The sequence below is a fragment of the Nonomuraea sp. NPDC003727 genome (genome assembly GCF_053586935.1).
Window position 1 is genome coordinate 393,531 of record NZ_JBSFNE010000009.1, and the last position, 53,385, is coordinate 446,915.

Below are 53,385 nucleotides of genomic sequence, written 5' to 3' on the forward strand. Positions count from 1 at the left end.
GGCGCTCGGTCGCGGCCTGGACGTGCTGCTGTTCAGTGACAACATCTCCGTCGCCGACGAGATCGCGCTGAAGGACCACGCGGTACGGCGGGGCCGCCTGCTCATGGGCCCCGGCGCGGGCACGGCCGTGATCGACGGCGTGGGGCTGGGGTTCGCCAACGTGGTGCGGCCCGGGCCGGTGGGGATCGTCGCGGCGGCGGGCACCGGGGCGCAGGAGGTCATGTGCCTGCTCGACCGCGCCGGTGTCGGCGTGTCGCAGGTCGTCGGCCTGGGCGGGCGCGACCTGACCGCCGAGGTGGGCGGGCGCATGGCGGCGCAGGCCGTCAGGAGGCTCGACGAGGACCCTTCGACGGAGCTGATCCTCCTGGTGTCCAAGCCGCCCGACGAGCGGGTGATGCGGCGTGTGATGGCGGCCGCGCGCACGACGGCGATGGTCACGGCCCTGCTCGGGGTGGCGGGCGAGACGCTCGAAGGCGGCGTGGTCAGGGCGCTCGAGCTGCTGGGCAGGCCGGTGCCGTCCTTCGACCGGCGGCACGGCCCGAGCGTGGACGTGGCCGCCTCCCGGCGGGCACCGGGGCGCACCACGGTGCGCGGGCTGTTCTCCGGCGGATCGCTCTGCTACGAGACCATCGCGGTGCTGAGCGGCATCCTCGGCCCCATCTGGTCCAACACCCCGATCGACCCGGAATGCCGCCTGCCGGCGCCACCGGGTTCCCACGTCTGCCTGGACCTGGGCGAGGAGGAGTACACCAGGGGCCGGCCGCATCCGATGATCGACCCGGGGGCGCGCCTCGAACTGCTCCACGAGAGCGGGCCCGACGTCGCCGTGGTGCTGCTCGACGTGGTGCTCGGCCATGGCGCGCATCCCGACCCGGCGGGGATCCTGGCACCGGAGCTGGCCCGCCTGGACGGCCCGCAGGTCGTCGCCCACGTCCTGGGCACCGCGCGCGATCCGCAGGGATACGACGAGCAGGTACGCGCGCTCGCCGAAGCCGGATGCGTCGTCACCGAGACCGCCGCGGGCGCGGCCCGCGCCGCGGCGGCGATCGCCCGCGGCGGGAGCGCCTCATGAGGCGTGTCGCGCTCCTCACCTACTCCACCAAGCCCCGCGGTGGGGTCGTCCACACCCTCGCGCTGGCCGAGGCGCTGGCGGACCTGGGGGTCGACGTGCACGTCTTCGCCCTGGGCAGCGAGGGCTTCTTCCGCCCGCTGAGGGTGCCGTTCACGCTGTTCCCTGTCACGGTCGCCGGCGACTCCCTGGAGGAGAAGGTCTTCGCCTCGGTGCAGGCGATGGTCTCGGGGCTGGCGAAGGTGGCCGGCGACTTCGACGTCCTGCACGCCCAGGACTGCATCACCGGCCGGGCCGCGCCGCAGGTGCACCAGCGGGTGGTGCGCACCGTCCACCACGTCGACGACTTCACCACGCCGGCCCTCGTCGACTGCCAGCGCCGGGCGATCCTGGAGCCGGACCACGTTCTGGTCGTCAGCGAGCACTGGCGCCGCGTGCTGCTCCAGGAGTTCGGGGTCCGCGCCCAGGTCGTGCGCAACGGCGTCGACCCTGCCAGGTTCCCGCCGGTCAGCGCGCGGCGGCGGGCCGGCCTGCGCGCCTCCGTCGGCGCGGCGGACCGGTTCCTGCTGCTGGCCGTCGGCGGCATCGAGCCGCGCAAGGGCAGCACGACGCTGTTCCGCGCGCTGGCCCTGCTGCGGGAGAAGCGGCCGGTGCTGGCGATCCTGGGCGGCCAGTCCTTCCGCGACTACGAGACCTACCGCCGCGACGCGCTGGCGCTGCTGGACGGCCTCGGCCTGGACGTGGTCCAGGTGGGGACGGTCTCCGAGGAACTGCTGGCGGCGTGGTACGGCAGCGCCGACGCCCTGGTGTACCCCTCGATCGAGGAGGGGTTCGGCCTGGTCCCGCTGGAGGCGCAGGCCTGCGGCCTGCCGGTCGTGGCCAGCGACCTGCCGGTGTTCCGCGAGTTCCTCACCGACGGCGTGGACGCCCTGCTGCCCGCCGTGGGCGACCCCGAGGCCCTCGCGGCGGCGCTGGAGCGGATCATGGCCGACGAGGCGCTGCGCGCCGTGCTGGTCGCCGGTGGCCGCCGGGTCGTGCCGCGTTTCACCTGGGCGGCCACCGCCGCCCGGCACGCCGAGATCTATCGGTCCATCGCGTGATCGTGGCCGGCGGGGCGGGCGGCGAGGAGCGCCGCCCGCTCGCGGACCTGCCCCTCGACCGCGAGCACCCGTTCCAGCGCCTCGAACCAGCAGACGTAGTACGGGGCCTGCGGCCGGGCCGCGATCCGCGCGATCAGCGCCTGGCGGAAGTCCTCCCAGGTGAAGGCGCCCGCCTCGCAGGACGCCACGGCCAGGCCGAACGCCCGGCCCTCCCACGGCTCGGCGAACACCAGCTCGCCGTTCGAGCGCGGCGGCGCCGCCGGGCTGCCGACGTCCAGCTGAATGGGGAGCGTCATGGCGTCACCTGCGCCACGCCCACCATCGCGTCGCGCGTGACGAGCGGCACGAGCTGGTCCTCCGGGAGCCCTTCGGTCCCGGCCGGCCGGGCGGGGAGCACGAAGTAGCGCACCTCCGAGCTGCTGTCCCACACCCGGACCTCGACGTCCTCCGGCAGCCGCAGCCCCATCTCGGCCAGGACGGCGCGCGGCTCGCGGACCATCCTGGACCGGTAGGCGGGGTCCTTGTACCAGGAGGGCGGCAGCCCGAGCAGCGGCCAGGGATAGCAGGAGCACAGCGTGCAGACGACCACGTTGTGGACGGCGGGCGTGTTCTCCAGGACCACGATGTGCTCGCCCTGCGGCCCCTTGTAGCCGAGCTCGGCGACGGCGGCGGTGCCGTCGGCCAGCAGCCGCTCCTTGTATCCGGGATCCGTCCACGCCCTGGCCACCACGTGCGCGCCGTTCAGCGGCCCGACGTCCCTCTCGTACATCGCGATGTACTTGTCCATGACCGCGGAATCGACCAGGCCGCGCTCGACCAGCAGCTGTTCCAGCGCCTCGACGCGCAGCTCGATCGGCACCCGTTCGTCCGTCATGGCGCCTCCTCCAGGTAGTCCTCGTAGAGGTCGACGTTGAGCGCGGACGGCTCGGCGTCCGCGCCGAACAGCTCGGCCGAGGTGAAGCGCACCGTGTACACCCACTGCGGGTTCTCGCCCTGGAAGTGGGCGTTGGTGTCGGGCAGGACCTGCGCGGGCTGGACGATCACCACGGTGCCCGTGTGCCCCATCACGTACCGCGGCAGCCGCGTGTGCCCCGGCGGGTCGAAGGCCCTGGCCCGTACGGCGGCGCCCACCGCGAACCGGGGCGCCGACGACACCTCCCGCAGGGAGCCCGCGGCGGTCGGTGCGTAGTCCGGCCTGGTCGGCTCCGGCGGACCCGGCTCCTCGGCCGTGCCCCCCGACAGGTTGGCGGCCCGCGCCTCCACGGTCCCCGGCGCGATGATCGAACTGTCGAGGAGCAGGTTCTCCGCGCCGTGCAGCCACCGGCCGTAGTAGCCGTCGTCCAGGTAGTCCGGCCGGTCGAGCCGGTTCATCGCGTGCCGGAAGGCGTCGAGGTTCGTCCCCGACAGCCGCATCGACAGCAGGGCCAGCGCGAAGGCCCTGGCCTGCCAGGGCTCGGCGAAGACCGGCTCGTCCGGGGCGGGGACGGGCGCCCGTCCCCAGCCCTCGGTGCCCCCCATGTCGTGGATCCCGGTGGCCTTGCTGATGCCGGTGGCCTTGTTCATCGTCGCCTCCCAGCCGCCCCGCCGGGTGGGGCGCGCCCGCACCCCGGCAGCGGGCGGGTGCTAGACCGTCCAGGTGTTCAGCTGAAACGCGCCTTCCTTCCACGCGGTGAGCGCGGCGTCGAGCACGTCGAGCGGGTTGAACGGCGTCACGCCGGGGATCAGGTCGTCCTCGCGGAAGCCGTACAGGGCGCCCATCGCGAACCGGCAGGCGTAGATCGTGGCGCCTTCCTTGATGAGGGTCTTGATCTGGTTGTTGATCGCGAGGTGCCCGGGGAAGGCTTCCTGGCCGACGCCGGGGTAACCCCGCGTGCCCGACGCCAGCAGCACGCCCGGGCCGTACAGGATGATGCGCACGTCGAAGCCCTTGCGTACCAGGCGCGTCGAGGTGAGCAGGTTGACCAGGGCCACCGAACCCTCGTACGGGACGGTGTGGATGAAGACGTAGGCCTTCTGCCCCGCCTCGGCCCTGACGTCGGTGAACACCTTCTCTTCGGTGTCGTACAGGGTCTCGCCTTCGGCTGGCAGCTCGGTGGTGACGGTCTTCGGCATGGTGACCTCCTTGACTAGACGGCCTTGACTAGACGGCGGGGCCGGCCGGCGTCGTCGGCCCGGGCCAGTGGCGGCGGTGGCTGCCGGGCATGGCGGCCAGCACCCTGCGGCGGACCGGCCACGGCGTGAGCCGGTAGACCGGGACGAAGATCCTGCGCCAGAAGAAGGAGCCGCGGGCCGGCGGCGGGGCGGTGCCGTGGGCGCGCGCCACCCGTGCCTGCGCGTCCCTGAGGAGGCACTGCTGGGCGTTCTCGCGCAGCCATCGGCTGATCACGTCGCCACCCCGGCTTGCGCGGCCGTCACGATGGGCTCGTTGAGCGCGCCGATCGGCGGCGAGTAGACGTTCTCCATCGACGCCAGGTCGCGCAGGGTGATGCCCTTCCTGACGGCCAGCGCCAGGAAGTCGGCCCGCTCCTTGATCCCCTCGCCGCCGACCATCTGCGCGCCGATCAGGCGCAGCGTCCGCGGCTCGGCCAGGAGCTTGACCGTGACCGGCCGGACACCGGGGAAGTAGCGCGCCCGCGAGATGCCGGTCGCCTTGCCGACCACGTGCGGGACGCCCAGCGCGGTGGCCGTCACCTCGCCCAGCGCGGCCCCGCCGATCATCCACGTGCCCGCGACCATCCCCCACGGCACGTAGACCGGCTGGTAGGCGCGGTCCCCGCCCGCGGCGTTGGTGCCCGCCACCTTGCCCTGGGCGTAGGCGTGGCTGCCGGTCAGGCCCTGCAGGGGCAGCCCGCCCAGCCCGTGCGGGATCTCGCAGACGTCGCCCGCGGCCCAGACGTCCGGCGCCGACGTGCGCATGTGGTCGTCGACGACCAGCCCTCCCGTCATGCCCGTCCTGAGCCCTGCGGCCACGGCCAGCGCGGTGTTGGCCACCTTGTGCGTGGCCACCACGACCAGTTCGGCGGGCAGCTCGCCGTCGCTGGTCGCCACGGCTCTGACGTGCCCCTCGCGGTCGCCTGCGAAGCCGCGGAGCGTGGTGTTCCAGTGCATCGTCACGCCCATGTCGGCCCAGGACTCCTGCACGGGGGCGACGATGTCGGGATCGCACAGCTCGCCGAGCGCCCACGGATGCGGGTCGACGACGTGCGTGTCGATGCCGCGGTGGGCCAGGGCGGTCACCATCTCCAGGCCGAGCGGGGAGGCTTCGACGACGACCGCGTGCCGTACGCTGTCGAGGATCTTGTCCCACTCCATGGCCCTGCGGATGTTCTTGACGTAGTACAGGCCGCTGAGATCCTCGCCTGGCACGCCGGGGGGTTCGTAGTCGAAGCCGGTGGCGATGACCAGCGCGTCGTAGCCGACCTCGACCGGGCTCGCGTCCGGGCCCTCGACCTGGACGGTCCGGGCCGCCGGGTCGAAGCCCAGCACCGTCGTCTCGTACCTGACGTCGATGCCCGCGTCGACGTAGGCCTGCTTCTCGGCCAGGAACAGCGACGCGAAGTCGGGGATCTCCCTGCCGTGCACGTACGGGATGCCGCACGGGCTGTATCCCACGTCCTCGAACGCGGTGTAGACGATCACTTCCGCCGCCGGCGCAGCGGCCTTCGCCGCCCCCGCCGCACCGATGCCGGCGGCGCCCCCGCCTATGACAACCGTCCTCCGTGCCATGGACTCGACTCCCGCCCGTACGGCACAATATTCGTACATTATAGAGGACTTCACGTTGACTATCCTGCATGGCGCTTCGTGATGGCAATGACGAGGGGATTTCATGACCGAGGGTCACCAGGTCGACGAGATCGTCAGCCAGATCGGCCCCAAACTGCGCGCGCTCCGTACGGCGCAGCGCCAATCCCTGCAACAGCTGGCCGCCGTCAGCGACGTGTCCGCCGCCGCCATCCACAAGATCGAGCGCAACGGGATGGTTCCGACGATCACCACGCTGCTCAAGCTCGGAGCGGCGCTCGGCGTCCCCGTCCGGTACTTCGTGGAGGAGGACGAGCAGCCGTCGGAGCCGGTGCACTACACCCCGCGCGATCGGCGCCCCACCGTCTACACGCCGCACGAGGGCCTGGCGCTGGCCGGGATCACCGGCTCCTACCGGCAGTTCCAGACGGCGGCGGCCATGGCGACGGTCACGCCCGGCGCCTCCAGCGGCGCCAAGCTCATGCAGCATCCGGGCGAGGAGCTGGTCCACGTCACCGAGGGCACGCTGACCTTCCGCGTGGGCGATCACACCTTCCCGCTGTCCGAGGGTGACTCCCTGCACTTCTCCGGCGAGGTGCCGCACCGCTGGGCCAACGACGGCGACCAGCCGGCCAGGGCGATCTGGATCGCGCTGCGCAACGGCTAGCCGGCCGTGGTGTGGCGGACGGTGATCCGCGGCGGTACGCGCAGCGTGTTGGTGACGTAGCAGACCCGCTGCGCGGCCTCGACGAAGCGCTCGGCCTGCTCGTCGGTGAGAGAGGAGACGACGTCGATCGCGATGTCGCTGTAGCGGGTCCCCTCGTAGGTCCCGGTGACGCTGACGTCGAGCACGGCCGGCTCCTCGCCGACCTTCCTGGCGCTGTGCACCAGCGCCAGCGCGAAGCACGACGCGACGGCCGCCAGCAGGTAGTCGGTGGGCTGCGGGCCGGTGTCGGTGCCGCCCGCGCTCTCCGGCTCGTCGACCAGCAGCCGGAAGGAGCCGGCGGTGACGTCGACCCGGTAGCCGCCCCGCCACCGGGCCTCGACCGTGCGCGTGCTCATCGCGCCTCCGCCAGCGCCAGCAGCGCCGCCCGGAACGCCGCCGCGGGCGCCGTCGCCACGCCCGCGCCGATCTGGCCCGACCCGTCGCGGGCGTGCAGGATGCCGGTGTTGACGCGTGGCGTGATCCCGGTCTCGACCACCTCGCGAACGTCCACGCCCAGGGGCGTGCCGCGGAAGTCCGTCACGGGCAGCTTGAACCTGGTGCTCTCGGCCACGCAGATCCGGCGCATGTCGCCGGTGACGCGGGCGGCGTCGGCCATCGAGCCGCCGAGGAAGGCCGCCACCGCGGGCGCGCCCGCCGTCGCCGCGCCGCCGAGCCCCACCAGTTCGAGCACCGCGCTGTCGCCGATGTCGGGCGCGCCGTCCCGCGGCCCGTACCCGGCGTGGAACAGCGCGGCCTCGACCGGCGGGCTGCCGGCGACGAACCATCGCCGGTCCCCCGCCAGCTTCACGCCGTACGTCGTGCCGTTGCGCGCCATCGTCGTGACGACGCTGGATCCCTCGACGCGCTCGGCCGACAGCGTCAGCGCCTTCGCGCCGCCCATCGCCAGCGTGAGGAAGAACAGGTGGTTGGCCGACAGGTACGCGGCCAGCGGCACCGCGTCGTCGAGCGCGGCGATCTGCGGCAGCATCGAGCGCAGCAGCAGGTTGGTCGACGCCTGCACGCGCATGTGCACGTCGTCGCCCATCTGCACGCCCTGGGCGGCGATCGCGAACACGTCGATCGGCCCCATCCGCGCCACGATCTCCCTGAGCAGCGGACCGGCCACCGTACGGAGGAAGACGAGCCGCTCGACGGCCGCGGCCGACTCCCTGCCGAGCCAGGCCGTGTCGCCCGGCCCCTGACCCAGGGGGGCGAAGGCGCGCGTGCCGCCCGCGGGATCGTCCACCACCCAGACCGGCATGCTCGGCCCGAGCGCCGTCGCCAGCGGCACCACGGTGTCGTGCTCGTTGGCCGAGGCCGGCTCGACCTGCCCACCGGCCAGCAGCCGCTCGGCTCCGGCCAGGTCGGCGGCCCAGCCCTCCGCCACGACCGCGGCCCGCATCGACCGCCGCAGCGGATCGCACACCGCCTCCCAGGCGATCGGCGGCCCGGCGTGCAGGATCATGCGGTCGCCCATCCCGGGCACGACCTGCCCCGCCGGGCGGACGTCTACCGCGTAGGGAACCTCCCTGTCGAGCCTGCGCGCCACCTCGGCGTTCGCGCTGTCCAGATCGGCGGCGTACAGGCCGGTCAACGCCCGCACCAGCACCGGATCGCCGCCCGCCGGCGGCCCGGCGTCGACGTGGACCACCGTCGCGCCCTGCGCCGCCACCGCGTCGGCGAACACCCGCAGCCCCAGGTTGACGACCTCCATCGTGGCCACCTCCTCAGCGTCCGGCCAGGCGCGCGGCGCGGGCCAGGACCGCCTCCTCCGCCGCGCGGAGCGCCGCGCGGCGGGCCCCCGCCTCCTGGGACAGCTCGGCGGCCCGGTCGCGAACCCCTTCGATCATCGGCATCATGGCCGGCGGCGCGGCTCCGCCCAGAGCGGTGCGCGAGGCGACCAGCGCCTCGGGCGTGAGCCGCACCCGCAGCTCCGCGTCGTCGAGCGGCCAGGGACGACCCACGACCTCCCCGGCCGCACGCGCGATCGCCGCGGCGTCCAGCGCCCCGCTCTGCCGTACGGCGTGCCGGACGACCCGGTGGGCGGTGCGGTAGTCGGCGCCGAAGCACCGCATGAGCAGTTCCGCCAGGTCGGTGGCCTGGGTGAACCCGAGGTCCAAGGCCTCGCGCATGCGTGCGGCGTCGGCCTCGAGCGTGCGGATCACTCCCGTGGTGAGGCGGGTGGCCCGGTGGGCGACGTCGAGGGCGCGCGGCAGCTCGCCGTACAGGTAGATGAGGTTGTCGCTGCGGGCCGACGGCGTCTTGACGACGGCGGTCAGGCCGGTCAGGCGGCCGAGCATGACGCCCGCCGTGCCGCGGATGACCGTGAGGGCGTACGGGTTGCGCTTCTGCGGCATGACGACGCTCGGCCGGCCGTACTCCTCGGCGAGCTCGACGAAGCCGAACTCGGCGCTGGCGAAGATCTCCAGGTCTTCGGCCAGCTTGTCCTGGGTGAGGAGAAGGCTGGTGGCCGCGGCCATGACGTGCGTGAACGGGTCGGTCTGCCACATGGCGTCGCGGGTGTGCGTGATCGCGCGGTCGAAGCCGAGCGCCCGGGCGGTCGCGTCACGGTCGTCGAGGATGCTCGAGCCGTTGGCCGCCCCCGACCCGGCCGGGCCGGCGTTGACGTGGCCGAACTCGGCGAGCAGACGGGCGGCGTCGCGCAGCGCGGGGTCGGCGAAGGAGAGCAGGTAGTGCCCGAACGTGGTCGGCTGGGCCTGCTGGAGGTAGGTGTAGTCGGGCATCAGGGTGGACAGGTGCCGTTCCGCCTGGCCGGCGAGGGTGGCGGCCAGGTCGGCGGCGGCGGTGACCAGTTCGAGGACCTGCCCGCGCACCCGGATGCGGAAGGCGGTGCGCACGGCCTCGCGCCGGGTCCGCCCGGCCCGCAGCCACCCCGCGTCGTCGCCGATCCGCTCGGTGAGGTGCCGTTCGCGGGAGATGTACGGCTCGCCCCTGCGGGGGTCGTAGCCGACGGCCTCGGCGGGCATCGCGGCCAGGTCGAGGAGCGCGCCCAGCAGCGGGCCGCGGACCCGCTCCGGCAGGATGCCCCGGTCGGCGAGCTCGACGCCGTGAGCCAGGTCGGCGAGACCCAGCGCGGCGTGCAGCCAGGGGGCGTCGGCCGCCTCCCAGGCATGGCCCGCCGCCACCAGTTCCTCCGCGGGCCCGCCGGTCATGTCGCCGCCCTCCCCAGCAGGTCGAGCGCGGCGGGAAGGCCACCGGTGTGCCAGAGCACGACGGGGGCGTGCGTGTCGGGCCGCAGCCGCGCCACGGCGGCCAGCGCCTTCGTGCCGTACTTGGCGTCGAACAGCACGCCGTCGGCGCGCAGGGCGGCCAGCATGATGGGCCCGTCCCGATCGCCCGCCGCCCCGGTGGCGTCGATCAGCTTCCAGTTCGTGACCGCTTCGTGGCCCATGCGGGCGACCAGGCCGAGGATCTCGTCCCGGATCCGGGGCAGCGGCCGGCTGACCGACACGCCGTAGACACGCCATCCGGCGCCGATGGCGGCCCTTCCGGCCAGCAACCCGGCGATCGACGCCCCCGATCCCACCGGCAGCACGACGGCCGCCTCGTCGAAGGGCAGCTGCGCGGCCAGTTCCTCGGCGGCAGTGGCGAAGCCGAGCGCGCCGACCGGCGTGGCACCGCCGCGGGGGACGGCGTACGGGGCGCGCCCGTGCTCGCGCAGGTGCGCGGCGCGCTCCTCGATCAGCATGTCGAGCGCGTCCCGGTCGGCGCCGGTGTAGTGCACCGTCGCCCCGGCGCACCGTGCCATCCGCACGGTGGCGGTCGGCTGCTCCCCTGCCGTCCCGGCGACCAGCACCTCGCAGTCCAGGCCGCAGACCGACGCCGCCAGCGCCGCCCCCGCGACGAAGTTGGACGCCGGCGAACCGCCCGTGACCAGCACGTCCGCCCCGCGCGCCAGGGCGTCGCCGAGCAGATACTCCAGGGCGCGCGCCTTGGCGCCGGCCAGCCCGAACCCGCACAGGTCGTCCCGCTTGAGGTACATGCCGGGCAGCCGCTGGAGCGGCGTAGGCAGCAGGGCCAGGGGCCGGCGCGGAGGGCTCATCGCGTCGCCTCCGGCGTACCCCGGGCGACCACCGCGTCGACCATGGCCGCCGCGGTGGCGAGTTCCGGGTGCGCGGTCCAGCGAGCGAGGTCGGCCGGGTCGGCCACGCCGCGGGAGGCCAGCGCCGTCGCCAGGTCGGCGTCCGCGCGCAGCGCCTCGTGCAGCAGGTCCTGGGCCCGGTGCTTGCCCAGCCGCCGCGACAGCTCGGCCAGGACGCGTTCCGACGCCCAGCCCGTCCTTGCGAGGTTGTCCGCCATGCGCCCGGCGTCGACGACGAGACCGTCGACGAGGTCGGCGGCCAGGGCGGCGGCCGTGCCCGCCGCGAGCGCGACGTCGGGCAGCGCCGCCCATTCCGCCTTCCAGGCGCGCCCGTCCCGCTCGTGGCCGCCGGCCATCCCTTCGACCAGGACGCTCGCCGCCGCCCTGGCGAGCCTGGCCAGGGTGTCGAGATGCTCGCTGGTCTCGGGGTTGCGCTTGTGCGGCATGGTGATGCTGCCGACGGTGGCCTCCGCCGTACGCTCCGACAGCTCCGCGATCTCGGCTCGCTGCAGCTCGTAGACCTCGTTCCCGATGCGGGCGAGCGTGGCCGCGACCATGCTCAGCACCGTCCCGAACTCCGCGACGCGGTCGCGCGCCGAGGTCCACGAGACGAGCGGATCGCGCAGCCCGAGCCTGGCGCAGAACCGCTCGCGCAGCTCCTGGCCGTGCGGCTCGAAGAAGCCCAGCACGCCGACCGCCCCGGCCAGCTGGCCCACCGACCACCGCCCGGCGCCCTCGGAGAGCCGGACGATGTGGCGTGCCACCTCGTCCGCCCAGGTCGCCGCCTTGAACCCGAAGGTGATCGGGGCGCCGGGCTGGCCGTGCGTGCGTCCGCTCATGACGGTGTCGCGGTGCCGGGCCGCCAGCCGCAGCAGCGACCCGTGCGTCCTGACCAGGTCGTCCTGGACGAGCCTGCCGACATCCCGCATCACCAGCCCGAACCAGGTGTCGGTGAGGTCCTGGACGGTGGCTCCGTAGTAGACGTACTCCCGCGCGGGCTCGGGCAGCAGCCGTTGCAGGCCGCGGATGAGTCCCAGCGTGGAGTGCGAGGTCCGCCGGGTCTCGGCGGCGACGAACGCCAGGTCGAGGCGCTCCGCCCGGGCGTGTTCGGCGATCTGCCCGGCCGCCTGCGCCGGGATCAGGCCGAGCTCGGCCTGCGCGGCGGCCAGCGCCGCCAGGATGTCCAGCCAGGTCTGCAGCCGCTGGTCGAAGACGGCCCGGAGCCGCGGCGTGCTCCACAGGTGGGCGTACTCCGGCGATTCGGTCAGACGGGTTGCCATGACGGCTCCCACCCGCGCGCCACGTGCTCCAGCGCCGCGCGCACCTGACCGAGCGTGGCGCCCCATGGCACGACGGCCAGCCCGTCGGACCGCTCGATCCGGTCCTCGAGCAGGCAGCACTTGGCCAACGCCGGGACGCCGGGGTCGCCGGCGCGCGCCCTGGGACAGATGTCGACCGTGGCCGCCGCGGGCTCGCCGTAGAACCACTGGTGGATCTCGCGCGACCTGGCGCAGCCGAGCAGGGTCCATTTCGCGAGGTCGGGCCGCCGGTCCAGGTACGCGGTCGGCGTGCCGGCGACCGTCACGCCGGACCCGCCGCACGGCAGCAGGTAGCGTCCGGCCGGGGCCCGCGCCGCGAGCTCCTCGAAGGTGACCGTGTCGGCCACCGGCACGATCGGCGGCAGGTCCTCCGCCACCTCGAGCAGGCGCCGCACCTGGTCGAGCAGCTTGGGCGGCTCCGGCGGAACGATCTCCCGTACGGCCAGCCGCAACGGGACCGGGTTCACGATGAAGCTGACGTGCGCGTACCTGCCCTCGACCACCACGGCCCGCGCGCCCGGTGCCCGCGCCAGCGCGACCCGCGCCAGCGTGGACGGCACCGCCGTATCGGCCTCCGGAGCCACGACGTAGGCGCACTCCTCCGGCGCCGCGAGCACCTCGACCCTCGTGACGGGCGAGAAGAGGGGCTCGTCCGACTCCTTCTCGACCCGCAGCAGCGCCGTGCCGCCCCGGGCGTCGCGGACCACCAGGAAGCGCGTGCGCCGGTATGCCTCCCGGCCGAGGAAGAACCGCTCGTCCAGCCTGTCGACCTGGGCCACGGAGACGCCCCGGTAGGCGCTCGGGACCATGTTGGGGGTCCCGTCGGGCGTCACGTGGGGGCTCCCGTCGGGCGTCTCGTGGGGCGTCATGGCAGGCGTCACGGCGGGTGTCAGGTGACGGAGAGCGCGGCGGTGTCCGCCCGCAGCCCCCGCCGCAGGGTGGCCAGCGGGAGCACGTCGTCGGGCGCGATGTTGGCGAGGTTCACCCCGGGGCCGAACCGGTTGATCAGCCACGCCTGCTGCGCCATGCGGGGCGCCTCGAACATCACCCGCTCGACACCGGCGGCGCCGACGGCGGCCTCGACGATGTCCTGCCGGGGACGGCCCGAGCCGTCGTAGATGCCGACCGTGCCGCTCTCCCGGCCCTCGGTGATCACCCACGTGGCACCGGCGGCCAGGTCCTCGGCGATCTCCTCCTGCCATTCGGCGGCCGACGCGGCGGCCCCGGCGTCCTTGCGGCCCGTCTCGGCGAACACGGTGAAGGCCTGGCAGGCGGTCTTGATGAGCTCGCGCTTGTCGTCCAGGCTCATCTCGACGACCCCGCGGGAGACCTCCACGGCGTCGAGCCCGGCACGCTCGGCCCAGGCCAGGCACTCCTCCGCCCTGCCCTGAGCCCAGGCGATCTCGAGCAGGGTGCCGCCGAGGCAGCTGACGACCCGGTGCTCGCGCAGCAGCCGCAGCTTCCGGTCGAGGCCGCGATCGAGGTAGGCGATGCCCCAGCCGAACTTCCAGACGTCGACGTGCTCGCCGGTGAACTCCAGCAGACCGGCAACGGCATCGGGGGCCAGGCCCCTGTCCAGGACGTGGGTACGGCCCGCCACGGTGGGTAGCTCGAGAAAACCAGGTCCCACGTTGTCTATGTTACGATTTGCGTTTACTTTCCGACAAGAGGCGGCCCGTTCCGGCAAGAGGTGGCCCGTCATGGCCGAGCTCGACGACGTCATCGCGGCAGTGGCGACAAGCCCGGCCATCCACGCCAAACGTGCGATCGGGCTGGTGTCCGAGGTGCTGGGCGCCTCCGGCTGGGTGGACGGGCCCGGCGACGACGGCGCCGCCGTCGACGTGAACGGCCGCACGGTCATCGCCTGCGGCGAGGCGCTGTGGCCGCCGTTCGTCCGCGCCGACCCCCATGGCGCGGGTGTGGCGGCCGTGCTGACCAACGTCAACGACGTGGCCGCGATGGGCGGGCTGCCCCTGGGGATCGTGGACACGATCGTCGCGGACGAGACCACCGCGCGCACGGCCCTGGAGGGCATGCGCTACGCCGCGCGCCTGTACGACGTCCCGATCGTCGGCGGCCATCTCACGATCTCCGCCGAGGCCGCCCCGTCGATCTCCGCCTTCGCCGTCGGCTCCGCGGACGCCCTGCTCTCCGCCACGCGCGTCCGGGCCGGCCAGGACCTGGTCATGGCCGCCTGCACCGAGGGTGTCATGCGGGAGGACTTCCCGTTCTTCCCCTCCTTCGACGAGCGCGGACCGGAACTCGCCGGCGACGTCCGGCTCCTTGCCGGCATCGCGCGCGAGGGCCTGGCAGCGGCGGCCAAGGACATCAGCATGGCCGGGCTGGTCGGCTCCCTCGCGATGCTCCTCGAATGGGGCGGGTTCGGCGCGGACGTGAGCCTGGAGGCGCTCCCCGCGCCCCGCGGCGTGCCGCTGGCGTGGTGGTGCACGTGCTTTCCCTGCTACGGCTTCCTGCTGACCTGCGAGCCCGGCCGGACCGACGCCTGCGTGCGCGCCTTCACCTCCCGCGGCCTGTCCGCCGCCAGGGTCGGCGCCGTCGACGCGACGGGCGTGATCAGCCTCACGGCGGGCGGGCGCCGCCTCCCGGCCTTCGACCTGACCAAGGATCGCGTGACCGGCCTCCGGACGGCCTCCCCCGAACCGGGCCGGGACCTCGGACGAACTCCTCCGGGCCGGGGTCTCCGGGCGAGCCCGCCCGCGCCCGGAACAGCACGGTCCTAAACTGGGCCTCACCGGGCACGGGGCACCTGCGCGGTCTTCCTCGCCCGGCGGCTCTGGCGCCGTCCGACCCGGACGCGTGCGCGGGCGGGGGGTGCCTGGTGGACATGCCGGCGATCTTGATCGTCACCGTGGCGATCTTCCTGTGGGGCGTCGTGTCGGCCCGCCTCCAGCGCGCTGATCTCACCGCGCCGATCGTCTTCGTCGCGATCGGCTGGCTGTTCGCCGCCGTCGGCCTGGTCGCCCCGCCGATCGAGGCAGCGCGGATGTTCAAGCCCCTGGTCGAGTTCACCCTGGTGTGGGTGCTGTTCTCCGACGCGGCCGGCGTCCCCCTCGCGCAGGTGCGTCGCGACCTCGGCCGGTATCTGCGCCTCCTGGCGGTCGGGCTGCCGCTGTCCATCCTCGCCGGCTGGGCGCTGGCGAACTGGTTCTTCCCCGGCCTTGGCATCTGGCTCGCCCTCCTGGTGGGCGCCGCCCTGGCGCCGACCGACGCCGCCCTGGGGCTGCCGGTCGTCACCAACCCGGCCGTGCCGGTGGACGTCCGCCGGCTGATCACCGTCGAGAGCGGCCTCAACGACGGCATGGTCACGCCCGTGGTCATGTTCGCGATCGCCGGCGCGGCGTCGGCGGAGGGCGTCGAAGGCGCGCCCGGCCTGTGGGGGGCGCTCGCCGAGCTGGGCGTCGGACTGGCCGTGGGTGCCGGCGTGGGCCTGGCCGGCGGCTGGGCGCTGCGGTGGACGCGACGCCGGGGATGGGCCGCCGAGGACTTCGCCGGCATCGCCGTGCTCGCCCTGGCACTGGTCGCCTACGCCGCCTCCCTCGTGGTCCACGGCAACGGGTTCGTCGCGGCCTTCTGCGCGGGTCTCGCCTTCGGCGCGGTGGCGGGCCGGCGCGGCCCCGAGGAGCTGGTGTTCGTCGAGCAGACCAGCAGCCTGGTGTCCCTGCTGGTCTGGCTGGCGTTCGGCGCGTTCGCCGTGCCGACCATGATCGACCGTGCCGACCTCGTCCTCGTGGCGTACGCGATCGCGAGCCTCACGCTCGTGCGGATGGTGCCCGTCGCCCTGGCCTGCGCCGGCTCCGGCCTCGACCGCAACACCGTGCTGTTCGTCGGCTGGTTCGGCCCGCGGGGGCTCGCCTCGCTGGTCTTCGCGCTCCTCGCCGTCGAGGAGCTCGGGCCCGCCGCCGACCAGGCCGTCGCCATCATCGGAGGGACGGTGCTCATGAGCGTCCTGGTGCACGGCCTCAGCGCCGGACCGCTGGCGTCGCGGTACTCCAGAGCCCTCACACGCGGAGGCGACGGACCGGCGCCGGAGGAGAGGCAAGTCCTGGGCTGACCCGCGACCCCGACCGGCCGCCTCCTACCGCGTGCCCGGCACGACGCCGCACGCGCCCCTCTGCCCGCGCGCGCACGCCCGGCCGCCAGGGCTGGTCGGCACGACCGGACACCCGGCAGCCGGCCCTGGTCGGCACGACCGGACACCCGACCGCCGAGCCTGGTCGGCACGACCGGACGCCCGACCGCCGAGCCTGGTCGGCACGACCGGACACCCGACCGCCGGCCCTGGTCGGCACGGCTGGCGGGCGGCGCCCCGTCAGGCACGCGTAGGGATTCGCGGATCGTCCGTCAACATCCCGTAGCGGCGGCACCCGCCATCCGCGCCGCGCCGGATAGTGGGAGTGATCCCACACCAGGAGGAGACCGTGACGGTGCGGAACCCCGAGCGCAGCCGACCCCCGGATACGCGGGCATCGCTGGGACGCGGAATGGAGCAGTTCCACCACCCCCGGCCGGTCTGCACCGGCTACCACGACCAGCTCCGGCCGACGCCGGAACGGCAGTTCTTGATGACCGGGCTGAGCGGAACCGTGCTCGAGATCGGGGCGGGCGACGGGGTGAAGCTGGCCGGCTACCCGCCGAGCGTCGACGAGATCATCCTGGTGGAGCCGGACGCCTTCCTCCGCGCCGCGGCGGCCCGGACGGCGGCCCCCGTACCGGTGCTCATCCTGGACGGTGACCTGGACCGGCTGCCCGTCCCCGACGCCTCCTGCGACAGCGTCGTCTGCTCGCTGGTCCTGTGCTGCGCGTCCCGTCCGGAGCGAACCCTCGCGGAGATCAGGCGGGTGCTGCGCCCGGGCTGACAGCTGCGCTTCTACGAGCACCAGCGGTCGGCCAGCCCGATCCTGGCGTTCGCCGAGGGCCTGGCCACGCCCCTCTGGTCACGCGCGGCCGGTGGCTGCCATCCCGCCCGCGACACCGTGAGCACCGTCGACGGGGCAGGTTTCGTCATCGAGCGGCTGGACCGCTTCACCTTCCGCCGCGTCTGCCACGTGCTCGGAAGCACCCGCCCACGCCGGTGACGGGCTGGATGCCCGCGCAGTGACGAGCTGGACGCCCGCGCAGGTGACGGGCGCATTGCCCGCGCCGGTGACGAGCTGGACGCTCGCGCCGGTGACGGGCTCGATGCCCGCGGCGATGCGGCCCGTGGCCGAGCACGGCCGCCAAGCAGGCACTGTTAAGTTTCTTTGCAAAGATCTTGATTGCCTGCTTGACATGCCAGGCCCTCCCCACTGAAATATCACATATCCGTAACGCGTGCTATGCGCCTCGCCCATGCCTGGCGTATCCGCGCCGATGTCAGTGGTTCCGCTGAATCTACCGCTGCCCGGCGCCTGCACCGAACCGCAACCCAGGCGGCCACGGCCGCCCCCTTCGGCGCCTGCGAAGCACGACCGAAGACGAATGGAGGCTCACCCATGACAACGACGCCAGGAATGGATCGCATCAGCATCGCCGGTCGTCGCCGTACGGGTGATCCTCGTCCTGACCTCACGGGCCTGCGGGTCGTCTATCGCGCCATGCGCGAGGATCTGCACAGGCTCACCGATCTCGTCACGGAACTGAAGGACGGCAGAGCGGCGATCCCGGCGGAGCGGGCTGTCGCGATCCACGAGTACATCGCGATCCTCACCGAGGAGATCGCCCGGTTCCACGACTACGAGTCCGGCAGCCTGTGGCCGGTCGTCGCCACGTCCGCGGGCGGGGCCATCAGCCTGGAGCCGTACCTCGCCCACCAGGTGGCGCTGGCCCCGCTGCTGGAGGAGGCGCGGGCGGCCGCGGCGAGGTTCGCGCACTCCCCCGCCGCGGGTGTGGCGCCGCTCGCCTCGGTCCTCAGGGTGCTCGGCGACCGGATCGAGGAGCACACGCTGCACAAGGAGCAGGACATCCTGCCGGTCATCGCGACCTACGTCTCCGTGGCCGACTACCGGATCCCGGGCAATCGCTGGCGGGAGGGCATCAGCCGGCGCCGGCTCAACTGGATCTCCTCCTGGGCCGAACGCTTCGCGACGGCGCAGGAGCGACGCCACCTCCACCAGACGGCCGGCGCCGTGAGCACCCAGCTCATCCCGGCGGTGCTGCGCCGGCGCGCCTTCAACGCCCTCGAACGCCGCGTCTTCGGCACGCGGGCGGAGGGCCCGCCCCGGCCGTCGCGGATCTGACAGCTCACGACGGCCCGTTCGATCAGGACTGCCCCAGGACCGCCGCCGCCGACCGGATGACGCCGATCGGGTGTCTCCCCGCGGCCTGGTGGCCGGCCGGTGCCCGGAACGGATCCGTTGTCGGCGCGGCGGGGCGGAGGATGCCCGCCAGGTCGGCCACGCGCCCGTTCCGCCGGCGTGCCGGGTCCGCGCGCGCGTGCTAAGGTGTCGATCACTGATGTCAGGTACCGGATGAAGGGGAGGTGAGGTTTGATGACCGCGGTGAAGACCGCTGCGCTGCGCAGCGCCCGGACAATCCTCACGTCCCGGGCCCCGGTCTGACCCATTCCTGCCCTCCTGCCGTGAGCCGTCCGGCTCGTTCAGGCGGGTGACACCTGAGTCGCGCCGGGGTCCCTTCCCGCAAGGTGTCTCACGTTGACTTCTTCTTTCTCGAACTCATCCACCCTGTCCCGGTACGGCTGGACGCGAGCGCTCGACGATGCCTTCGCCGGCCACCGCGAGGCAGGCCTGGTTCCCGCGCGGATCCTGCGCGTGCATCGCGGCTCGTGCGACGCGATCGCCGAGCACGGCCTGGTCCGAGCCACGATCCCGGCGTCCAGGTCCGCAGATCCCGTGGACGCGCCGTGCACCGGCGACTGGGCCGCGCTGCGCCCCGACCGGGATCCCGAACTGGTGGCGCTGCTTGCGCGGCGCAGTTCGGTCGTGCGCGCGTCGGCGGCCCGTTCCTCCCACGGGCAGGTGCTGGCCGCCAACGTCGACACCGTCGTCGTCGCGGTCTCCCTGGCCGCCCCGTTGAACGCCGCCCGCCTGGAGCGGTTCCTCGCTCTGGGCTGGGCCGGCGGCGCCCGGCCGGTGATCGCCCTGACCAAGGCCGATCTCGCCGCGGACGCCGCCGCCGTGGAGAGCGAGGTCCGCTCGCTCGCGCCCGGCGTGGACATCGTGGTGACCAGCGTGGCCACCGGCCAGGGGATGGATGTCCTGGCCGCGCTGCTGGGCGAGGGCACCACGGTGCTGCTCGGGCCCTCCGGGGTCGGCAAGTCCAGCATCGGCAACGCCCTGCTGGGCGAGGAACTGCTGGCCACCGGCGCGGTGCGCGCGCAGGACGGCAAGGGCCGCCACACCACCGTCCGCCGCGAGCTGGTCCCCCTTCGGGCTGGCGGCGTGCTCATCGACACCCCGGGCCTGCGCGCGGTGAGCCTCCATGACGCGGCCGACGGCCTCGAGCAGGTCTTCGCCGAGATCGAACGGCTCGCCGAGTCCTGCCGCTTCGGCGACTGCGCCCACGACACCGAGCCAGGCTGCGCCGTACAGGCCGCCATCCGGGCGGGCGAGCTGGCCGAGCGCCGCCTGGACGGCTACCGCAAGCTGCAACGGGAGGCCGCCTGGGAGGCCGCGCGCACCGACGCGAGGCTCCGCGGCGACCGCGTCAACCGGCAGAAGGCCATCACCAGCCATCTGCGCGCGACCTACAAGTTCAGGGACCAGCAGCTGTGAACGGCGACGGCATCGTCCCGCCGCTTCCCCCGACTCACACCGAAACGGATACCACCGCCATGACCATCACCTGGTTCACCCGCTCCGAGACCGGCGCCGACCTCGGCCCGATCCGCGAGGTCAACCTCGCCGCCTTCCCCACCCCGCAGGAGGCCGACCTGGTCGAGGCGCTGCGCGCCGACCAGGGGGCCTGGATTCCCGGCCTGTCGTGGGTGGCGGAGGAGCCCGGCGGCGACGTCGCCGCGTTCGCGCTGCTCACCCGCTGCCACGTCGGCGACGCCCCCGCGCTCACCCTGGGCCCGTGCGCCGTACGGCCGGAACACCAGCGGCGGGGCGCCGGGTCCGCGGCCATCCGCGCGGCCCTGCAGGCCGCCCGCGAGCAGGGTGAGAGCCTCGTGCTCGTGCTCGGCCACGCCGAGTACTACCCGCGCTTCGGTTTCGTCCCGGCCTCCCGGTACGGCATCCGCCCGCCCTTCGACGTCGAGGACCGGTACATGATGGCGCTCGTCCTCGACGCCGCCCGGCCCGTGCCGGCCGGCACCATCAGGTATCCGGCCGCGTTCGGGGTCTGATCATGATCGCCCCGCGCACGTGCCCTGCCCTGGGCCCGTGCGCGGGGTGGCACCGTCTATATGCCTTGACGGGTGTCCGCGCTCGACGCGTGGCTCGAGCCGTACCGGAAGCTGTGGAACTCCGGCCTCGACGCCCTGGGCAGCCGCCTCGACGCGACGGCCGGCCCGCGGCACGCCGACCCCGCGAAGGACTGAGCCACCATGACCGAAGCCACCGGATGCTGGACGGCCGCGGCCCGGGGCGGGCGCCACGAGGGCGCGCACACGGGCATGACACCGCCCTGGAAGGTCTACTACGACGGATATGTCGCGGCCGGCGTCCCGTCAGGGGCGCCCGTCCCCAGCCTGGACGACGCCGGCTGATCTGGGCGCGCGGCGCGGCTCCCCACCGGTGCGGGCCGGTCGTAGGAGCGTGCTCCCAGCCGCTGATCGTGCGGGCGCAGGAGGTCGCCCGGCGTCCGCGGGCGCAGCCTGGAGGGGTGAGAATCCTTCTTGCCGCCGCGCTGCTGTGGCCCGCACCGCCCCCGGCCGCCCCACCCCCGGCCGCCCCGCCTGACCTGCATCCGTGCGCCGCCGCGAGCACCCGATGCGAGGGCGAGATCTCCGTCCCGCTGAACTGGAGCGACCCGGGAGGCGAGCGGATCCGGGTGGCGTTCGCCTGGCTTCCGGCCGCGCGGGCCAAGGGCACCGTCCTCGCCGACCCCGGCGGCCCGCTGCCCGCTCTGCCAGCGTTACCGATCATCGAGGAGACGCTCGGTCCGGTGCTGCGCGACCACAACCTCCTGGCGGTCGAGCCGCGCGGGCAGGGCAGATCCAGCCCGCTGCGGTGCCAGGGGCTCGACCTCGCCCGGCCGTCCACCGTCGCGTCGTGCGCGGCCCAGCTCGGCCCGCGCGCGCAGTACTTCGCCACCGACCAGGCCGTGTCGGACCTCGACGCCGTACGGCAGGCGCTCGGCGTGCCGAAGGTGAGCTTCTACGGAAACTCCTACGGCACGCTGTTCGCCCAGGCCTACGCCGCCCGCTTCCCCGACCGCACGGCCGCGGTGTTCCTCGACAGCGTCGTCACCCCGTCCCCGGCGGGCCGCGCGACCTGGCCGATCAGGTTCCGCCTGGACAACCTGGACCTGGTGTGCCGGTCGTCGTCCGCGTGCGCGCGGCTGCCCGGCGAGGCCGGCCGGACGTTCGCCCGCCTGGTGAAGCGGGTCCGCGCGCACCCCGACCCCGAGCTTCCCATGCGTGCCCTCGTCGCCTTGAGCCGGTCGCCGCAGGAGGCGACCGTCGGACGCGAGCTGGCCGCCGCGACCGTCTCCTACCTGCGCGGCGATCGGGCGCCCCTGCACCGGCTGGCCGAGGTCGTCAGGGCGATGCCCATGCCGCCGACCGCGGGAGCCGAGTGGGCCGGCTACGTCGCCTATCTCTGCAACGACGGCGCCTTCGCCTTCGACCGGACGGCCGGCGCGGCGCGGCGGGCCGCGCAGCTGGCCGCCTACCACGCCGGCGAGCGGCCGACCTACCCGTTCACGCTGGCCGAGCTCGGGGGCATGACGCCCGCCCACCTGTGCGTCGACTGGCCCACCCCGCGCGACGAGCCGCCCGTGCCACCGGCCGCCGCCTTCCCCGCCGTCCCCGCGCTGGCGGTCGCCGGCGACTTCGACACGCACGGTCCCGCCGAGGTCTCCCCGGTGATCAGGCGCTTCCCGCGCGGCACCCTGCTGCCCGTCCGCTACGGCGCGCACAGCATGGCCTGGAGCGAGGGCTGCGCCCGTACCGTCCTGCGCGCCTTCCTGTCCGACCCCGGCCGAGCGCCGGCCGTCACCGGGTGCGACCTGGCGAACTACACCGCGATCGGGTCCTTCCCGCTGTCCGGCGCGGACGTGAAGCCCATGCCCGCCCGCACCCTCCCGGCGCGGGACCGGCGGCCGGCCGCCGTCGGCTACGCCACCGCGGCCGACGTCCTGTCACGCCGCAACCCGCTGTCCTTCCTCCACGCCGGTCTCACCGAGCAGGCGGGGCTGCGCGGCGGCCGTGTCACGTTCGCCGGCGACGGCCGCGTCATCCGCCTCGACCAGGTGCGTTACACCGCCGACGTCGCCGTGAGCGGCACGCTGACGCTGGGCGAGACCGTGAGCGCCGACCTGACCGTGGACGGGCGGGCGGTGAAACTGTCGTGGAAGCCTTTCCAGGCCACCGAGCGGACGGCGATCAGCGGCTCCGTGGACGGTCGGCCGTTCACCTCCCTCTCCTGAGAAGCCGGGTCGGAGTGGCCTCACGCCTTGAAATTAGAGCATTTCTCCAGAAAAATGCTCTGGCATGACGTCCACAGTGGTGGTGACCGGCGGCAACCGGGGCATCGGGTACGCGGTGTGCGAGCGGCTGGCGGCCGACGGGTTCAAGGTGCTGCTGGTCGCCAGGGATCCGGAGCGCGGCGCGCAGGCCGCGGCGGGCATCAGGGGCGATGTGGAGTGCGTGTCCGGCGACCTCACGACGGTCGCGTCCGTGCGGTCGCTGGCCGAGGAACTGCGCGCCCGATGCCCGCGCGTCGACGTGCTCGTGCACAACGCCGGGCTGTGGCCCAGCCGTCGCACGCTGACCGGCGACGGCCTGGAGGAGTCGTTCGCGGTCAACCACCTGGCCCCGTTCCTGCTCAACCACCTGCTCGAGGACAGGCTCGGCCGCGTGGTCCAGGTCAGCGCGGGACTCTACGTCAAGGGCAAGGCCGAGGTTGGCCGCACCTCCGTGGGCGCCGGCTTCCACCCGATCCGCACCTACGCCGACACCAAGCTGTGCAACGTGCTGATGCTGCCGCTGTTCGCCGAGCGCTGGCGCGAGTCCGGCATCACGATCGACGCCGTGCATCCCGGCGTGATCCGTACCGGTCTCGGCGACCGGCACGGACCCCTCGGATGGCTGCTCAAGCTCGCCAAACGCCGGTGGGCCACGCCAGAGGAGGGCGCCGCCCCCGTCGTACGGCTGGCGCGCGAGAGCGGCACCGGCCGCTACTTCAACCTGACCGAGGAGATCCCGCTGCAGGGTCCGGCGCGGGACGGCGAGCTGGCCGAAGGTCTGTGGAAGGAGGCCGAGGCGCTAACGTCGGCGGGGTGACCAGGCACAGGCGCAGCGAGGAGACGGTCCGGCGGCTGCTCGACACGGCGCTCGAGGTCCACCCCGGCGACTTCACCCTGCGGGCCGTGACCACGCGCAGCGGCGTGAGCATGGGCAGCCTCTACCACCACTTCGGCAGCCTGGAGGGGCTGGCGGCGGCGCTGTACAGCCGGTGCATGGACGACCTCCTCGACACCCTGATCGCCGCCGTCGAGCAGTCCGCGAGCGCCCGCGACGGTGTACGGCAGGCGGTGCTGGCCTACCTGGGGTTCACCGCCGGCCACCCCGACAAGGCCCGCTTCATCCACGCCGCGCCGTACGCGATCGACCTCGGCCCGCACGCCGAGCGGATCGCGGCAGGCAAGGCGGCGCGCCTGAACAGGCTGGTCGCCTGGATACGCCCCCACATGGACGCGGGCACGGTCGCGAGCCTGCCGATGGCGCAGGTGGAGATGCTCCTGATCGGGCCGGTGGCCGAGGTGACCAGGCGGTGGCTGGCCGGCGCCCCGGAGATCGACCTGGCCGAGTCGGCCCGGCTGCTGCCCGACCGGATCTGGGCGTCGCTGTGCGCCGGGAGCGACACCAGTCGGCGCTGACGGCCGTCCAGATCGTCACCTCGGCCGGTGTCGTCGCGGGGTTCAGCGAGGCTCAGCGGGATTCAGCGGGATTCAGCGGGATTCAGCTGGGTTCAGCGGAGTTCCGCGGGGTTCGGCGGGGTTCAGCGGTGGAAGCGCCAACGGGTCGCGCCGTGAGGCTCGGCGGTGGCGACCCCGATGGCGGTCTCGACCGCGAAACGGTAGACGTACCAGGGCGGCGGCCCCGCGCTCGGCGCGCTGTAGGGAGCGGTCAACGCCTCGCCCTCCACTTCGGCGGGCCACCCGCCCGCGCGGTAGCCGCCGGCGACCTTTTCCAGCGTCGCGCTGTCGGTGACCCTGGCCGCCTCACCGTCGAGGACCAGGTCGAGCCCCTCGAGCCGGACGGAGATCGTGCAGGCCGGGTTGGCCGCCAGATTGCGCGACTTGCGGGTGCCGGGTCCGCTGGTGAAGTAGATGTCCTCGTCGAGCCACAGGGCGCCGATCCCGGCAGAGTGGGGGCGGCCTTCGGGCCTGGTCGTCGCGAGGAACGCCGGGGTACCCATCTTGGGCAGGTCGGCCTCGAGGCGCTCGCGGGCCCTGCTCCAGGGCAGCGGCTTGTCGCCGTAGCGGTCGAGGTTGGCGGTCTCGATGGGCTCGCGGTGGGTCATCTCGTCCCTCCAGGTTCATCGCGGCCTTCCTCTTGGACTACCGCGTTTCCTCTTGGACTACCGCGCGACCGGAACTCATCCGTCGCACTGGTCCCACCATGACATGCCCGCTCGTCCACCGTACGGCCGGCGCGAGTTCGTTCCCTCGCACCCGTTGAAACACCATGTTTGCCATGGTGAGAGGGGGTACTCCTCGCGGAAACGGGGTGAGGAGGCGACGGTGACGCAGAGCAGCGGATTGCCCGCCACGGAACACCGTTCCCAGGTGAGAAAGGCGGCCACGGCCAGCGTCGTGGGCACCGCCATCGAATGGTACGACTTCTTCCTGTACGGCACGGCCGCGGCGACGGTCTTCGCCGACGTCTTCTTCCCGAAGTCCACCCCCTACGCCGGTACCCTGTCCGCCTTCGCCACCTACGCGGTGGGTTTCGTCGCCAGGCCGGTCGGTGCCGCGATCTTCGGACACTGGGGTGACCGGATCGGCCGCAAGGCCACGCTGATCATCACCCTGGTCATGATGGGCGTGTCCAGCGCGCTGATCGGGGTGCTGCCCGGCACCAACAGCATCGGGGTGATCGCACCCATCCTGCTCGTCGTGCTCCGCATCCTGCAGGGTATCGCGGTCGGCGGCGAATGGAGCGGCTCGGTGCTGTTGTCGATGGAGTGGGGCAACCAGCGCAGGCGTGGCCTGATGGCCAGCTGGCCGCAGATCGGCGTGCCCATCGGCCTCATCCTCGGCACCGGGGCGATGTCGCTGTTCGCGGCCGCCGCGGGTCCCGCCTTCAAGGACTGGGGCTGGCGCGTGCCGTTCCTGCTCAGCCTGGTGCTGGTCGCCGTGGGCCTGTGGGTGCGGCTGCGGGTTCTGGAGACTCCGATCTTCGCCCAGCTGCTCGAGAAGCGGCAGGTCGCCAAGCTGCCCGTCGTCGAGGTGCTCAAGAGGCACCCGAAGGAGGTCATCCTGAGCGCGCTGCTGCGGGTTTCGGAGCAGATGCCGTTCTACCTCTACACGACGTTCGTCATCACCTACATCACCGCCGAGCAGATCGGGATGAGCAAGACGTTCGCGTTCGCCGCTGTCACCTGCGCGGCGGCCGTCGAGCTCGTCGCCATCCCGTACTTCGGGCATCTCAGCGACCGCGTCGGCCGCCGGCGCGTCTACGCGCTCGGCGCCATCCTGCTGGCGGTGATCGCCTTCCCCTACTACGCGCTGCTCAACACCGCCAACGCGACGGTGATCCTGCTGACGGTCATGATCGTGCAGCTCCAGCACTCCATGGAGTACGGCCCGCAGGCCTCCCTGATCGCCGAGAGCTTCCCCACCGGACTGCGCTACGGCGGAGCCGGGCTGGGCTACCAGCTCGCCTCGATCATCGCGGGCGGCCCGGCACCGCTGATCGCCACCTGGCTGCTGCATGACTACGGCTGGCAGGCGATCTCCATTTTCATGATCATCGGTGCGGTCATCGGCCTCGCCGCCACCCTGGCCCTGCCCGACCGCTCCAAGATCGACATCTCCGACGATCGCGCCTACGGCGTCAGCCATGCGTGATCCGAGGTCCGCCCGGTGCGGTCCGGGTGCCGCCGTGTCGCCGTGTCGCCGTGTCGCCGGCCGGCCCGGCGTGGTTCGGTTTCGGGTACCCAGCGGCCGGGCCGGCCGGTCCAGGCCGTCGCGGCACACCCGCCGAACCCTGGAGATCTCTTCTCTCGTCGCGCGGATGGACGACCTGAGCGTTGGCGCGGCTTTCGTCGCGGCGGCCGCCGGCGGGCGAAGGACCCGCCGGCGATGCGAGCGGTCGCCAGGCCGGACGCCCCGCGGGTCACGATCGCGGGGCTTTGCCCACGGCCTTGGTCCTGGTGATGCGAGCGGTCGTCAGGCCGGACGCCCCGCGGGTCACGATCGCGGGGCTTTGCCCGCGGCCTTGGTCCTGGTGACGATGGCGCCGAACAGGGCGAGGCCGCTGATCACGATGCGCGGCGCGCCCGGCTTGCCGCGCCGGGTACCGCGCTTGCCGAACAGGCCGAACAGGCCGAAACCCCTGACCCTGACCTCGATGTCGTCGGGGATGACGATCTCGGTGCCGCCCCACAGGGCCAGGGCGTTGATCCGGGTCTCGTGGGCGGTGAAGACGGCCTCGGTCAGGTCGATCACGCCGCCGCCGAACATCGACAACACGGAGAAGGTGCGCGGGACCACCCACTGCCCCTCGTGCTCGAACCCGCCGAACACGCCCAGCGCGACGCGGGAGGTGGGCTGCTGGTCCACCACGAGCAGGTCGGTGCGGCCGGGTTCGGGCAGATCGCGGCTCACGCGTTCGAGCTCGGCGTGGGTCTTGGCCGTGTAGACCTGGGTGAGCCGCTGGTCCAGCTCGGCCAGGTCGATCCGGCCCTCGGCGGCGGCCACCCGCACGCGGTCGGCGGCGCGGTCGCGCTCGTGGTCGGAGGCCCGCACCTGCTGGTCCTCCGTGCGCCCGGGATGCTCCGTCATCTTCAGTCCTGTCATGTCCGATCCGCACCTCGACCCACGCGAGGGCACTGCCCGGTTCGGGGCGGCTGAGGGCATCTTATTAGCCAACTGGAGAATAAGGCGGACCGGCCGGGTCAGCCGGCGGGCTCGAGCCCCGACTCCTCGACCATGTGCGCCGCCAGCATCGCGGTGAGCTGGGCCCGGAACTCACTCTCGTGCGCCGGGTCGTCCGGGTCGTGCCCCATGCCGGCCAGCCACGATCGCTTGCCGATCGCGAAGCCGTAGGCCGCGGACACGCCCATCAGCGCCACCGCCTCGACGCGCGCCCGGCTCGGCGCCGGCCGTCCGGCCAGCGCGGAGCGGATGCCCGCCTCGATCGCGTCGATGAGCTGTCGCAGGTCCGGCCGTACGGCCCCCTGGTAGTCGGCGTGCATCTCGGCCCAGACGAACAACCGCAGGTAACGCTCGTCCGCCAGGGTGTCGAAGAGCACGCCCATGATCCCCGCCGCGGTGGGCACTCCTTCTTCGGCTCGGATGCGCTCGTGTATCCGCTGCTGGATGCGCGCCTCCTCGGCCATCAGCACCTCGCGGACGAGCGCGGCGTAGGTGCCGAAGTAGTGGGTCACCAGCCCATGGGCCACCCCGGCGGCCTCGGCGACCTGTCTCAGCCTGACGTTGTCGGGGCCCCGCTCCTCGATCAGCCCGGCGGCCGCCGCCAGCAGTTCCGCACGCGCTTCCTCGGGGGCTCTCCTGCGCCGTCTGGGCTTCACACCCCCACCCTATTGGCCGGCGTCCGACAGCCCGACCGGCCGACGCACCCGGCTGCGCCTGCGGCGCGCGGGCACGAGGCGAGGACGGGCGCCCGAACCGGCCGGCGGCCCGGCTCAGCGGATCCTCCTCGAACAGCGGCCCACCCGGGCCCGGGCCGGCGTCGAGCCGGACACGCGTCTCGCGGCGGTCGCGGTCCCGCTCAGGAGGCCACCGGCAGCCCGGCGTTCCGCCATTCGGGCAGGCCGTCCTCGAGCGTCCTGGCGTCGTACCCGAACCCGCGAAGCCGGCGCACCGCGTCAGGGGCCATCACGCAGAAGCGTCCTCGGCAGTAGGCCACGATCGTCTTCTCCCGCGGCAGCTCGGACAGCCGGGTGGCGATCTGGTCGTGCGGGATCGACAGCGCGCCCGGGATGTGTCCCGCCGCGAACTCGGCCTCCGGGCGGACGTCGATGACGACGACCTCGCCCGTCTCCAGCATCTCGGCCAGCCGCGGACGGCTCACCGGCTCCAGGTCCCGATCATCTCCCAGGTACTCGCGCGCGGCGCGCTCGACGTCGGCCAGCGAGGAGGCCGCCAGGACCTTCATCGTCTCGACGAAGGCGTGGACCGAGTCGTCGGAGAGCCGGTAGAAGACGCGGGTGCCTGCCCGCCTGGTCTTCAGCAGGCCGGTCGAGTAGAGCACCTTGAGCTGCGCGGAGGTGTTGCTGAGCTTGAGGCCGCACGCCGTGGCCAGGTCCTCGACGCTTCGCTCCCCCTGCGCCAGCACGTCGATCAGCTCGAGACGCAGCGGGTTCGCCAAGGCTTTGCCCAGGCGGGCGAACTGCTCGTAGAGCTGGGACTTGCGTGCCCGGTCACCCATCCAAAGTCCTCCAAATAGTTTTGGAATATTGTAGCAGTGAGACCCAGGGAGGAAACATCATGGGCTTCTCACCATCGCAGGTGATCCCGCTCGTCGACGAAGGGCTCGGCAACACCGCGTACCTGGTGGACCTGGGCGACGGGCGCGCCCTGACCGTGGACGTACCCAGGGACCTGCGGGCCGTGCACCGTACCGCCGGCCGGCTCGGCCTGACCGTCGCGTTCGCGGCCGACACCCATCTGCACGCCGACTACCTGTCCGGCTCGCTCCAGCTGGCCCACGACGCCGGGGCGACGGTGCTCGCCTCCGCCGCCGGCCGGCGGGACTTCCCGCACAGGCCACTGCGCGACGGGGACGAGGTCGACCTGGGCGGCTTGACGCTGCGCACCCTGGCGACGCCGGGCCACACGGCGGAGCATCTGTCCTTCCTTCTCCTGGACGGCAACGCGCCGCTGGGCGTGTTCACCGGGGGGTCGCTGATCGTCGGCTCCGCCGCGCGGACGGACCTCGTCTCACCCGATCAGACCGAGGCGCTGACCCGGGCCCAGCACGCCTCCCTGCAACGGCTGAGCCGGCTGCCCGACGAGGCCGCCGTGTGGCCGACGCACGGCGCGGGCTCGTACTGCTCGGCGCCTCCCCGCGCCGAGCGCACCTCCACGATCGGCGACGAGAAGCGCGCCAACCCCTTGCTGCGGATCGCGGATCCGGAGGTCTTCGCGCGTCGGCTCGTCGAGGGGCTGGGCAGCTATCCGGCCTATTTCTCCCGGCTGCCGGAGATCAACCGGCGCGGCCCCGGCATCATCACCTCGCGCCCGTCGCTGCGCCCGATCGACCTCGGCACGGCGCTCGGCGCCAAGGCCATGGTCGTCGACGTGCGCCCCGTCCTGGACTTCGCCCGGGGCCACCTCGAGGGATCGGTCTCGATCCCGTTGCGCGCGCAGTTCGCCACCTGGCTCGGCTGGATCGTGCCCGCCGCCCAGCCGTTCGTCGTCGTGCGCGGTCCCGAACAGGACCCGGAGGAGATCGTCTGGCAGTCCTTGAAGATCGGCCACGAGAACCTGATGGGCGAGGTCGTCGACGCCCCGCGCGGCGCGGCCGACACGATCGACGTCGTCGGCGCCGACCAGGTCGGTGACAGCCAGGTCCTGGACGTGCGCCAGGCCGCCGAGTTCCGCGACGGGCACCTTCCCGGCGCCCGCCATGTGGAGCTCGGCGCGCTGTCCGGCGCCGACATCGGCGACGAGCCGCTGGTGGTCATGTGCGGCCACGGTGAGCGGGCGGCGACGGCGGCGAGCCTGCTGCGCCGTACCGGGCATCGGCACGTGGCGATCCTTTCGGGCGGAGCGGACGACTGGGCGCGGATCACCCGCCTGCCCCTGGAGCGCGATCGATGAGCGGGACGACCCGGCTCGGGCTGCGCGCCAACCTCGCCCAGTTCGTCCTGCTGGTGGCCGTGAACGCGCTGGTCGGCGGCATGCTCGGGCAGGAGCGGACGGTCCTGCCGTTGCTGGCCGAGCAGGCGTTCGCCGTCCAGGCGTACACCGCGATCCTCACCTACATCGTCGCCTTCGGCACCACGAAGGCGGCGAGCAACTTCTTCGCCGGCACGCTCTCTGATCGCTTCGGCAGGAAGCCCGTCCTGGTCGCGGGCTGGCTGATCGGGCTGCCCGTCCCGCTCCTGCTGATCTGGGCGCCCGCGTGGGAGTGGGTCGTCGCCGCCAACGTGCTGCTCGGCGTCAACCAGGGGCTGACCTGGTCGACGACAGTGATCATGAAGATCGATCTCGTCGGCCCGCGGCGTCGCGGCCTGGCCATGGGGCTGAACGAGGCGGCCGGCTATGTCGCGGTCGCCCTCACCGCGCTCGTCACCGGCTACCTCGCCGAGCGGTACGGCCTGCGCCCGGCGCCCTTCCTGCTCGGGCTCGCCTACGCGGCCCTCGGCCTCGGCCTGTCCGCCCTTCTGGTGAAGGAGACGCATGGGCACGCGCGTCTCGAGGCGAGCCACGCCCACGGCCATGAGATGCGAACGTGGCAGATCTTCCTCACGACGAGCTTCAAGGACCCGTCCCTGTCGGCCGCCAGCCAGGCAGGTCTGGTGAACAACCTCAACGACGGCCTGGCCTGGGGGCTGTTCCCCCTGCTGTTCGCCGCGGGCGGTCTCGGCCTGTCGCAGATCGGCGTGCTCACCGCCGTGCTGCCGGCCGTCTGGGGCGCCGGGCAGATGCTCACGGGCGCGCTGTCCGACCGCGTCGGCCGTAAGCACCTCATCACCGCCGGCATGCTCGTTCAGGCGCTGGCGCTGGGCATCGTCGCCTCGGTGAACGACTTCACCGGATGGCTGCTCGCCGTCGCGTTGATCGGCGCGGGCACCGCGATGGTGTACCCCACCCTGCTCGCCGCGGTGGGCGATGTCGCCCATCCCTCGTGGCGCGCCAGGTCCGTGGGCGTCTACCGGCTGTGGCGGGACGGGGGCTTCGCCGTGGGCGCCCTGCTCGCCGGGGTGCTCGCCGACCTGTACGGCGTCCGCGCGGCCGTCTGGGTGATCGCCGCCATCACGGCCGCCTCCGGCGTGGTGGTGGCGGTGCGCATGCGGGAGACCCTGCCACGGTGAGACGCCCAGAGTGAGGACCTTTGGCACTACCGCGTGACCGCCGCCGGGCCGTCTCATGGAGAAGGTCATCTTACGGACAGACGTGTCAGGGAGTCGTCATGATCGTGGTCGGTGTCGATGGTTCGCGCGCCGGTCTGGAGGCCGTGGCCTGGGCGGCGCGGGAGGCCGCGCTGCGCGGTGTGCCGCTGCGCGTGGCGCACGCCATCTACGCATGGGCGTGCGAGACCGACCATGGCCGCTACTCGGAGATCGCCCAGTGGATGCGCCAGGGCGCCGAGGCGGTGCTGGAGGCGGGTGCCGACCGGGCACGCCGGCTGGAGCCGACGCTGACGGTGGAGACGGCGATCCTGCCGGGCGACCCGCGGGAAGCGCTGATCCGTGAGGGCGCGCAGGCGGAGCTGCTCGTGGTGGGCAACCACGGGCTGAGCGCCGTGCGCGGGCTGCTGGTCGGCTCGGTCGCGTACGGCGTCGCGGGCCACGCCTCCTGCGATGTCGTGGTGGTGCGGGAGTCTCCCGCCGTGACCAACGGGGAGATCGTCGTCGGCATCGACGGCACCGCGCAGTCCGGACACGTGCTGGAGTTCGCCTTCGCGGAGGCGGCGCTGCGCCAGGCCGATCTGCGCGCCGTCCACGTCTGGAACCGGTACGAGACCGGCGGCGGCATCCAGCCCGTGCCGGGCGACTGGCGCGAGACCGAGCAGCACGAGTTCAGGCAGCTCAAGGAGGCGCTGGCGGGCTGGTGCGAGCGCTACCCGGACGTCAAGGTGATCGAGGAGATCGTGCAGGGCCACCCGGTGGACGCGCTGCGGGCGGCGGCGCGAGCCGCCGATCTGCTGGTGGTCGGATCGCGTGGACGTGGCGGGCTGGCGGGAATGGCGCTCGGCTCGGTCAGCCACGCCATGCTGCATCACGCCCCGGGGCCGCTGGCGGTCATCCGTCAAACGCGGTGACCGGGGCCGCTCGGGGCTTCCGGCCTCGGGCCGTGCGGACCTGTGGGCGATCGGGAACCGGTGCGCCGGGACGGGCCCGACGGGTCGCGCGGGCGGCGGGTCCGGCCGGGCCTGTCGGGGTTCGGTACTGAAGGAGAGGCGGACATGAAGGTCAGGACGATCCTGCTCGCCGCCGCGGCGGCCGCCGTGCTCGCGGCCCGTCCGTGGCTGCGGCGCTGGGGAGCCACCATCGTCGAGGAGTACGCGCCGATGCCCGGCGACGACCTGGGTACGGCCGCGCCGCGCGCCACCAGGGCCGTGACGCTGCAGGCGCCGCCGAAGGCGGTGTGGCCTGAGCTGCTGCGGGTGACCGGGTTCGCGGCGAGCGCCCGGCCCGAGCGGGAACCGGCGCGGGTGACCGGGTTCACGGCGGGCGCCCGGCCCGAGCCGGGGCTGATGCCGGTGACCGGGTTCGCGGCCGATTCCTTCCCCGAGCCGGAGGTCGGCGTGACGGTGCCCGGACGGCTGGCGCGGATCGGCTGCACCGTGGCCCGGGTCGAGCCGGGGCGGGCGCTGGTGCTCACCCGTGACACCGGCGGCACCACGGTCATCCGCTCGGCCGTGCTGCGCGACCTCGGCGACGGCCGTACCAGGCTGATCGCCCGCACGTCCCTGCGGACGGCGGCGGGCGCGACCGGGTGGCTGTCCGGCCTCCGGGCCAAGGCGGCGGACCTGGTGACGACGTCCGGGCAGCTCCTGCTGATCAGCAGGCGCGCGGGCCGATCGGAACACCGTGCCGCCGGCGGCGACAGGGCCGGAGGTTCCCTCGCGACGGGTCCAACGCCCGTGTGCGGACCGCCGGCGCGCACGTAGCGTCGTGCCATGGCCGTCATCGACCTCACCAGGATCCGCGCTGCCGTCTTCGACACCGACGGGGTCGTCACCGACACCGCGCGCCTGCACGCGGCGGCGTGGAAGCACGTCTTCGACGGCTTCCTGCGCGGACGTTCCGCGCCCTTCCGCCGTGCTTCTGCGGGAGCTGCGGCGGCGCGGCTGCCTCACCGCCGTCGTCTCCGCGAGCCGGCACGGCAGGGCCGTGGTCACGTCCGCGGGTCTGATGCACCTGTTCGACGTGGTGGTCGACGGCGAGGACCTCGCCAGGTTCGCGCTGCCCGGCAAGCCGGATCCCGCCATGTTCCTGCGGGCGGCGAAACTCCTCCACGTGCCCGCGGCGCAGGCCGCGGCACCGCGCGCGGCCGGGGCACGCCCTCGGCCACCGGTCCCGGCCGAGGAACCGCTGTTCAACCCCGCGGGTTAGGCTATGAGGCGAAGCCGGAGCTGATCCCGCGGACCAGCCACCACGACGTGGAGCGGACCGGCCACGGCTCGACTCGAGCGCCGTGGTGCCCGCCCGGGGTGCTCGCCTGATCGACCGGGCCGCCACGGGGAGCCGGGGCCGACGGCCACGTGCCTTCTTCGTGGCGCACGCCGTACCTTCACCTTCCGACAAGGAGTGGCCATGACCGCGGGAAGCGACCTCGGACGCCGCATCGCACACCACCGCGAACGCCTCGGGCTCAGCTACGAACAGCTCGCCGACCGGACGATGCTGACGGCCGGCTACCTCCGCTACCTGGAGGAGTCCGCAGGCACACCCACGAGGGAGACGCTCATCCGCCTGGCCGAAGCCCTCGGGACCAGCGTGGACGAGCTGCTCGGCGGCGGCACGGACCGCCCGCCGGGGAAGGGCCCGGCGACGGCCCGTCCGACGGTGGAGGTCCTGGACGAGGAGGAGTGCAAGCGGCTCATCGCGCCGGGCGGCATCGGCCGCGTCGCCTTCAGCGGGCTGCGCGGGCCCACCGTGCTGCCGGTGAACTACCAGTTCGTGGACGACTCGGTGATCTTCAGAACCCGGTACGGCGGGCCGATGGACGAGGACCTCCGCACCGGGCTCGAAGGGGTGGACATCAAGATCGGCTTCGAGGTGGACAGGATCGACGAGGCCAGGCGCGAGGGATGGAGCGTGCTCATCCAGGGAGCCGCCCACCACCTCAGCCCCGACCAGGTCCCGCAGGTCGACGTGACGCCGTGGGCCGGCGGCGAGCGGGAGCTCTACATCCGCGTCGTCCCGGCGCAGATCACCGGGCGGCGCATCCACGCGCTCTGAACGGCCTCGGCCCCACGGACGGCTGAATGCCCGTGACGCCCGGAAGGTCGGGACTTTCGCCTCTGCACCGGCCGGCGCCCCAGCGGCCAGGCTGGATGTCATGCAGACAGACGACTCCGGCCTTCAAGTCCTCTCCACGGAGGAGTGTCTCGAGCTGCTGGCGTCGGCCGACATCGGGCGCATCGTCTTCACCGACCACGCGCTGCCGGCGGTGCAGCCGGTCAACTTCTACCTCGACGACGCCTCCATCGTGATCAGGACCAACCTCGGGTCGAAGCTGGCGGCGGCCACCAGGCAGGCCGTGGTGGCATTCGAGGCCGACGAGTTCGACAGCGACACGCACACCGGCTGGTCGGTCACCGCGGTGGGGCGGGCGCGGGCCGTACAGGACGACGACGAGCGGGCTCGGCTTTCGCGGCTGCCGCTCCGCCCCTGGACGCCGGGCGACAGGAGCCACTTCATCGTGGTCCGCATCGAACAGGTGTCGGGGCGCAGGATCATCGCGGAGCCGGCGGGCGCGGCGAACGCCCACCCGTGACAGCCGGGGCTACGGGGCCATCGCGTTGCGCACCCTGGCGCCGAGCCACAGCGCCATGGTGGCGGCGAAGAGCGCCGCGAGGGCCAGCTCGCTGGCGGTGACCAGCACCATGGCGGTCGACACGAGCGCGACGACTCCCAGCACGCGGGCCAGGACCGTGTAGAACAGCGTGGCGGGCGAGCGGGGCCTGGCGTCGCGGTCGGCCCTGCCCAGCGCGCAACCCCCGACCAGGCCCACCAGCACGATCGTCGCGGCGGCCCCGCCCACGGTGCGGACCACGGGCACCTGCGCCCCGCAGAGAAAGGCGGCGTAGACGGCCACGTTCGCCCCGGCCAGCGCTGTGGCTCCGGCGTCTTTCCAGGTCAGCCCCATGCTCTTGCCCACCTCCCGCTCCGCAACGACATTCTCAGGGCGAGGCCGGAGGCGGTAGGGCCATAAGACCTCTTCCCTCCGAACCCGCACCACCGGCACCTGCGCGAACCCTCCCGACAGGTCGGCCGGCGGACGTCGAGGGACTTTCGGCCCTGCCGTTCATGTCACCGAGCCAGCACGCTTGAACGAGGGGGGCAGGAAAACCCTGTGACGCCCGACACGCACCCGAGAGGCCACCACGCCATGGCACGATCGATCGGCACCTACGCCGCCAGCCCGTTCGAAGCGGAGCTGGCCGCCCTGAGAAGACGCGTGAGAACGCTGGAGGAGCAGGTGGAGACGCTCAGACGTGAGCTGGAAACCGCCGCCCTCCAGCGGAACCTGACCGGTTCCTGATGTGGCCGGCGTCCCACGAGCGCACGCCGCCGAGGACTCAGATGAGGACCGACCCCGCCGGGCAGCACCGGCGGCACGCCCCGTTCGAGCTGTCGTACCGGCCTGACGGCGGGAGCACGACGGTCACCTGCCGTGGCGAGGTGGACATCGCCACGGCGGGCCGGCTGGAGGGCCTGCTGGCCGACGTGCTGAGCCGGTCACGTCCCGACGTCGTCCTCGATCTGCACGACGTCACCTTCCTGGACGCCAGCGGGCTGACCGCGCTGATCCGCGGCGATGACCGGGCGCGCGGCGTGGGTGGCCGCCTGCGACTGGCCAACGTTCCCGGCCACGTCGCGCGGATCATCCGGATCACCGGTCTCGACCGGCGCTTCGACACCGGGTGACCGGCCTGCGCTGTGGGCGTCGAGGTGGGCGTCGAGCGCTATCCCGGCGCGGGCACCATGACCACCGGGCACGGCGCCCATCGCAGGCAGTCGAGCGCCGTCGCGCCGATCCTGCCGCCGCCGCCCGCCGGCTGCGCCCTTCCCCCGCCCAGGACCAGCAGATCCGCGCCCGCGGCGTACTCCAGCAGGGCCTTCGCCGCAGGCAGCTCGACCAGGTACCGCTCTACCCGCAAGAACGGCAGATCCCTCCGCGCGTCGGTCGCCGCCCGGTCGAGCAGGGCGCCGCCCTCCTGCCGCGCCCACTCCCGGTCGACGCGCCCGGACGCGGGGGCATAGGGAGCCTGGTACGGCGGGACGCCTTCCAGGGCGTGCACGACGACCAGGGTGGCTCCTCGCCTGCCGGCCTCCGCCGCGGCCCAGATCAGCGCCTGCCCGGCCGCCGTCGAGCCGTCCACGCCCGCCACCACCCGTCGCGTGCCGACGCCGCCGGTCTGCACCGCTGCCGGCCGGCGGCCCGGCGTCGTCATCGACGCGCCGCTCACGACGTGGCCTCTCGCGTCACCGGGACGACGGCGACCGGGCAGCGGGCGTCGCGCAGCAGCGTGCCGGCGAGACGGCCGAGCTCTCCACGCCGGGGCCGGCCCACCACCAGCAGGCTGGCGTCCCGCGGCGTCTCGGTCCCGGTGTGCGCCGGGACCTCGGGGTATCGCTCCCGCCATGTCGCGGGAAGCGGTGCGAGGGCGAGCACGGACAGCCGCTGCAGCGACGCCTCCCTGAAGGCGAACTCCAGGACGGCCTCCTCGGCCTCGGTCGCCACGACGGGGCCGGGATGCGCGATCGACGGCAGCGGGCCCGGACCGCGGACCACGACGACGGGACAGCTCGCGTACGTCGCCACCTGGGTGGCCACCGAGCCCAGGACGGCGAGCGGGAGCCCGCCCAGGCCGCGCGAGCCGACGACGACCAGGTCGGCCTCGCCGGACAGCGTGACGAGCCGCTCAGCCGCCTTCCCCTCGTACAGGTCGGTCTCGACCTTGCCGACCGAGCTGACGTGCCTGGCGCAGTCGGCGCCGTGCCACAGCACGTGCTCGGCGGCCTTGCGCAGGTGGAGCTTGGCCTCCTCGTCGGCCTCGCCGTACGGCCACTGCCAGGCGTGGGCGACGGTGAGCGGCAGCCTGCGCAGCTCGGCCTCGTCCATGGCCCAGTCCAGGGCCTGCATGGAGTAGTCGGACCCGTCATAGCCCACGACGACGTTCATGGCCGTGCCCTCACTCTGTGCGTCATACCGCCAGCCTCGTCGGCGCCGGGCCCCGGCGACTAGGGACTTTCGCCCCCTGCGCGCAGGTACTCCGGCACTCCCGGCCGGCTCCGGCCTGCGGAAGTGTCGTCAGCGGGAGGTGCGCCACGCACCATGCCGAGCCCTGGGAGAGGTTCACGATGACTGACGGTTATGACGTGCTGCTGCGTGACGGCGACATCGCCCATGTGCGCCCGCTCGCGCCCTCCGACCGGCAGGCGTTGCACGAGCTGGTCGACCGGTCCTCCCCGCGCTCGGCCTACCTGCGATTCTTCTCCAGCGGCCGGACCACGGCCCACGCCTACATGGACACGGTCACCGACGACGGCTACGGCGGCCACGCTCTGGTGGCGACCCTGCGGGGGCGGCTGGTGGCGGTGGTCGAGTGCATTCCTCTCACCGACGGCCTCGCCGACCTGGCCATCCTGATCGACGACGCCGCCCAGGGCAACGGGCTGGGCACGCTGCTCCTGGAGCACGCCGCCCTCGACGCCGCCGACCACGGTGTCAAGGAGCTGAGCGCGGAGGTCCTGTCGGAGAACGTGCGGATGCTGCGGGTCCTGAACGACCTCGGGCTCGACGTCAGGCGGCACGTCGACGGCAACGTCACGCAGATCCGCATCTCCCTCGCGCCGACCGGCAGGCTGGCGGCCACCATCGAGGCGCGGGACCACGCCGCCGAGCGCGCCTCGATCACCCGGGTGCTCGAACCCCGTTCGGTGGCGGTGATCGGCGCCAGCCGTGATCCCCGCGCGATCGGGCGCCGCGTGCTGGACAACCTGGTCAAAGGCGGCTTCGAAGGACCGGTCTACCCGGTCAATCCGCGAGACCCCGGCTGCTACCCCAGCGTGCTGGCCATCCCGGGTGAGGTGGACGTGGCCGTCGTGGCCGTGCCCGCGGCGCGCGTGCCGGAGGTCGCCCGCGAGTGTGCGGAGGCCCAGGTCGCCGGGCTGGTGGTGCTGACCGCGGGCTTCGCAGAGAGCGGCGACCGCGAGGCCGAGCAGGACCTGCTGAAGGTCTGCCGTACGGCGGGCATGCGCCTGATCGGCCCCAACTGCCTGGGCATCGCGAACACCGCCATCGGCCTGCACGCCACCTTCATGGACCGCCGGCCAGAGAAGGGACCCGTGGGCCTGATGTCGCAGTCGGGCGCGATCGGCGCGGCCCTGCTGGACCAGCTCGGCGTCTCGACCTTCGTCTCGGTCGGCAACAAGGCGGACGTGAGCGGTAACGACCTGCTGGAGTACTGGGCCGACGACGCCGCCACCTCGGTGATCGCGCTGTACCTGGAGTCGTTCGGCAACCCGCGCAGGTTCACCCGCATCGCCCGCAGGGTGTCGGCCGCCAAGCCGATCCTGCTGGTCAAGAGCGGCCGGTCCGACTCGGGCGGCAGGGCGGTGCGCTCGCACACCGCGGCCGCCGCCACCCCGGACATCGCGGTCGACGCCCTGGTCCGCGCCTCCGGCGTCATCCGGCTCGACACGCTGCAGGACCTGGTCGACACCGCCAGGCTGCTGTCCCACCAGCCGCTGCCGCGGGGCAGGCGCGTGGCGATCGTCGGCAACAGCGGCGGCCCCGAGGCCATGGCGGCCGACGCCTGCGAGCGGTACGGGCTGGTCGTCCCCGAGCTGCCGGCCGGGCTGGTGGACGGACCGCCGGCCGCCGCGCTGGGCAATCCCGTGGATCTCACCGCCGAGGCGAGCGCGCGGCAGCTCGGCGCGGCCGTGGCGGCCCTGGCGACCAGCCCCGAGGTGGACACCGTTCTCGTCGTCTACACCCCTCCCTTCGGATCCGGCCTGGAGGCCACCCGCGAGGCCATCGCGGCCGCCACCCGATCGGCGACCAACACCGTCCTGGCCTGTGTCATGGGGCACGGCGGGCTGATCGACGGGCGCGTGCCCGCCTACGCCTTCCCCGAGCAGGCCCTGGCCGCGCTCACCCACGCCGTTCACTACGCCGAGTGGAAGCCCGAACCGGTCGGCGAGCTGCCGGCCGCCGACGTCGAGACCGCCCGGAAGATCGTGCGCGGCGAGCCCGAGGGGTGGCTCTCCCCCGCGGCCGCCGCCCGGCTGCTCGGCTGCTACGGCATCAGCGTGTGCGAGTCGCTGCCCGCCGACGGTCCGCAGGCCGCCGCCGATGCGGCCGGCCGAACCGGCCTGCCCGCCGTGCTCAAGGCCGTGGGGCCGGTGCACAAGAGCGACGCCGGCGGCGTCCGGCTGAACCTGCGGACCCGGCAGGAGGTACGGCAGGCCTACCTCGAGATGGCCGCCACCGTCGAGGGCATGACCGGCGCGATCGTCCAGCGCCAGCTGCCGGCCGGAGTGGAGATCATCGTCGGCGGCGTCAGCTATCCCGCGTTCGGGCCGCTGGTCATGGTCGGCATGGGCGGGATCGCCGCCGACCTGCTGGCCGACCGCGCCTTCAGGGTGCCGCCGCTGAGCGCGGCCGCGGCCGCGGAGCTGGTCGGCGAGCTGCGCTGCGCGCCCCTCCTGTACGGCTACCGCGGCGCCGCGCCGGTGGACGTCGCCGCCCTGACCGACCAGATCGCCCGCGTGAGCCGGCTGCTGGACGACCTGCCCGAGGTGGCCGAGCTCGACCTCAACCCGGTCATCGTGACCGAGCGGGGCGCGGCCACGGTCGACGCCCGGATCAGGCTGGCCCCGCCCGAGGACCGGCCCTCGCCGTTGCGCCGCCGCCTGCGCTGACCAACGGCGGACACGCAGGGACTTCGGACCCTACAGCACCCGCCCTTCCGGGCCTGGGATGGAGATGGGGAGGAGCCATCATGCGCACCAGAGTGAACGACATGGTCGACGCGGTCGACGACCTGGCCTCGGCCGAGGACGACAGCCCTGCCCGGGGTGGCCGGTAGCCATGTTCGTCCGCGAGGTCATGACCAGTCCCGTGGTCACCGTCCGCCGCACCGACCTGGTGCGGCGGGCCATCCGTCTCCTCCACGGGCACGACATCACCGCCGCTCCCGTCGTAGACGAGGCGGGCCGGGTGATCGGCATCGTCAGCGAGCTGGATCTGCTTCGCGGCGAGTTCGACCCCGACCCGCGAGCGCACGCCCTGCCCGTCCACGGGTCGGCCGAGCCCCCGCCGTCGACCGTCGGCGAGGTGATGACCGGCAAGGTGATCACCGTCACGGAGAACACGGACGTCACCACCGCCATCGAGCTCATGGTCGGCCAGCGGGTCAAGAGCCTGCCGGTGATCCGCGGCGACGCGCTGGTCGGCATCGTCAGCAGGCGCGACCTGATGGCGCTGCTCGCCCGCCCCGACTCGATGCTGCGCGACGACGTGCTCGCGGCGCTGCGGGAGCAGTACCCTCGGTACCCCGGCGACGGGGTGAACGTCCAGGACGGCATCGCCGAACTGGCCGGACCCGCCGACGACGTCGCCGACGTGATCGCCAGAACCGTCCCCGGCATCGTCCGGGTCACCCGCAGGAGCGCGCCATGAGGGCCACCGTCCAGGACGTGATGACCACCGGCGTCGCCGCCGTCGAAGCCGACGCCCCCTTCCATGTGATCGCCGAGCTGCTCATCGCGCGGGGCGTCAGCGGCGTCCCGGTCGTCGACGACAGCGGCCATGTGCTCGGCGTCGTGTCGGAGGCCGATCTGCTGTGCAAGCAGGAGTTCAAGGAGCGCTACTACGGCGACGTCTACCGGCCGCCGCTGCGCGCACGGCTGCGCCACCGCACGGGCACCCCGCGCAAGGCGACCGGCGAGACCGCCCGCGAGCTGATGACCTCTCCCGCGGTCGTCACGACACCCGGATCCTCCGTGGTGAGCGCCGCCCGGCTGATGGACGCCCGCGGGGTCAAGCGGCTGCCCGTCGTGGACGCCGGCGGCCGGCTCGTCGGCGTCGTCAGCCGGCGCGACCTGCTCAAGGTGTTCGTCCGCCGGGACGAGGACATCAGGGCCGAGGTCGTCAGGGCGCTGGGGGCGCGCACCGCGGCGCGGGTCGACGTCGTCGTCGAGCAGGGCGTGGTCACGATGACCGGCACGACCGGCACGCTCAGCGAGGCGCTCCTCGCGGTTCGCGACGCCGAGAACGTCGACGGCGTGGTCGCCGTCCACGACCAGGTGACGTGGGGGCGCGACGACGTCGGGGCGGCCGACCTGCCGACATGGGACGGCGCCTGACCAGCGGCGCCTGACCAGCGGCGCCTGACCAGCGGCGTCTGGCCGGCGGACCCCAGAGACAACGAACGCCTGCTGGGCGGCGTCAGTCAGGACCAGGACGCTGACCGGGCGGCGGCGATCGCGGCCTGGCCGAAGCTGATCCCGCCGTCGTTGACCGGGATCCGCTCGCCGAAGAACGGGTCGAAGCCCGCCGGCTCCAGGCGGGCCAGCAGGGTCCGCAGGGTCGCGACGCCGTCGTACACCCACAGCCCGGCCCTGCAGTCGAGCCGCCAGGCGAGCGGCTCGGCCGTACCGGTCGCGCACTGTTCGAGCCTGAGGGCGGCCTCGCCCTCGAAGGTGGTGATGTCGCAGAGGCCGAGCAGCGCCGCGGCGGCGGCGAAGAGGTGACCCGCGCTCGAGGAGACCGGGCATCTGGCGTTGCGCGCGATGAGGTTCCTGACGATCGCCGCGTCGGTGGCCAGGTCGCCCGGCACCGGCGCAGGGCTGGCGGTCTCTCCGCCGATGAGATAGCCGAGCGCCATGCGGGCGGGCCGGCGGACGGCCGCCACGCCGCCGGGCATCGGCGCGTGCGAGAAGCGGCCCAGCCGCCGGTATCCGGTGTAGTGGGCCAGCAGCAGCTCGCCGCCCCAGAACGTGCCGTCGTCGCCGAGCCCGACTCCGTCGTAGGCGAGGCCGAGGAAGGGTCCGGGCAGCCCGTGCTCGGCCGCGACCGCCACGACGTGCGCGTGGTGGTGCTGGACGGCGACGCGGCGCGGCCACCGCTGGGCCAGCCTGGTGGACACGTATCCGGGATGCAGATCGTGCGCGGCCAGTTCGGGTTCGATGCCGTGGACGTCGCGCAGCCATGTCAGCTTCCTGTCGAAGGCGTCCAGCGTCGCGTCGTCCTCCAGGTCGCCGAGATGCGGGCCGAGCACGGGACCGGCGCCTCCCACTCGGTGGTGTCCGCCGTGCCGACGGCGTTCCTGGTGCTCACCGGGGACCTCTCACATCAGGGGCGGGACGAGGTAGAGGTCGTCGCGCGGGAAGGTCAGCTCGGGGACCACGTCCACGACGCCTTCCAGCCGCCTGATCTGCTCGACGAGCGCGATGGCCTGCGAAGCGCGTTCGACGTGGCCGCCGACCGTGACGACCCCCTTGTGGACGGTGATCGTGAAGCCGGCGCCGATCAGCTGCCTGACCTCCGCCTCCAGCTCTTCGGCCGGGCGGATGAAGACGCGCAGCACGTCGGCCTCGTGGAGGGTGCCGACCATGCGCCCGGTGACCGCGTCGATCACGGGCAGCTGCCTGATGCGGCTGTCGTGCATCATCCTGGCGGCGTCCTTGACGAGGGTGCCGGGGGTGACGGTGATCGCGGGCGTGGTCATCAGCTCGGTGGCGGTCCTGCCCGCGGCCTTCTTGTGCTCGGCCCGGGTCGTGGCGCTCTCGAAGATGGAGGTGGGGTGCCGTACCGTGTCGATCTCCTTCAGGAGCAGGTCGTCCTGCGAGACGACGCCCACCGGGCGGCGGTCGGCGTCGATGACGGTGACCGCTCCCACGGCGTAACGCTTCATCGCCGCCACGATGTCGGCGAACGTCGCGCTCTCCAGCACGGCGATGGCGACACGGCCCATGACGTCCTGGACTTGAATGGCCATGGTTTCCTCCTAGGGTCGGCTACCAGCCTGCTCGTCCGCGGTCCGCGGCGGCAGCGGCGAACGTCCCGCCAGGCCAGGCCTTAGGTCCCGGATCTCGGGCGGGTCCTCGCCGTGCTCGCGGGTGTAGGCGCGGGCGCGCAGCCTCGCCTCGGCCATGTCCTGGCGCAGATGCGCCTGGGCGGTGCCGAGGCCCTCGACGCGGTCGATGACGTCCATGACCAGGTGGTAGCGGTCGATGTCGTTGAGCATGGCCATGTCGAACGGCGTGGTCGTGGTGCCTTCCTCCTTGTAGCCGCGCACGTGCATATGGGCGTGCCCGTGCCGCCGGTAGGTGAGCCGGTGGATCAGCCACGGGTAGCCGTGGAAGTTGAAGATCACCGGCCGGTCGGTGGTGAACAGCGCGTCGAACTCGGCGTCCGACATGCCGTGCGGATGCTCCGACGGCTGCTGCAGCCGCATCAGGTCGACGACGTTGACCACCCGCACCTTCAGCCGCGGCAGCCGCTCCCGGAGGATCGCCGCCGCGGCCAGCGTCTCCATCGTCGGCACGTCGCCGGCGCAGGCCAGCACCACGTCCGGTTCGGCCCCGGCGTCGGTGGAGGCCCACGGCAGGATGCCGAGACCGCGGGTGCAGTGGACGATCGCCTCCTCCATGGTGAACAGGTCCAGCACCGGCTGCTTGCCGGCGACGACCACGTTGACGTAGTCGCGCGAGCGCAGGCAGTGGTCGGCGACCGACAGCAGCGTGTTGGCGTCCGGCGGCAGATACACGCGCACCACGTCGGCCTTCTTGTTGACCACCACGTCCAGGAACCCCGGATCCTGGTGGGAGAAACCGTTGTGGTCCTGCCGCCACACGTGCGACGACAGCAGGTAGTTCAGCGACGCCACCGGCCGCCGCCACGGGATCCGCCTGGCCGTCTGCAGCCACTTGGCGTGCTGGTTGAACATCGCGTCCACGATGTGGATGAACGCCTCGTAGCAGGTGAACAGGCCATGCCTGCCGGTCAGCAGATAGCCCTCCAGCCAGCCCTGGCACAGGTGCTCGCTCAGCACCTCCATGACACGCCCGTCGGGGGCCAGATGGTCGTCGCCGGGCAGCAGGATGGCGTTCCATGCCCGGTTCGTGGTCTCGAAGACGGCCGACAGCCGGTTGGAGGCGGTCTCGTCCGGGCCCATCAGCCGGAAGGTGCGCGGGTTGCGGGCGATGACGTCGCGCAGGAAACCGCCGAGGACGCGGGTGGGCTCGCTGGTCCGCGTGGCGGGCTCGGCCACCTCCACCGCGTAGTCCCTGAAGTCGGGCAGGCGCAGCGGGGTGAGGAGCTCGCCGCCGTTGGCGTGCGGGCTGGCGCTCATCCTGCGCTCTCCGCGCGGGACGGTCGCCAGCACCTCCGGCATCGGCCGTCCCTCGGAGTCGAACAGCTCCTCGGGCCGGTAGGAGCGCATCCACTCCTCCAGCAGCGCCAGGTGCTCGGGGTTCTCGCGCACCTGGGCGAGCGGCACCTGGTGGGCGCGCCAGGTGCCTTCGACCTGGACGCCGTCCACGACGGCGGGTCCCGTCCAGCCCTTCGGCGTCCGCAGCACGATCATCGGTGGCCTGCCGGCCTGCCCGTCCCTGAAGTCGCGGATCTGGTCGAAGACCACGTCGAGCGTCGCGGCCATCTCCTCGTGGGACGGGCCGACGACGTGCGGGCGGTAGCCGTACCCCTCCATGAGCTTCAGCAGCTCAGCCTCGGGGATCCGGGACAGCACCGTCGGGTTGGCGATCTTGTAGCCGTTCAGGTGCAGGATCGGCAGCACCACACCGTCCCGCGCCGGGTCGAGGAACTTGCCCGAGTGCCAGCTGGCCGCCAGCGGGCCGGTCTCCGCCTCGCCGTCCCCCACCACGCAGGCGACGACGAGGTCCGGGTTGTCGAAGGCGGCGCCGTAGGCGTGCGCCAGGGAGTAACCGAGCTCGCCGCCCTCGTGAATCGAGCCGGGCGTCTCCGGCGCGACGTGGCTGGGGACGCCGCCGGGGAAGGAGAACTGGCGGAACAGCCTGCGCATCCCCGCCTCGTCCTGCGAGACGTCCGGATACCGCTCGCTGTAGGAGCCCTCCAGCCAGGCGTGCGCCACCGCCGCCGGCCCCCCGTGCCCCGGGCCCACGACATAGATCATCTCCTGGTCACGCTCGGCGATGATCCGGTTGAGATGGGCGAAACAGAAGTTCAGCCCCGGTGTGGTCCCCCAGTGACCCAGCAGCCGGGGCTTGACGTGCTCCGGCCTCAACGGCTCCCGCAGCAGCGGGTTGTCCAGCAGGTAGATCTGCCCGACGGAAAGGTAGTTCGCCGCACGCCAGTAGGCGTCGATGTCCTTCATACCCGCCACACTCGTCCGGCCGCCGCCGCGTGGATAGGGACCTTGGTCCTCAACCGCGACCCTCAACCGCGAGGCATCTACGTGAATGAGAGTTGAGTACATGTACGGCCCCGCGCCCCTGCCTCCGTCGTGGATGGTGACCGGCGTCGCGCTCAGCGCGGCCAGCGGGCTGCCGATGCTCTACGCCGCCTGGCGGCTGATGAGGACACGATGAGCACCCACCCACGGCAGGATCTCGACGAGATCATCCACGCCCCCGTCCGCCTGTCGATCATGGCGGCGCTCGCCGCCGCAGACCGGGCCGACTTCCGCTTTCTCAAGGAGACGATCGAGGTCAGCGACTCCCTGCTGTCCAAGCACGTGCTCGTCCTCGAGGAGGCGGGCTACGTGAAGGTGTCCAAGGGCTTCGTGGGAAAGCGGCCCCGCACCTCGCTGTCCCTCACCGACGAGGGCAGGGCCGCGTTCGCCACCTACACCGCCGTCCTACGGAGGATCACCGGTGCCTGAACCCACCGCCGGCCACGACGCCCACAACATCATGAAGCAAGCCGTCTGATCGACGCCGGCACCCCCGTGAAGCGCTGAGCTTCACGGAGGCCGCCCTGCCGGGGGCTCTCAGGCGGTGCGGACGACGGCGACCGGGCAGGTGGCGTGGTGCAGCACGCCCCTGCTGACCGAGCCGAGCAGCGCCCGCTCCACGGGGTTCCTGCCGTGGCTGCCGACGACCACCAGATCGGCCTGTGCCGACGCCTCGGTGAGCGCCTGCACCGGGTGCGCCTGCCTGACGTCCTCGACGACCTCGACCTCCGGGTGGTTCGCCCGGCAGGCGGCGATCGTCTCGGCGACGACCTTCAGCTGCCGCTCCCTGATCTCGTCCAGGTCGTAGACGAGCCCGGGAGAGTAGACGTGCACCGGCAGCTCCCACGCGTGCAGCGCGCGCAGCCTGCTGCCGCGCAGCTTCGCCTGCTCGAACGCGTAGGCGAGCGCCGGCTCGCCGCCCGGCGCGTCGTCCACGCCCACCACGATCTCGCCCCGCGCCGGCTCCGGAGCATCGCGTACCACGACCACGGGGCAGGGCGAGTGACCGGCCACGTGCATGCTGACCGAGCCGAGCAGCATGCCCGTGAAACCGCCCAGGCCCCTGCTGCCGACCACGACCTCGGCCGCCTCGCCCGCGGCCTCGACCAGGACGGCCGAGGGAGAGCCCTGGACCAGCCGCGTGTCCACCGTCACCTCGGGCCGGCGCGCCCGTACGACCGCCTCGGCCTCGGCCAGCAGCTTCTGCCCCGCCTGGATCAGGGTGTCCGGCCACTCCTGCGCCGGGAACGCCGCGATCTGGTACGGCCAGCGGTCCACCGCGTACACGATCCGCAGCGGTACGCCCAGGCGCAGCGCGTCGTCGGCGCCCCACTCCACGGCGGCCTTCGCCGCGGCCGAACCGTCGAACCCAGCAACGATCATGGCTCCTCCTTCGTCTTCCCCATCGCACCGCCGAAGCCCCCCGCAGCGACAGAGGCGAAGGTCCTCGAACACGGAGGACCGAAGTAGGGTGATCCAGTGATCAGCGTCCTGGTGCTCAACACCGGCTCCTCGTCCTTGAAGTACGAGGTCATCGATGTCGAGAAGGGGACCCGGCTGAGGCGCGGGCTGACCGAGAACGTCGACGACCACGGGGCGGCGGTCTCGGCCATGCTGGAGTCCCTGGAGGACGTCAGGCCCAGGGCCGTCGGTCACCGCGTGGTGCACGGCGGCACCAGGTTCCGCGAGCCCGTCCTGGTCGACGAGCGGGTGACGGCGGCGATCGAGGAGCTCACCCCCCTCGCGCCGCTGCACAATCCGGCCAACCTCACCGGCATCCGCCTCGTCGCCGCCGCCTATCCCGGGGTGCCGCAGGTGGCCGTCTTCGACACCGCCTTCCACCACACGCTGCCGGCCGAGGCGCACACCTACGCCGTCCCCCGCGACTGGGGCGTGCGGCGCTTCGGGTTCCACGGCACGTCCTGCGCCTACGTCTCGCGCGAGGCGGCCCGGCTGCTCGGCCGGCCGCTCGACGAGGTCAACCTGATCGTGCTGCACCTGGGCAACGGCGCCAGCGCCACGGCCGTCGCGGGCGGGCGCAGCGTCGACACCTCGATGGGGCTGACGCCGCTGGAAGGCCTGGTGATGGGCACCCGCTCGGGCGACGTCGACCCCGCGCTGCCCGGCTACCTGTCCCGGGTCGCGGGCATGGACGTGCGCGACGTCGAGGACGCCCTCAGCCGCGACAGCGGCCTGCTGGCGCTGGCCGGAGCCGGTGACATGCGCCGCGTACGGCAGGCGGCCGACGAGGGCGATCCGGCCGCCGTGCTGGCCCGCCGGGTGTACGCCTATCGCATCCGCAAGTACGTCGGCGCCTACTACGCCGTCCTCGGCCGGGTCGACGCGATCGTCTTCACCGGCGGGATCGGCGAGCACGACGACGGCACGCGCGCGGCCGCGCTGTCCGGCCTGGACCGCCTCGGGATCGCCGTCTCACCGGAGCGCAACCAGGCCGGCGAGACCTTCGTCTCCCCGCCGGAGGCCGACGTGGCGGTCATGGTCGTGCCCACCGACGAGGAGTGGGAGATCGCCCGCCAGGTGATCGACGTGGTGGGCCGGGCCTGAGCCGGCGCTCAGCGGAAGATCGCCTGGTCCACGACGAACCAGATGAAGTCCTCGTCCTCCCATGAGCATCGCAGCTCGCCCGGGATCGTGAAGCCGCCGGACGTCGTCTCGGCCGCGCACGTGGCGGTGAACCTCTCGTAGCGATCCTCGTGCCAGCGGGAGAGGTGGACCGACTCCAGACGGCCGTCGGGCGCGACGGTCAGGGTCACGTCGTGGTCGTGGACGCGTGCGACGACCCGCCGCTCGTCGACCGGCTTCCACAGCACCGCGGGGTCGAGCGCGACGGCGGGCACCATGACGAACTCGGCCGCCAGCCTGCCGAGCGCGCTGCGGGCCACGCCGGGGCCGTCGTCCGACATCACCGGGAAGAGGCCGAGCAGCCGCCACCGCATCTGCGCCGACCCGTCGAGGTAGCGGTCGAAGCCGGTCACCAGGTGGGTGCCGGCCGCCCAGACGTAGCCGGTCAGCGGGGCGAGCGCCTGCCGGGCGTGGAAGTCGCGCCAGGAGGTGCCGAGTTTGATCGCGCCGTGGCTGCCGAGCACGACGGAGGTCCGCAGGGGCGTGCCCGACCGTACGGCGCGGGTGAGCCAGCGCCTGGCGGGGTCGGGGAGCGCGTGCGCCTCGGCGGGGTCGAACGGGCGCGGCTCGGGCGTCGGGGTCTGCAGGACGGCCCAGTCGTGTCTGGCCCGGTCGGTCAGGCCCGGCGGGGCCACGACGACGCTCATGACGGGTCCGCCACGGGCGGCACGGCGCGGTCTTCGGTCATGGCTCCATGGCACCGCGCGGACGGTGGCGCGGCTGGGGGCGAAGGTCCCCGATGGGCAGGACTTTCGTCCCGCCCGCGGGGTGCCGGGGCCGGACGCGGGGCCGGTGCCGTTGGTCCGCGCGGGTAGGGCCCTTCGACCCTGCCCTTCTCTCCCGAACGGTCGCACCGTGGAGAAGGAAAGGAGGGCGTGACATGACCGAGCAGATCGTTGTCGGGACGGACGGCTCGCCGGACGCGGCCGTCGCGGTCGCATGGGCGGCCGAGGACGCCGAGCGCAAGGGGGCTCGGCTGCATGTCGTCCATGTCGTCGACTACGCCCGCTACAGCACGCCTCGTTTCTCGTCCATGAACCTGCAGGACGAACTGACGAAGGCCGGCCAGGCACTGCTGGAGCACACCGCCAGGGACGTGCGCGACAACCGGCCCGGCCTGGCGGTGACGACCCAGCTGGCCGTCGGGCATCCCGTGGCCGAGCTGAGCGTCCTGTCCAAGGACGCGGCCGAGCTGGTGGTGGGCACCCGCGGGCTGAACGCCCTCGCGGGCGCCGTCCTCGGTTCGGTGAGCCTGGGAGTCGTCAGCCATGCGCGGGGCGTGGTGGTCGTGGCGCGCGAGGCGTCGCCGGCCGGCGACGAGGTCGTGGTGGGGGTGGACGCCTCGGAGGCCAGCAGGCCCGCGCTGGCGCACGCCTTCACCGAGGCCGCGCGGCGCCGCGTGCCGCTGCGCGTCGTGCACGCGTGGCAGGTCCCCGTCCACTTCATCTCCTTCGACAGGGACGCGGCGCTGCAGGCCCAGACCCGCGCCCTGCGTGACCTGGTCGCCCCGTGGCGCGCGGAACGGCCCGACGTGAAGGTGATCGAGGACCTGGTGTGCGCTCCGCCGATCATCGCCCTGGTCACCGCCGCCAAACGGGCCGGCTTGCTCGTGGTGGGCAGCAGGGGCCGCGGTGGCGTGAAGTCCGCCGCGCTGCTCGGCTCAGTGAGCCACGGCGTCCTGCACCGCGCGCGCTGCCCGGTGGCCGTGGCCCGGTGATCTCGTGGCCCGGTGATCTCGCGGTCCGGCGATCTCCCTGGTGGGGTGGTCCGCGGGCGGCCGTCACCGCACGAGGACCGGGACCCGCTGCACCTGGTTGTTGGCCATGCCCTGGCGGTTCCACGGCTGCTCGACCGGCTGGACGTCGCCGGCGGCGTCGCGCGCCCTGACGCACAGCTCGTGGCGTCCCGGCTCCTGCGCGTGCCACGTCCACCGCCAGGCCCGCCAGGCGTACCGGCCGGGTTGCGGATCCAGCTCGGCCGCCGACCAGGTCGCCCCGCCGTCGGCGCTGACCTCGACCCGCGTCACCGCTCCCCGCCCCGACCAGGCCCGGCCGATCAGCTCGTGGACGCCGCGGTCGACGACGCGCTCGCGGGTCTGGAAGTCGGGAAAGCCGGGAGGCCGCATGAGCGCACGCGGCCTGATCCTGGTCACCGGCTCGCCCACGTCGTCCGGTCCCTGCTTGATCCGGTACGCCGTGGCGTTCTGGAAGCCCTGGAACGGCGTGTCGAGCACCGAGACGCGCACGAGCCATTTCACCTGGGCCATGCCGTACCAGCCGGGCACCAGCAGGCGGAGCGGAGCGCCGTGCTGCGGCGGCAGCGGCTGCCCGTTCATCGTGTGCACCAGCAGCACGTCCTCGCGCAGCGCCTCGGCCAGCGGCAGGCCGCGCGTGTAGTCCTGCTCGACGCCGCGTTCGACGCCGTGGTCGGCGCCGGTGAACGCCACGTCGGCGCCGCCGTCCCGGATGCCCGCCTCGCGCAGCAGCGACGCCAGCGGGGTGCCGGTCCACTCGGCCGTGCCGACCGCCTCGTCCAGCCAGGGCTGGCTGATCGGCCGGGGGTCGAGCCGGGCCCGGCCGTTGCCGGCGCACTCCATGGTGACGCGCTGGGTGACCTGCGGCCTGGCCTGGAGCGCGGCGAGGTCGAGGGTCAGCGGGTGCCGGACGTGGCCGTCGATCCGCAGCCGCCACTCACCGGGGTCGAGGTACGGGATGTCGTAGTGGATCAGCAGGTAGTGCAGGCCCACCGGGGTGACGTCGTAGCGCAGCGCCTCCAGCGGCATGCCGTGGTTGCGCGCCGCGAGCCGGAGTTCGTCCAGCGAGATGCCCTCGCCGGGATCCGCCACTCGCGCGGGCGGGCTCACCGATGTGTCGACAGTGGCCATGTCCACCACCCCTTGTCCCGTGCTACCCCCTCGGGCAAGCGGGTGTCCAGCTCCCGGACGGCAAATTCCCGGTCGACCGCGATCGGCCCGGGCGCCGTCAGCCGGTGGGCTCCTTGCGCGGGCGGACCACCGCGACGGGGCAGTGGGCGTGGTGGAGCAGGCCGTGGCTGACCGAGCCGAGCACGGCGGAGGCGAGCCCGCCCATTCCCCGGGACCCGACCACGACCAGGGCGGCCGTCCGGGAGGCGTCGACCAGCGCGGCGACCGGATGCTCGCACAGGAACGACTCCTTGACCTCGATGTGGCCGTGCTCGTCCCGCCACCGCGCCACCCGCTTGCGCACCAGGTCGGCGGTGTCCTCGGCCACCCGGTCCGCGATGTCGCCGTAGCCGGTCGCGTACGGCGCGGTGACCGGCATCTGCCAGGCGTGCACGGTGTGCAGCCGGACGCCCCGCGCGAGCGTCTGCTCGAGCGCGTAGTCCAGGGCCGCCTCGGAGTGCTCCGACCCGTCGATGCCCACCACGACCTCGCCGTGCTCCGGCCGTTCCGGCTCGCGCACGATGACGGCCGGCACGTCCGCGTGCCCGGCGACGGCGAGCCCGACCGAGCCCAGCAGCAGCGCGCCGAACCCGCCGAGCCCCCTGCTGCCCAGCACGATCGACTCGGCGGCGGCGGCCTCGCCCAGGAGCGTCTCGACGACGTGCCCGGGCAGCAGCTCCGTCGTCACCCGCACGCCGGGAGCGGCCAGGCGCGCCCGCTCGGCGTCGGCCGCCAGCGACTCCTGGCACGACACTGTCTGCTCCGGTACGCCCCAGCGTTCGCACACGTGGACGATCCTCAGTGCGCGCTTCCTGCGGCCCGCGTCGGCCGCGGCCCACTCGACCGCTCTCGACGCCGGCTGGGATCCGTCCGTCCCTGCGACGATCGTCTTCGCGTTCGTCATGGCAGCCTCCTTCTCCTCCCCTCAGCCTGGCAGCCGCGTGGCCAGGCGGGAGGAGGCGGAGGTCCCCGAAGCGGGTGACCTTCGGCCCCTGGGAGCGGGCGGCTACAGCGGCACGCTCCAGTGGATGCGGGTGCCGCCCGTGGCCGGCGAGCCGACCTCCATGACGCCACCGCACCGGGCGGCCCGCTCCTCGAGGTTGCGCAGCCCGCTACGCCTGCCCTCCTCCTGGATGCCGACCCCGTTGTCCTCGACGACGAGGGTCAGCGTGTCGTCGGCGACGATCACGCCGACGTCCGCCCTGGTGGCCTTGGCGTGCCGTACCACGTTGGACAGGGTCTCGCGCAGGACGGCGAGCAGGTGCTCGGCCACCTGCTCGGGAATCTGGTGATCCACCTGGCCTTCCATCCGCAAGCCCGGCATGAAGCCGAGGTGGCCGCGGGCGTCCTCGACCATCTCGACGATCTGGGCGCGGAGGCTGGGCGCCTCCGGCCCCCTGGAGACCTGGAGGGCGAAGATGGTCGAGCGGATCTGCCGGATCGTCTCGTCCAGGTCGTCGACCGCCTGCTGGACGCGCGCCGCCGCCTCCGGCCGCTCGACCATCCGCAACCCGCCCATCAGGGTCATGGCCGTGGCGAACAGCCGCTGGATGACCACGTCGTGCAGGTCCTTGGCGATGCGGTCGCGGTCCTCCAGCAGGCGCAGCCGTTCGGCGTCCCTGCGGGTCTCGGCCAGTTCGAGCGCGATGGCCGCCTGTCCGGAGAAGGCCATCATCATCGCCAGGTCACCGCGGGCGAACGGCAGCCGTCCTGGCCGTTTGACCATGGCGATGACGCCCCGCAAGGACTGCGGCGCGCCGAGCGGCACGACGAGCGCCGGGCCCGCGCCCAGCCGGCTGAGCGGCGACTCCGCCGGCAGGTGCCAGCTGATCTCGATCAACGGCTCGCCGGTGGTGAAGACATGGCCGGTGACGCTGCCGTCCACGGGAACCGAGGAGACGCGGAGATCTTCGGCCTGCCGGCCTTCGGCGACCTCGATCGTCAGGTTCTGCCCGGCGTCGTCGGGCAGCATGACCAGGACGTCGTCGGCGTCGGTCATCGCCTTGGCGCTCGACGCCAGCATGCTGAGCACGTCGTGCGAGGCGGCTCCCGACAGCAGGCTGGTGGTGATCTCCGAGGAGGCCTGCAACCACGTCTCCCTGCGCCGCGTCTCCTCGTACA

Annotated in this window: 60 protein-coding genes (1 of these 60 cut by a window edge); 31 read left to right on the plus strand and 29 right to left on the minus strand. The window is 73.2% G+C overall.

Features of this window, described 5'->3' with window-relative positions:
* Both ACWDLG_RS24750 and ACWDLG_RS24755 read left to right on the plus strand, forming a co-directional pair.
* Positions 1–1,072 carry the 3' portion of an FdrA family protein gene (locus ACWDLG_RS24750; protein WP_449923732.1) on the plus strand. 377 nt of this gene lie to the left of the window's left edge, so 1,072 of the gene's 1,449 nt are visible here — the last part of the coding sequence; the start codon falls outside the window, past its left edge; its stop codon occupies positions 1,070–1,072.
* The gene (locus ACWDLG_RS24755; RefSeq protein ID WP_449923735.1) at positions 1,069–2,169 is read left to right on the plus strand and encodes an MSMEG_0565 family glycosyltransferase; all 1,101 of its coding nucleotides are present in this window, start codon (positions 1,069–1,071) and stop codon (positions 2,167–2,169) included. Before ACWDLG_RS24750 ends, ACWDLG_RS24755 begins: the two co-directional genes overlap by 4 nt.
* On the opposite strand, the gene ACWDLG_RS24760 is transcribed toward ACWDLG_RS24755, so the two are convergent.
* The 6 genes from ACWDLG_RS24760 to ACWDLG_RS24785 are packed head-to-tail and all read right to left on the minus strand — an operon-like array spanning position 2,151 to position 5,895.
* On the minus strand, positions 2,151–2,465 hold the full coding sequence (locus ACWDLG_RS24760; protein ID WP_449923738.1) for a nitrile hydratase accessory protein: 315 nt from the start codon (positions 2,463–2,465) through the stop codon (positions 2,151–2,153). The genes ACWDLG_RS24755 and ACWDLG_RS24760 overlap by 19 nt on opposite strands.
* On the minus strand, positions 2,462–3,043 hold the full coding sequence (gene nthA, locus ACWDLG_RS24765; protein WP_449923741.1) for a nitrile hydratase subunit alpha: 582 nt from the start codon (positions 3,041–3,043) through the stop codon (positions 2,462–2,464). The genes ACWDLG_RS24760 and nthA overlap by 4 nt, the downstream gene beginning before the upstream one ends.
* Positions 3,040–3,732: a nitrile hydratase subunit beta gene (gene nthB, locus ACWDLG_RS24770; RefSeq protein WP_354917634.1), complete on the minus strand. Its 693-nt coding sequence runs from the start codon at positions 3,730–3,732 to the stop codon at positions 3,040–3,042. The genes nthA and nthB overlap by 4 nt, the downstream gene beginning before the upstream one ends.
* 60 nt (positions 3,733–3,792) lie before the next feature.
* The gene (locus ACWDLG_RS24775) at positions 3,793–4,281 is read right to left on the minus strand and encodes an MSMEG_0572/Sll0783 family nitrogen starvation response protein (protein ID WP_449923745.1); all 489 of its coding nucleotides are present in this window, start codon (positions 4,279–4,281) and stop codon (positions 3,793–3,795) included.
* Positions 4,282–4,309: 28 nt separating this feature from the next.
* On the minus strand, positions 4,310–4,555 hold the full coding sequence (locus ACWDLG_RS24780) for a hypothetical protein (protein ID WP_354917628.1): 246 nt from the start codon (positions 4,553–4,555) through the stop codon (positions 4,310–4,312).
* Positions 4,552–5,895 (minus strand): FAD-dependent oxidoreductase, encoded by a 1,344-nt coding sequence (locus tag ACWDLG_RS24785; protein ID WP_449923748.1) that lies wholly within the window; start codon positions 5,893–5,895, stop codon positions 4,552–4,554. Before ACWDLG_RS24785 ends, ACWDLG_RS24780 begins: the two co-directional genes overlap by 4 nt.
* Before the next feature lie 103 nt (positions 5,896–5,998).
* On the opposite strand from ACWDLG_RS24785, the gene ACWDLG_RS24790 reads away from it, so the two are divergent.
* Positions 5,999–6,580, plus strand: a complete 582-nt coding sequence (locus ACWDLG_RS24790) for a cupin domain-containing protein (protein WP_449923750.1) — start codon at positions 5,999–6,001, stop codon at positions 6,578–6,580.
* On the opposite strand, the gene ACWDLG_RS24795 is transcribed toward ACWDLG_RS24790, so the two are convergent.
* The 7 genes from ACWDLG_RS24795 to ACWDLG_RS24825 are packed head-to-tail and all read right to left on the minus strand — an operon-like array spanning position 6,577 to position 13,670.
* Positions 6,577–6,975: an OsmC family protein gene (locus ACWDLG_RS24795; protein ID WP_449923753.1), complete on the minus strand. Its 399-nt coding sequence runs from the start codon at positions 6,973–6,975 to the stop codon at positions 6,577–6,579. The genes ACWDLG_RS24790 and ACWDLG_RS24795 overlap by 4 nt on opposite strands.
* A complete protein-coding gene (locus ACWDLG_RS24800) occupies positions 6,972–8,333 on the minus strand; it encodes an oxamate carbamoyltransferase subunit AllG family protein (RefSeq protein ID WP_449923755.1) in 1,362 nt (453 codons plus the stop codon). The genes ACWDLG_RS24795 and ACWDLG_RS24800 overlap by 4 nt, the downstream gene beginning before the upstream one ends.
* A gap of 13 nt (positions 8,334–8,346) precedes the next feature.
* Complete coding sequence (locus ACWDLG_RS24805; protein WP_449923758.1) at positions 8,347–9,792, minus strand: argininosuccinate lyase; 1,446 nt, start codon at positions 9,790–9,792, stop codon at positions 8,347–8,349.
* Positions 9,789–10,682 (minus strand): 1-aminocyclopropane-1-carboxylate deaminase/D-cysteine desulfhydrase, encoded by an 894-nt coding sequence (locus ACWDLG_RS24810; RefSeq protein ID WP_449923761.1) that lies wholly within the window; start codon positions 10,680–10,682, stop codon positions 9,789–9,791. Before ACWDLG_RS24810 ends, ACWDLG_RS24805 begins: the two co-directional genes overlap by 4 nt.
* Positions 10,679–12,001, minus strand: a complete 1,323-nt coding sequence (locus ACWDLG_RS24815; RefSeq protein WP_449923763.1) for a lyase family protein — start codon at positions 11,999–12,001, stop codon at positions 10,679–10,681. The genes ACWDLG_RS24810 and ACWDLG_RS24815 overlap by 4 nt, the downstream gene beginning before the upstream one ends.
* The gene (locus ACWDLG_RS24820; protein ID WP_449923766.1) at positions 11,986–12,873 is read right to left on the minus strand and encodes a DUF7714 family protein; all 888 of its coding nucleotides are present in this window, start codon (positions 12,871–12,873) and stop codon (positions 11,986–11,988) included. Before ACWDLG_RS24820 ends, ACWDLG_RS24815 begins: the two co-directional genes overlap by 16 nt.
* Before the next feature lie 56 nt (positions 12,874–12,929).
* Positions 12,930–13,670 carry a phosphosulfolactate synthase gene (locus tag ACWDLG_RS24825; protein ID WP_449923769.1) on the minus strand — a complete coding sequence of 247 codons (741 nt, stop codon included), beginning with the start codon at positions 13,668–13,670 and terminating at the stop codon, positions 12,930–12,932.
* 70 nt (positions 13,671–13,740) lie between these two features.
* Here ACWDLG_RS24825 and ACWDLG_RS24830 point away from each other — a divergent pair, with 70 nt between their 5' ends.
* From ACWDLG_RS24830 to ACWDLG_RS24840, 3 genes are all read left to right on the plus strand, one after another.
* Positions 13,741–14,781: an AIR synthase related protein gene (locus tag ACWDLG_RS24830; protein ID WP_449923771.1), complete on the plus strand. Its 1,041-nt coding sequence runs from the start codon at positions 13,741–13,743 to the stop codon at positions 14,779–14,781.
* Between the two features lie 104 nt (positions 14,782–14,885).
* The gene (locus tag ACWDLG_RS24835; RefSeq protein ID WP_449923774.1) at positions 14,886–16,112 is read left to right on the plus strand and encodes a cation:proton antiporter domain-containing protein; all 1,227 of its coding nucleotides are present in this window, start codon (positions 14,886–14,888) and stop codon (positions 16,110–16,112) included.
* A 430-nt stretch (positions 16,113–16,542) separates the two neighbouring features.
* Complete coding sequence (locus ACWDLG_RS24840; RefSeq protein WP_449923777.1) at positions 16,543–16,917, plus strand: class I SAM-dependent methyltransferase; 375 nt, start codon at positions 16,543–16,545, stop codon at positions 16,915–16,917.
* A 78-nt stretch (positions 16,918–16,995) separates the two neighbouring features.
* Here the strand turns inward: ACWDLG_RS24840 and ACWDLG_RS24845 are convergent, their stop codons facing one another.
* Positions 16,996–17,331 carry a hypothetical protein gene (locus ACWDLG_RS24845; protein WP_449923780.1) on the minus strand — a complete coding sequence of 112 codons (336 nt, stop codon included), beginning with the start codon at positions 17,329–17,331 and terminating at the stop codon, positions 16,996–16,998.
* 201 nt (positions 17,332–17,532) lie between these two features.
* Between ACWDLG_RS24845 and ACWDLG_RS24850 the strand changes: the two genes are divergently transcribed.
* The 8 genes from ACWDLG_RS24850 (at position 17,533) to ACWDLG_RS24885 (ending at position 24,040) form a co-directional block, all read left to right on the plus strand.
* Positions 17,533–18,276, plus strand: coding sequence for a hemerythrin domain-containing protein (locus ACWDLG_RS24850; RefSeq protein WP_449923783.1), 744 nt, complete (start codon positions 17,533–17,535; stop codon positions 18,274–18,276).
* Between the two features lie 414 nt (positions 18,277–18,690).
* On the plus strand, positions 18,691–19,770 hold the full coding sequence (gene rsgA / locus ACWDLG_RS24855) for a ribosome small subunit-dependent GTPase A (RefSeq protein WP_449923786.1): 1,080 nt from the start codon (positions 18,691–18,693) through the stop codon (positions 19,768–19,770).
* Positions 19,771–19,829: 59 nt separating this feature from the next.
* Entirely contained in the window at positions 19,830–20,342 is a 513-nt protein-coding gene (locus ACWDLG_RS24860) for a GNAT family N-acetyltransferase (protein WP_449923789.1), read from the plus strand.
* Positions 20,343–20,414: 72 nt separating this feature from the next.
* Positions 20,415–20,537: a hypothetical protein gene (locus ACWDLG_RS24865; protein ID WP_449923792.1), complete on the plus strand. Its 123-nt coding sequence runs from the start codon at positions 20,415–20,417 to the stop codon at positions 20,535–20,537.
* Between the two features lie 6 nt (positions 20,538–20,543).
* Positions 20,544–20,705, plus strand: a complete 162-nt coding sequence (locus ACWDLG_RS24870) for a hypothetical protein (RefSeq protein ID WP_449923795.1) — start codon at positions 20,544–20,546, stop codon at positions 20,703–20,705.
* 116 nt (positions 20,706–20,821) lie between these two features.
* Positions 20,822–22,588: an alpha/beta fold hydrolase gene (locus tag ACWDLG_RS24875; protein ID WP_449923798.1), complete on the plus strand. Its 1,767-nt coding sequence runs from the start codon at positions 20,822–20,824 to the stop codon at positions 22,586–22,588.
* Between the two features lie 64 nt (positions 22,589–22,652).
* Positions 22,653–23,444, plus strand: a complete 792-nt coding sequence (locus tag ACWDLG_RS24880) for an SDR family NAD(P)-dependent oxidoreductase (protein ID WP_354917573.1) — start codon at positions 22,653–22,655, stop codon at positions 23,442–23,444.
* Entirely contained in the window at positions 23,441–24,040 is a 600-nt protein-coding gene (locus tag ACWDLG_RS24885; RefSeq protein ID WP_449923802.1) for a TetR/AcrR family transcriptional regulator, read from the plus strand. Before ACWDLG_RS24880 ends, ACWDLG_RS24885 begins: the two co-directional genes overlap by 4 nt.
* Positions 24,041–24,162: 122 nt before the next feature.
* Here the strand turns inward: ACWDLG_RS24885 and ACWDLG_RS24890 are convergent, their stop codons facing one another.
* Complete coding sequence (locus ACWDLG_RS24890) at positions 24,163–24,687, minus strand: pyridoxamine 5'-phosphate oxidase family protein (protein ID WP_449923805.1); 525 nt, start codon at positions 24,685–24,687, stop codon at positions 24,163–24,165.
* A gap of 265 nt (positions 24,688–24,952) precedes the next feature.
* On the opposite strand from ACWDLG_RS24890, the gene ACWDLG_RS24895 reads away from it, so the two are divergent.
* Entirely contained in the window at positions 24,953–26,236 is a 1,284-nt protein-coding gene (locus ACWDLG_RS24895) for an MFS transporter (protein ID WP_449923808.1), read from the plus strand.
* Positions 26,237–26,578: 342 nt separating this feature from the next.
* Here ACWDLG_RS24895 and ACWDLG_RS24900 read toward each other — a convergent pair whose 3' ends face one another.
* The 3 genes from ACWDLG_RS24900 to ACWDLG_RS24910 form a co-directional block, all read right to left on the minus strand.
* Positions 26,579–27,187 (minus strand): DUF1707 SHOCT-like domain-containing protein, encoded by a 609-nt coding sequence (locus tag ACWDLG_RS24900; protein ID WP_449923811.1) that lies wholly within the window; start codon positions 27,185–27,187, stop codon positions 26,579–26,581.
* Positions 27,188–27,285: 98 nt separating this feature from the next.
* Positions 27,286–27,921 carry a TetR/AcrR family transcriptional regulator gene (locus tag ACWDLG_RS24905; RefSeq protein ID WP_449923814.1) on the minus strand — a complete coding sequence of 212 codons (636 nt, stop codon included), beginning with the start codon at positions 27,919–27,921 and terminating at the stop codon, positions 27,286–27,288.
* Positions 27,922–28,121: 200 nt separating this feature from the next.
* On the minus strand, positions 28,122–28,781 hold the full coding sequence (locus tag ACWDLG_RS24910) for an ArsR/SmtB family transcription factor (protein WP_449923818.1): 660 nt from the start codon (positions 28,779–28,781) through the stop codon (positions 28,122–28,124).
* A 59-nt stretch (positions 28,782–28,840) separates the two neighbouring features.
* Here ACWDLG_RS24910 and ACWDLG_RS24915 point away from each other — a divergent pair, with 59 nt between their 5' ends.
* The 7 genes from ACWDLG_RS24915 to ACWDLG_RS24945 all read left to right on the plus strand — a co-directional run bounded on the left by ACWDLG_RS24915 (position 28,841) and on the right by ACWDLG_RS24945 (position 35,026).
* Positions 28,841–30,175, plus strand: coding sequence for a rhodanese-like domain-containing protein (locus tag ACWDLG_RS24915; RefSeq protein ID WP_449923821.1), 1,335 nt, complete (start codon positions 28,841–28,843; stop codon positions 30,173–30,175).
* The gene (locus tag ACWDLG_RS24920) at positions 30,172–31,392 is read left to right on the plus strand and encodes an MFS transporter (protein WP_354917549.1); all 1,221 of its coding nucleotides are present in this window, start codon (positions 30,172–30,174) and stop codon (positions 31,390–31,392) included. The genes ACWDLG_RS24915 and ACWDLG_RS24920 overlap by 4 nt, the downstream gene beginning before the upstream one ends.
* A gap of 98 nt (positions 31,393–31,490) precedes the next feature.
* Positions 31,491–32,342, plus strand: coding sequence for a universal stress protein (locus ACWDLG_RS24925; RefSeq protein WP_449923825.1), 852 nt, complete (start codon positions 31,491–31,493; stop codon positions 32,340–32,342).
* 144 nt (positions 32,343–32,486) lie between these two features.
* The gene (locus ACWDLG_RS24930; protein ID WP_449923828.1) at positions 32,487–33,194 is read left to right on the plus strand and encodes a hypothetical protein; all 708 of its coding nucleotides are present in this window, start codon (positions 32,487–32,489) and stop codon (positions 33,192–33,194) included.
* Between the two features lie 151 nt (positions 33,195–33,345).
* Entirely contained in the window at positions 33,346–33,639 is a 294-nt protein-coding gene (locus ACWDLG_RS24935; RefSeq protein WP_449923830.1) for an HAD family hydrolase, read from the plus strand.
* 201 nt (positions 33,640–33,840) lie between these two features.
* Positions 33,841–34,488 carry a helix-turn-helix domain-containing protein gene (locus tag ACWDLG_RS24940; RefSeq protein WP_449923833.1) on the plus strand — a complete coding sequence of 216 codons (648 nt, stop codon included), beginning with the start codon at positions 33,841–33,843 and terminating at the stop codon, positions 34,486–34,488.
* 100 nt (positions 34,489–34,588) lie between these two features.
* Positions 34,589–35,026 (plus strand): pyridoxamine 5'-phosphate oxidase family protein, encoded by a 438-nt coding sequence (locus tag ACWDLG_RS24945; protein ID WP_449923835.1) that lies wholly within the window; start codon positions 34,589–34,591, stop codon positions 35,024–35,026.
* 9 nt (positions 35,027–35,035) lie between these two features.
* Here ACWDLG_RS24945 and ACWDLG_RS24950 read toward each other — a convergent pair whose 3' ends face one another.
* The gene (locus ACWDLG_RS24950) at positions 35,036–35,410 is read right to left on the minus strand and encodes a hypothetical protein (protein WP_449923837.1); all 375 of its coding nucleotides are present in this window, start codon (positions 35,408–35,410) and stop codon (positions 35,036–35,038) included.
* A gap of 231 nt (positions 35,411–35,641) precedes the next feature.
* Here ACWDLG_RS24950 and ACWDLG_RS24955 point away from each other — a divergent pair, with 231 nt between their 5' ends.
* Together ACWDLG_RS24955 and ACWDLG_RS24960 are read left to right on the plus strand one after the other, a co-directional pair.
* Positions 35,642–35,794 carry a hypothetical protein gene (locus ACWDLG_RS24955; RefSeq protein ID WP_449923840.1) on the plus strand — a complete coding sequence of 51 codons (153 nt, stop codon included), beginning with the start codon at positions 35,642–35,644 and terminating at the stop codon, positions 35,792–35,794.
* Positions 35,795–35,835: 41 nt separating this feature from the next.
* Positions 35,836–36,180 carry an STAS domain-containing protein gene (locus tag ACWDLG_RS24960; protein WP_449923843.1) on the plus strand — a complete coding sequence of 115 codons (345 nt, stop codon included), beginning with the start codon at positions 35,836–35,838 and terminating at the stop codon, positions 36,178–36,180.
* Positions 36,181–36,218: 38 nt separating this feature from the next.
* Here ACWDLG_RS24960 and ACWDLG_RS24965 read toward each other — a convergent pair whose 3' ends face one another.
* Entirely contained in the window at positions 36,219–36,722 is a 504-nt protein-coding gene (locus ACWDLG_RS24965) for a universal stress protein (protein WP_449923846.1), read from the minus strand.
* Positions 36,719–37,438 (minus strand): universal stress protein, encoded by a 720-nt coding sequence (locus ACWDLG_RS24970; RefSeq protein WP_449923849.1) that lies wholly within the window; start codon positions 37,436–37,438, stop codon positions 36,719–36,721. Before ACWDLG_RS24970 ends, ACWDLG_RS24965 begins: the two co-directional genes overlap by 4 nt.
* Before the next feature lie 179 nt (positions 37,439–37,617).
* Here ACWDLG_RS24970 and ACWDLG_RS24975 point away from each other — a divergent pair, with 179 nt between their 5' ends.
* From ACWDLG_RS24975 to ACWDLG_RS24985, 3 genes are all read left to right on the plus strand, one after another.
* The gene (locus tag ACWDLG_RS24975; RefSeq protein ID WP_449923852.1) at positions 37,618–40,182 is read left to right on the plus strand and encodes a bifunctional acetate--CoA ligase family protein/GNAT family N-acetyltransferase; all 2,565 of its coding nucleotides are present in this window, start codon (positions 37,618–37,620) and stop codon (positions 40,180–40,182) included.
* A 169-nt stretch (positions 40,183–40,351) separates the two neighbouring features.
* A complete protein-coding gene (locus ACWDLG_RS24980; protein ID WP_449923854.1) occupies positions 40,352–40,942 on the plus strand; it encodes a CBS domain-containing protein in 591 nt (196 codons plus the stop codon).
* Complete coding sequence (locus tag ACWDLG_RS24985; protein ID WP_449923856.1) at positions 40,939–41,628, plus strand: CBS domain-containing protein; 690 nt, start codon at positions 40,939–40,941, stop codon at positions 41,626–41,628. The genes ACWDLG_RS24980 and ACWDLG_RS24985 overlap by 4 nt, the downstream gene beginning before the upstream one ends.
* An 86-nt stretch (positions 41,629–41,714) precedes the next feature.
* Here ACWDLG_RS24985 and ACWDLG_RS24990 read toward each other — a convergent pair whose 3' ends face one another.
* From ACWDLG_RS24990 to ACWDLG_RS25000, 3 genes are all read right to left on the minus strand, one after another.
* Positions 41,715–42,542, minus strand: a complete 828-nt coding sequence (locus ACWDLG_RS24990) for a Kae1-like domain-containing protein (protein ID WP_449923859.1) — start codon at positions 42,540–42,542, stop codon at positions 41,715–41,717.
* Positions 42,543–42,611: 69 nt separating this feature from the next.
* Positions 42,612–43,262, minus strand: a complete 651-nt coding sequence (locus ACWDLG_RS24995; RefSeq protein ID WP_449923862.1) for a CBS domain-containing protein — start codon at positions 43,260–43,262, stop codon at positions 42,612–42,614.
* Positions 43,263–43,271: 9 nt separating this feature from the next.
* A complete protein-coding gene (locus ACWDLG_RS25000) occupies positions 43,272–45,620 on the minus strand; it encodes a phosphoketolase family protein (protein WP_449923865.1) in 2,349 nt (782 codons plus the stop codon).
* An 85-nt stretch (positions 45,621–45,705) separates the two neighbouring features.
* On the opposite strand from ACWDLG_RS25000, the gene ACWDLG_RS25005 reads away from it, so the two are divergent.
* Both ACWDLG_RS25005 and ACWDLG_RS25010 read left to right on the plus strand, forming a co-directional pair.
* Positions 45,706–45,834 (plus strand): hypothetical protein, encoded by a 129-nt coding sequence (locus tag ACWDLG_RS25005; RefSeq protein ID WP_449923867.1) that lies wholly within the window; start codon positions 45,706–45,708, stop codon positions 45,832–45,834.
* Complete coding sequence (locus ACWDLG_RS25010) at positions 45,831–46,127, plus strand: winged helix-turn-helix domain-containing protein (RefSeq protein ID WP_449923869.1); 297 nt, start codon at positions 45,831–45,833, stop codon at positions 46,125–46,127. Before ACWDLG_RS25005 ends, ACWDLG_RS25010 begins: the two co-directional genes overlap by 4 nt.
* Positions 46,128–46,235: 108 nt before the next feature.
* On the opposite strand, the gene ACWDLG_RS25015 is transcribed toward ACWDLG_RS25010, so the two are convergent.
* Entirely contained in the window at positions 46,236–47,081 is an 846-nt protein-coding gene (locus ACWDLG_RS25015; RefSeq protein WP_449923872.1) for a universal stress protein, read from the minus strand.
* A gap of 96 nt (positions 47,082–47,177) precedes the next feature.
* On the opposite strand from ACWDLG_RS25015, the gene ACWDLG_RS25020 reads away from it, so the two are divergent.
* Positions 47,178–48,263 (plus strand): acetate/propionate family kinase, encoded by a 1,086-nt coding sequence (locus ACWDLG_RS25020; RefSeq protein WP_449923874.1) that lies wholly within the window; start codon positions 47,178–47,180, stop codon positions 48,261–48,263.
* Positions 48,264–48,271: 8 nt separating this feature from the next.
* Here the strand turns inward: ACWDLG_RS25020 and ACWDLG_RS25025 are convergent, their stop codons facing one another.
* Positions 48,272–48,988 (minus strand): DUF6544 family protein, encoded by a 717-nt coding sequence (locus tag ACWDLG_RS25025; protein WP_449923877.1) that lies wholly within the window; start codon positions 48,986–48,988, stop codon positions 48,272–48,274.
* Between the two features lie 233 nt (positions 48,989–49,221).
* On the opposite strand from ACWDLG_RS25025, the gene ACWDLG_RS25030 reads away from it, so the two are divergent.
* Positions 49,222–50,058 (plus strand): universal stress protein, encoded by an 837-nt coding sequence (locus ACWDLG_RS25030; RefSeq protein ID WP_449923880.1) that lies wholly within the window; start codon positions 49,222–49,224, stop codon positions 50,056–50,058.
* Between the two features lie 63 nt (positions 50,059–50,121).
* Here ACWDLG_RS25030 and ACWDLG_RS25035 read toward each other — a convergent pair whose 3' ends face one another.
* The 3 genes from ACWDLG_RS25035 to ACWDLG_RS25045 form a co-directional block, all read right to left on the minus strand.
* Positions 50,122–51,225, minus strand: coding sequence for a sulfite oxidase (locus ACWDLG_RS25035; RefSeq protein ID WP_449923883.1), 1,104 nt, complete (start codon positions 51,223–51,225; stop codon positions 50,122–50,124).
* Positions 51,226–51,322: 97 nt separating this feature from the next.
* Complete coding sequence (locus ACWDLG_RS25040) at positions 51,323–52,168, minus strand: universal stress protein (RefSeq protein WP_449923886.1); 846 nt, start codon at positions 52,166–52,168, stop codon at positions 51,323–51,325.
* A gap of 102 nt (positions 52,169–52,270) precedes the next feature.
* A partial coding sequence (locus ACWDLG_RS25045; RefSeq protein ID WP_449923889.1) for a sensor histidine kinase occupies positions 52,271–53,385 on the minus strand: 1,115 nt, incomplete at its 5' end.

Coding starts and splice junctions, on each gene's coding strand:
- ACWDLG_RS24755 (WP_449923735.1), top strand. CDS start 1,069: ATGAGGCGTGTCGCGCTCCTCACCTACTCCACCAAGCCCCGCGGTGGG.
- ACWDLG_RS24760 (WP_449923738.1), bottom strand. CDS start 2,465: ATGACGCTCCCCATTCAGCTGGACGTCGGCAGCCCGGCGGCGCCGCCG.
- nthA (WP_449923741.1), bottom strand. CDS start 3,043: ATGACGGACGAACGGGTGCCGATCGAGCTGCGCGTCGAGGCGCTGGAA.
- nthB (WP_354917634.1), bottom strand. CDS start 3,732: ATGAACAAGGCCACCGGCATCAGCAAGGCCACCGGGATCCACGACATG.
- ACWDLG_RS24775 (WP_449923745.1), bottom strand. CDS start 4,281: ATGCCGAAGACCGTCACCACCGAGCTGCCAGCCGAAGGCGAGACCCTG.
- ACWDLG_RS24785 (WP_449923748.1), bottom strand. CDS start 5,895: ATGGCACGGAGGACGGTTGTCATAGGCGGGGGCGCCGCCGGCATCGGT.
- ACWDLG_RS24790 (WP_449923750.1), top strand. CDS start 5,999: ATGACCGAGGGTCACCAGGTCGACGAGATCGTCAGCCAGATCGGCCCC.
- ACWDLG_RS24795 (WP_449923753.1), bottom strand. CDS start 6,975: ATGAGCACGCGCACGGTCGAGGCCCGGTGGCGGGGCGGCTACCGGGTC.
- ACWDLG_RS24800 (WP_449923755.1), bottom strand. CDS start 8,333: ATGGAGGTCGTCAACCTGGGGCTGCGGGTGTTCGCCGACGCGGTGGCG.
- ACWDLG_RS24805 (WP_449923758.1), bottom strand. CDS start 9,792: ATGACCGGCGGGCCCGCGGAGGAACTGGTGGCGGCGGGCCATGCCTGG.
- ACWDLG_RS24810 (WP_449923761.1), bottom strand. CDS start 10,682: ATGAGCCCTCCGCGCCGGCCCCTGGCCCTGCTGCCTACGCCGCTCCAG.
- ACWDLG_RS24815 (WP_449923763.1), bottom strand. CDS start 12,001: ATGGCAACCCGTCTGACCGAATCGCCGGAGTACGCCCACCTGTGGAGC.
- ACWDLG_RS24830 (WP_449923771.1), top strand. CDS start 13,741: ATGGCCGAGCTCGACGACGTCATCGCGGCAGTGGCGACAAGCCCGGCC.
- ACWDLG_RS24835 (WP_449923774.1), top strand. CDS start 14,886: ATGCCGGCGATCTTGATCGTCACCGTGGCGATCTTCCTGTGGGGCGTC.
- ACWDLG_RS24840 (WP_449923777.1), top strand. CDS start 16,543: ATGGAGCAGTTCCACCACCCCCGGCCGGTCTGCACCGGCTACCACGAC.
- ACWDLG_RS24845 (WP_449923780.1), bottom strand. CDS start 17,331: ATGTCAAGCAGGCAATCAAGATCTTTGCAAAGAAACTTAACAGTGCCT.
- ACWDLG_RS24850 (WP_449923783.1), top strand. CDS start 17,533: ATGACAACGACGCCAGGAATGGATCGCATCAGCATCGCCGGTCGTCGC.
- ACWDLG_RS24860 (WP_449923789.1), top strand. CDS start 19,830: ATGACCATCACCTGGTTCACCCGCTCCGAGACCGGCGCCGACCTCGGC.
- ACWDLG_RS24870 (WP_449923795.1), top strand. CDS start 20,544: ATGACCGAAGCCACCGGATGCTGGACGGCCGCGGCCCGGGGCGGGCGC.
- ACWDLG_RS24880 (WP_354917573.1), top strand. CDS start 22,653: ATGACGTCCACAGTGGTGGTGACCGGCGGCAACCGGGGCATCGGGTAC.
- ACWDLG_RS24890 (WP_449923805.1), bottom strand. CDS start 24,687: ATGACCCACCGCGAGCCCATCGAGACCGCCAACCTCGACCGCTACGGC.
- ACWDLG_RS24900 (WP_449923811.1), bottom strand. CDS start 27,187: ATGACAGGACTGAAGATGACGGAGCATCCCGGGCGCACGGAGGACCAG.
- ACWDLG_RS24910 (WP_449923818.1), bottom strand. CDS start 28,781: ATGGGTGACCGGGCACGCAAGTCCCAGCTCTACGAGCAGTTCGCCCGC.
- ACWDLG_RS24915 (WP_449923821.1), top strand. CDS start 28,841: ATGGGCTTCTCACCATCGCAGGTGATCCCGCTCGTCGACGAAGGGCTC.
- ACWDLG_RS24920 (WP_354917549.1), top strand. CDS start 30,172: ATGAGCGGGACGACCCGGCTCGGGCTGCGCGCCAACCTCGCCCAGTTC.
- ACWDLG_RS24925 (WP_449923825.1), top strand. CDS start 31,491: ATGATCGTGGTCGGTGTCGATGGTTCGCGCGCCGGTCTGGAGGCCGTG.
- ACWDLG_RS24930 (WP_449923828.1), top strand. CDS start 32,487: ATGAAGGTCAGGACGATCCTGCTCGCCGCCGCGGCGGCCGCCGTGCTC.
- ACWDLG_RS24940 (WP_449923833.1), top strand. CDS start 33,841: ATGACCGCGGGAAGCGACCTCGGACGCCGCATCGCACACCACCGCGAA.
- ACWDLG_RS24945 (WP_449923835.1), top strand. CDS start 34,589: ATGCAGACAGACGACTCCGGCCTTCAAGTCCTCTCCACGGAGGAGTGT.
- ACWDLG_RS24955 (WP_449923840.1), top strand. CDS start 35,642: ATGGCACGATCGATCGGCACCTACGCCGCCAGCCCGTTCGAAGCGGAG.
- ACWDLG_RS24960 (WP_449923843.1), top strand. CDS start 35,836: ATGAGGACCGACCCCGCCGGGCAGCACCGGCGGCACGCCCCGTTCGAG.
- ACWDLG_RS24970 (WP_449923849.1), bottom strand. CDS start 37,438: ATGAACGTCGTCGTGGGCTATGACGGGTCCGACTACTCCATGCAGGCC.
- ACWDLG_RS24975 (WP_449923852.1), top strand. CDS start 37,618: ATGACTGACGGTTATGACGTGCTGCTGCGTGACGGCGACATCGCCCAT.
- ACWDLG_RS24980 (WP_449923854.1), top strand. CDS start 40,352: ATGTTCGTCCGCGAGGTCATGACCAGTCCCGTGGTCACCGTCCGCCGC.
- ACWDLG_RS24985 (WP_449923856.1), top strand. CDS start 40,939: ATGAGGGCCACCGTCCAGGACGTGATGACCACCGGCGTCGCCGCCGTC.
- ACWDLG_RS24995 (WP_449923862.1), bottom strand. CDS start 43,262: ATGGCCATTCAAGTCCAGGACGTCATGGGCCGTGTCGCCATCGCCGTG.
- ACWDLG_RS25000 (WP_449923865.1), bottom strand. CDS start 45,620: ATGAAGGACATCGACGCCTACTGGCGTGCGGCGAACTACCTTTCCGTC.
- ACWDLG_RS25005 (WP_449923867.1), top strand. CDS start 45,706: ATGAGAGTTGAGTACATGTACGGCCCCGCGCCCCTGCCTCCGTCGTGG.
- ACWDLG_RS25010 (WP_449923869.1), top strand. CDS start 45,831: ATGAGCACCCACCCACGGCAGGATCTCGACGAGATCATCCACGCCCCC.
- ACWDLG_RS25015 (WP_449923872.1), bottom strand. CDS start 47,081: ATGATCGTTGCTGGGTTCGACGGTTCGGCCGCGGCGAAGGCCGCCGTG.
- ACWDLG_RS25025 (WP_449923877.1), bottom strand. CDS start 48,988: ATGAGCGTCGTCGTGGCCCCGCCGGGCCTGACCGACCGGGCCAGACAC.
- ACWDLG_RS25030 (WP_449923880.1), top strand. CDS start 49,222: ATGACCGAGCAGATCGTTGTCGGGACGGACGGCTCGCCGGACGCGGCC.
- ACWDLG_RS25035 (WP_449923883.1), bottom strand. CDS start 51,225: ATGGCCACTGTCGACACATCGGTGAGCCCGCCCGCGCGAGTGGCGGAT.
- ACWDLG_RS25040 (WP_449923886.1), bottom strand. CDS start 52,168: ATGACGAACGCGAAGACGATCGTCGCAGGGACGGACGGATCCCAGCCG.